The following is a 57,671-nucleotide window of genomic DNA, read 5'->3' as shown; positions in this document are numbered from 1 at the left end:
TATTTTTGATTTGTAAATAAACACTTAAACGCCTATCATAATGAATAAATCATCAAAAAATGCAGATAAATATCGACAAACTGGGATAAAATATGCTTCCCTGTTAAAACCCTAGCTTTAGAAAGTCTTTTGCCCGAAAACTATAAAGCAAAAGCTACTCCCCGATTCCCAATTCTCTGATTAAGTCCATTTCCGACGTGTGTTTAGGTCTTGACTATGAACTTAGTGTTCGGTACAGGTTACAGGGTGAGTTTTCGAGCGCAGCGGCGCACCGTTGGGATTGTCCTGCACGATTCGCTAATATTCGGCAAAACTGGTAATGACACGATTCACAAGCAATTAACTTTTACGAACTCCTACAAAAACTCCCTTTAACTATTCAGTGCCATGAGATGTGAGCAATAAAAAGTGCCGTTATACGGGTTTTGTATTAACGCCAAATATGCCGCAGCGGCGTACCGTTCAAATGAAATGATGGGTTGGGCACGCAATTTTATTTCATTGGATGATTACTTGCGCTGGCTCACCAACCGGATGCCTCCCAATGCCAGGGTAAAGGGTTTAGAAGAATGGTTGGAACAAAAAGATGAGGAACAATTCTTCCAGATTTTCTCGAACAAATGCTTCAACTTAGACAGGTTTCAAAAGTTTTAAGTTGGATTGGTTGGTATTTTTTCTCGAATCAAAAAAGAAAACAGCACTTCAAAGGTATACAATTTAATGACTGATTTGCAGGTAGCAGATGTGGAAAAAGCAACCGAAACTGTTCAGAAGGTTGGTATTCCTAAAAAGTTGATAACGGCCGCCTCAGAACGAATGGAATTAGAAAAGGGAATGTTGGAAAGTTCCGCCAATGTTTGGCTGCTGTACAATTCGGTCAATCACTCACTTTTTAATCAATCTACCTTAATGAGCGTGCAAGATTGATTTTATGCTGATGTAAGGGTGTTTCATGGTTTGCTGACTGAGTATCTTAACTAATAAGATATTTTAATATTCACCTATCTTAATATGAAAATAATTAGGGCTTTCTCAACTCTCTGATACTTTAAAAGGTAGCTTGTAAAATCAAGTTACTAAAATCGGGAATCAGGGGGCTATTGACAATACAAAACAATATGTCAGTGGAAGTTAATACTTACTTAAAAAAGATGAAATAGATATTTTAGTATTTAAGTATCTTTATATTAAGATAATAAACTATAAAATACTGAAGAAGACAATACGATTACCTACCCTTATAAAAAAAGTGTTTAAACTGGAGTTAATTTATTTCCGAAAAAGTAGGCAGGAAGCTCGCAGTGGCGCCCTTCCCAAAGCAGAGAAATCAAAAACACTAGTTGTACTTTATGACGAAAACGAGACTTTTAGATTCATCTGGCATGTAAGATTAAAAAATTTGAATACAGTCGCGAAATCTTTGATTAAGGCCACTTGCAGAATCTTAAAAGCATCCCGCTATCGTCGGGCTGTTATATGTCATACGATTGATATGGTTTTCAGAAAAGGGCTTGTTGGGAAGGTAATTCGCAATTAAAAACAAAACCGACTTGAGAATTGGGATTGCTAAACCCGATTTTGAATTCATACCCGACATCAATCCTGATTTATCCTTTTTGGTTTTTGAATCTGAGATTGAGTTTTTGTTATTTCATATTTAGATATTTTTCTATTTTAATAATAAGATACTGGTTTGTTACTCAATGACTTATAACGTTATGAGTTCACCAACTTTATACCTGATCAAAGGATCGAGGGGATACCTTCAAAATATGTTCAACTTCGCATTGAATACATTTTAAGGCAAAACGCACCAAAAACATTCAAGCTGGACACGCACATAGCCACTACTCTATTCAGTTGTCTGGCTTGAAATTCTTTGATCCAAATGCAATTATGGAGAAAGCTATAACTGCTAATCGAATGGTAGTTATTAGTTTGTAACTAATTGATTATCAATAAAATGTGTTCATCTTAATCATTAAAAATCGTATTTTTAATGATTAATCAAAGACAAGATATTATTTCATTTTTAATCATATCACTATGTCAGTAACAGCAATTTCTCCCGAAACTACCACAGTTTCAGCGGTTTTAACTTTAACTCAAAAACCCAACTAAGAATTGTTCCGTGATTTATTTGAAAAGTTGGTAGATGAAGACACAGTCGAGGAAACACTCAAACCAAAAATGGTTTATATTGAAGGAAGACCCAAGATATAAAGCTTTGATGGAAAAACGGGACGTTTCAATCTCGAAGGAAAAGAAGACTTAGGCACTGAATTCACGTTTAAACCTTTTTCATAGCGGCTTTTCAATGGTTGATTATTCTACAGTAAAGAGAGTTCCCAGTGGACGGTTGGCCGCTGCCGTTGAGTTCTTTTTTTTGAACGCTGATTTGTGTCTCAGCACGATCATGTTCAACAATTCGAACGGTCGCCCGCAGGCGTGCCATTAACTTCAAAGAAGCCCGTAGAAAAATCGTTTATCAAAGAAAGTAATTTGAAGACTTGAAATTTGTTCTCATATCTGAAAAGAATGATTATGAGGTAACACTAACTAACTGTAAAACGCAAAATGGCAACTACTTTGCCGCTACTTTTCAATTTGAGGAAGGTGATTTAACATTTCTGAAGTTGGTGCGAGACGTGGCAGAGCATACAAAGTTAATTGGGCTATTACCCTGACTACCTTCTTATCTTATTGGTTTCCAAAACATCTCAAAGTGGAAGCTGCAAGCGAAACAGTAGCAATAGTTGATCCAATACCATTTAAGAAGCACAAACCGTTTCAAAATCCGATTCAAAAAGATCGTCAGGAAAGTAAACCTGAACGAAGGCATGGCTTAATTGCTTTGCTCTTCGTTAGTTAGGAATCAAGGGGTAAAATCCAATGTAAACGAATGGTATTCAGAAAACTATGGTAAACGGTTGATTATCAGTTCAAATACCTAAATATCTAAATATTTAGGTATCTTTATAGTAAGCTAATTACCCAAAATGGGGCAGTGAACAGTACTATGTTTCATAATTAATCAATTTTAAAATGAGAAGTTTAAATTTAAAATTTCAACTATTACTCAGGCCTTTTCATTTCCGATTTTAGCTCAAATAGAATCAACTAAAAGTTGTACTATAAAAAATGCCGAGTCTATTGTGGGCTTTAGACATCATCTAACAGGCACTTTTAAAGGCTTTCAATTAGGATTGATTGAAAATCATTATTACAATCGAGATATAAGGGTATAGTTCAACTCACCCAAGTTGATTAGAGAGAATACGATCCTTCAAAGATTAGCAAGTGTAGGGATAAGGAAAAAAAATCATCGAATTGAGAAGTGGCCGTTCTGGCTTTTTTGGTAGGTCCGGTTTGGCGGGCAAGAGAAAAAACTGAGCGAATACCGTGTTATAAGTTTTGCAGTCAAAGGTAGGCAATCCCGATTTGTTGCAGGTCTTGAGTGTAATTCAGAAGCTGAAAAAGGGCCGATTGTTGTTGGTTTATATTACCGAGTCAATCCCCTATCACCGGCTGAGAAAAATTATGCCCTTGTTTCGTTCGGGTATCGCTTCTACGCTCGGATATTTCGATTAAAAAAATAAGCCAAATCGAAGCCCCGGCCGATTTGGTTGTGCCTATGAAAGCGAGGCTCTATGCAGCGGGAATCTGGGGGTAAACGTTAATAACCGAAAGAAAAATAGAAAAATATCTAAATAAAAAAATATTCAACTATTTTATCTTCCATAGCCTCCAATAAAAGCTCAAATTCAAATAACTCTGCTTTTCGTTCTTTACGGTTGGCAAAAATTTTTCTAAGTTTTGTTGAGCTTGGGTTAATGAGGCTTAAATTTCTTTATTGGAAAATAAGGAAAATTGTTGCTCAGAATCATTACTCGCAAACTTGGAATGTTCTTCAATCGGAAGAGTTGCTGGTTTTAGTTTCTTACCTAATAAGCTATTTTGATAGGAAACTATTTTAGTATCCAAGTCATCCAAGCGTGAGCTAACGATTAAGTCTTCTGTATATTTGAACGGACCCCCTTGTTTGGGTTGAAAGAATGTGAAGGTTTCGGGATTGGGTCTTTTTTACATAGTACATTTAGAAACTTTGAAAAAGCCGAAGAGCAGAGCCGCCCAAATTACAATTACTAATACGTAACCGACTAGGTATAAACTCAACGAAATTTGTAATATCATTTGGTTTTAGCTTGAAAATAACCTGCCATTTCTGCCAAAAAATCATCAGATCCGCTTTTTTCAACAGCCTTGGCATAAAGGAATTCTACATATTTCTGTCGCATCGGCGCTCCGAATCGAAATCTCAAAACCGTGCCGAAGTGCCAACGAGTATTTGAGCTGTAACCACTCCGAACGAAATGCTTATCCAATTTTAGTCCAATATGAAAAACTTTTTTGGATTTTGTTATTATAACAAACAGGCTGAAATTTGATTTTTGCGTTTGTCTGATAAACCGATACCCGGCGTTTTAGGATCTCATCGTCAAAGTCCATTTCTGAGATAGCAGAAGGGGTTTGGCTTTCTTTTTTCTTTTGTTTGGTTAATCCTGTTTTAGCATTTCGAGTAATTGTGGAATGGATATTTAACTATTTTGATAATTAGATAGCTTAATAACTTCCTCTGCAAATCGTACAATGCCATACATGTATTGTCTACCTTTGAATAGGATAGGGGACGAAACAGTCGTCCACATCTTGGCAGGGTCGAAGCCTGAACCATAACATTCAGTCGAGTTTAGAAAAAGTCAAATGAAATGCTTTTGGCTAAAAGTGTATGAGCAGGTAATGTGACTCGTTAGTTGTTGAAGAGTAAATGTACTATTTCAGTCAATCGAATTTTTAGGGTACATCCTATTTCTACAACCACTTTGTCACCGTAACCATGAATGAAGGCTTCAATAGGGTGTTGTTCTTTCGGCCCGGTTTGGAGTTGGTTTTTTTAAGGTCAGCTCCGTAGAAACCTTTAACCGTTCTATTTACTGTTTCTGTCAAAATCATGGTAGTGGTTTCTTAAGCCTCATTTTTAAGCAGGCCCTTGCTCACTGCTTTAATTTCCTTTTTTGTAATTTGAAATATTGAGCAGGTAATTGACCGCCGAAGGCTTTTTTGAGGGCTAGGTTAATGGCCATAACGGCAAGAATTGCCGCTGCTCATCGCCATATTTCAACGGTTATGCGTTTGATTTTACCTAGTTGCCAACGGGTATAGATACGAAGTCTGCCAATCAGTTACTTGAAACCTCATAATATACATGTAAAGGTAACAAACATTGAAAGAGTGTCGTGCTAGGGTTCGGTAAAATGTTAACCGATTCCAACCCTCAAAATCCGCTTTTCTTTGTCAAATTTACCGGTTGTCAAAATGTATACCCATTCATCATTGCAGTCAGCAAAAATGAAGAAACTCTATTTTAGAGTCGTTTCATCTGCTTAAAAAACACGGCCTACAAAGTCGCATCAATGGCTAAAATAAATAAGATGTCACCCATCCATCCCACAACAGCTTTTTGGGTATCCTAATCGCCATTTTGCCATTTACTGTAAATCTTACCCCCACCCATTAATCCTAGAATGGCCGCTATTACGAAAATAATTGTGGTTAAGGGAGTAAAATACGCCAGCAGGGCAGTGGCTTTTTGTTCAATGATCTGTGCATCCTGTTGGATCCTTGCATTATGTGCTTTGGCTGTGTTTAAAGCCACAAAGGTCAAAACAGGACTCTGTTGGAAATGAATCTAATTTTCATACGTACTTTTTATTTTGTTTGGTGAATAATTTTATTGTAAAATAAATCATAATATTTATTAGTTTTAATGTTAAAATAAATAAATTTATTTATTTGATAGTTTAATGTATGTTTATTCATGTCTAAATCAATGAATTCACCCTCTCATGTATTTATAAAATACCTATTTAGATATTTTAATATATTTATATTCAGATACGATTTTATTTTGATATTTTGGTATTTATAGGTTGATTTGCGCCGGAAAAAAATATCATAAAAAAAACGATGAAAGTAATAACCGTGGCACATCAGAAGGGGGGAGTAGGTAAAACCACCATAGCACTGAATCTTTCCTTTTTATTTAAAGATACGCTCAAAGTCGGTATTCTTGATACTGATTTACAGGGCAGTGTCGTTGGTTTGGGAGATTTGCTTGAAGGTATCACACTTGTGCCACAGGAAGTCCTTACTACAGGTGATGTACCTGAGTTAGACATCCTGATTATTGACACCCCACCTTACTTAACAGACCAACTTTCAACACTGTTTGAGATTTCAGACTTTGTATTGGTACCTACCAAGGTGAGTTATTTGGATGTCATGGCTATTAAAGCAACAATTGCTCTCATAGCCGAAGCTCAAAAACAAAACCCAGCGATGAAAGCAGGAATTGTGTTAAATATGGTAAAGCACCGAACAAGTGTAAATTCCGATATTAAACAAATTTTGGATGGCTATCCTATCCCGACCTTTAAAACAAAAATTATGGAACGGGTGAGTTACATTCGATCTGTTGTGGCAAATGGTGTAGGAAATATTGAAGACGAAAAGGCCCGGGAGGAAATGATGTCGTTGGCAGAAGAAATAGTTGGACAACTTTAACTGATAGAATGAAATGGCAGTAAGTAACGAATTCAAAAACCGTTTGGGCAAATTAAGTACAAAACTGGCGGAAGAGCCGGCTGCATTGCCCATGCAGAAAGTTGAACCCGTTCAGCAGGTCCAGAAGAAAATCGTGGAAGAGCCGGAAGAAGAAATAACGCAGTTTAACGTAAAAATCCCCGCTTCATTGATGAAAAAAATCAAACTGAAAGCGGTGGAACAAGATATAAATATCAAAGATATGGTAGCGCAGATTTTGATTGAGTATTTTAAGAACGGGTAGACAATGAAGTTGGAGTAGGGGAAATACGATTCGGAAATTGATTACCCGAGATTGGGATCTTAGATTACGAAGCACTTGCCTTCTATGTACGTTATCTTTCTCGATGAGTGCAAGCAGTCCTAGATTTAAATCTACTACCAGTATTGAATGTTATAATAATTCATAAAGTTATTTTAACTTTATATAATTAAATATTTTTATTATTTTAAGCCCCAAATTAAACGAATGTTTTAAATGTCGGGGTTGACTTGCAAAGAAAAGGAAGGATTTGCTCAGGGGGTAGAGCTACTGCTGATTATTGGAATTCCGTTGTTGGTGTTTCACTTTTTTTGGTTTTGCCACGAGATTATTGCCCGAGAATTACCCATCCGAAGCTTTATTTATACTTTTTTGAACAAACTTCAAAGGCAATTCGGTTTGTATGACATCCCTCTCATTTCCAAAATTCTGGCATACTTCCTGATTTTTATGTACCCACTTGGCTCGAAAGGAAAAATCGACACCAATGTAAAACTGCAAAAAATTATGGCTGATGCAGCCGTGGGGAAAGTTTTATTCATGGGTTCAATATTTCTGCTCTATCTGAAAGCAGCCTTTTCGCCCATTCTGGCAGAAGCAAGGCGAGTTTTTTCATGAGTCGGCCATTAACTTTCTGACTTCGGTGATTTGGTACATGCGAACGGTCTGTATGAAGTATCGTTAATAGGTCGAGCGGGAAAAACAAAAAAACAAAGGTGAGCAAAGTCCTAAACTATTAATGGATTTTAAGCGTTTGAGTCAAATTTGTACGTTTCCGATTGAATTTACAAATCGTCGTTATGATGAGACGTTCAAGATAATGGAGCAATATCCCGAAGTGAAAATTTATGTCTGTCCTTATATTAATGCCAAAGCATGCGGAGCGAAATAACGGAATATGGCATCACCGCCGTTTTGGCGGTCCGAAACCTTTAAATAATCTTCCACTTTGAAAATTTATAACAAATGAATCCACGAGGAAGACCTAAGTTAGCTGCTGATGAAAAAGGCAGCTATAACCCTATTTTAGTAGGAGAAGATGTATTGAAGACCTTACAGATATCTTCTGAAAAACCCGAGGAGCAGTCGGAATTGCAAGCCAAACTGACAATTATCAAAAATCATCCCGAGGCAAGTGAATACTACTGGAAATTGGTATTTACCTATTCGTTTTTTGTCTATAAAAACCGGCGCATGACCGATGCTATTTTTGAGCGGGCTGATACGGCCACCCTCGAAAATATCAGAAAAATGAACCTTAAACAGTTGGCGGAGATTGTAAATATTGAGTATCATAACTTCAAAAATATGTACTCCGGCCGGGGGAATGCCAAAAATCTGTTGCAGTATCAGTCATTTTTGTATGAGAACGGAGTGAATTTTATTTCATTACAATACACCGATACCCTCATCAATAAGGCATACTCCTACTATCAACTGCTGCATAGTGATAAATATACGGGTGAAGAATTGAAGAACCTATTTTTCTGATTTTCGTACCCAGGCATTCTGAATGCATATTTAATCACTTCAACCGAGATTCATAAGCAGTTAAGTACGTGGATTTGGCAGCATCGCTTAACCAGGAGTTTTGCGTCAAAGTCCGAACTTTACCGTAGTCTTTCTGAAAAAGGAACAAATTTTGGAGAACGCGTTTTTCGGTAATACCAATACGGGATTTAAATACCAGAAAATCATCGAAAGCATAAAAAGTATAGGCAATGTAACCTTCTGTATCATAATTATAACTTAATAGTCCGTCTTTTAACACCATGTTCAAAAAGATGATGAAATAAATGAATTCTTTGAGATTTAATCGCTCAATTCGTTTATTACCCCTCTTTCCTAATGAAGTACGGTATCTGCCGCAATTTGGGTACAAGTAAGTAATGGGAAAAACAATAATAATATTTTCAATATATATTTAATCATATGAGCAGAAATAAATAAGATATTTTATTAAAGCGACTTAACTTACTTTGTAATTGAAAAATAAGTTGAGTCATTTTTCAACTGACAATCCAGAACTATTGAAGATGTTATCACTAGACGAATTAACGAATAGGTACGGGGCAGAACGAATTAATTTAGCAATTCAGCCGCTTTACATTGCTGATGGTGAAGAGCCGCTTGACCCGGGTAGATATGTGATAAACGCTTCCGTCAACGACGCTGAATTATGGGAATCACTGACCAATGACGAACAAAATCTGCTGTACACAGCCCATTTAGATACGCTTTTCGATACCAAGGATCTTTTAAATTCACTATTTGATATTAATGAACCCGAAGGTGGGTTTGAGATTCCGGATTAACCTCTAAGCGACTGCTATGCAAGATGTCAAAAACCGAGCTTCAAGAGAGCAATTAGCCATTCTCCGTCACCTAAACAAAGAAGCGGTTCGTTACATTGCTTTTGGTGATTTTGCTTTAAATGGCATAGATAATACCCGCACTATTGGAAATGTTCAACTCTGGATTGAGCCTACACCCGATAATGTTGAAAAGTGTAATAAGGCAATCAAAAATATGTATGGAGCCAGAAGTATTACACAATTACCCCAAAGTATTGTTACCAATCCTGAAGCAAAAAGAACGTTGACATTGGGCAGTGGAGAGGTTCGGGTCGCTGTCTACCCTGCCATCAGTGGTTTTCATCCTGCTGAGTTTAATGATTTATATCAAAGGGGCGAAAAAAGCCGAGCCTATTTGCCGAGCCAAACGGGTAAGTTAGATGGTTCTGTTGGGTATAAGCAGTTAAATATGAGTGATTTATATCATAATATTCGAGAATCAAAGTCGGTACATAAGGCATGGAATCTGGAAACCATTGAGCGATTTGCCGCTAAAAATGACTTGAATCTGAAGAAACCTGATGGCAGCGAAATTACCGAACGGGATAAAATAGCCATATCACTCCAAACCCAACGAAAAGGCGGACGTTTGACCCGAGATATGAAACAAATAAAACAGGACTTAGATTTGGAAATAGTTCTGCAACACTACGGTTATCAGTTGGATAAGAAAAAATCGCGGCCCAATGATGCCTGGCGGTTGTACGAAACTGGAATCAAGGGTGATAAGCATCGCCTAGCAGTAGCAGCTGTTAAGGATTATGGAATGAAGTTCTTTGTGGACTTGAATGACCCGCAATTCAAAGGCGATATTTTTAAGTTTATGGAATGTATGGAGCATGGTAATTATCGCCATATTTTTCAGACGATTGACTCGATTATGATGCAGGATGGCTTCGCTGAAAAGAAGCGTATGGTTGAGCCGATGATTGAAGTCCCTGCCAATTATTTTCTGAAAGATACGCTCCTCCGTGAGCAGGATTTGTACAGCAAATATCAGATTGTCCCGCTGACGGATACAGACTTTTTGGAAGGGCGAAGTATTTCAAAAGAGGTGCTTTTTTCAAAAGAGTTTGAGGGACGGATCAAAAACGTGTCCTTTGATACAGGTGTGATTCGGTACGTGAACACGGCGTTTCCTATGTATGCCCGTGACGGAAATATTGCGTCAATGGATATTAGGAGTACGGCCTACAAAGCCTTTCCCGAAGGGGAAAGAGGAGAGGCACTTTGGCATTCTAATCGGTTTTTTGAGGCCAAGGAAGCGATTACAGGTGAAAATGGACAGGAAATTCCACAATGCACAATTGGTACGATTTATCGCCAGGATGGTAAAAGTGCAGTGTTTATGTATCAAGACTCAGGTGAAGAAAAGCGTGCTATTTTACCCATTGAAAAGGCAAAAACAGGGTTTTATGAAATTCCTGTACAGCGGATTATAATTTTGGAATCAGCCATTGATGCGATTTCGTTAAAACAATTGAATCCTGAACAAGCCAATGAACGACGTTTTTATGTGGCAACAGGCGGGCAGCCTGGCGGAAAACAGTTAACTTTTTTGCAGGAAATCTTGAATCGAAATCCGCAAGCACAATTGGTGATTGCTCAGGATGGCGACAATGCTGGGCTACGGTTTGCGGTAAATTATCTGGGCTTGGCCCACCCGTCAGAGAACCCCGAAATGAAGATCAAACCTTACCTTACTTATTCTTCGCCTTCCAACCAGCAAATAAGAAAAACGGAAGGAAATACCGAAAATTACGAATCAGTGGGAACGAATCGGTTGAACTTGGAACTCCGTTATCCATTAGCTTTAGGGGCGAGAAAAGCGAAGGAATTAAACGAGGGCTTTATAAAGGATTTAGTGGAAGATATGAACTTGTTTGTGAATAGATATAGCACTGATTTGAACGATAAAGAAAAAAAAATCAATGAGTTTCAGAGGGAAACGATGATCGACGAAAGCATGAAATTAATGATTACCCGTACCGTTATTCATTTTCCGAATGATTCTAAGCTATTAACAAAAGTACTGAATCGTATTAGTGATGAAATTGAAAAACGGCAAGGGCAAAAACTTTTTAAAATTGTTCGCCCCACGCTTCAGCAAAAAGATTTTAACGATGTGTTGAGAGAGCGTAACGGTCAGGCGTTACCACCTTCCCATAATCTTATACTAGGCGAACCTCCCATAATTAGGCCTTATCAAGAAGTTCAAAAAATAAAAAATACTGAATCACAGGGGTTTATAGATAGAAAGAACAGGATTGATTTTTGAGAAAAATGTTTGGACTATGCGACTTCACTATTGTTGCTATTGCATAGTCCAAACGTTTACGATATTGTATCATCATAAGATTGGATATCCAATAAATACTTCATCCCCGCTGGGTTCTTATCAATGGTCTCAAAAACCTCCTGTGCCTCAGCCAACGGAGAGATTTGGGTAATCATTTTTTCCAACGGCAATGTCCCAGAAGCCGCTAAGGCTATGGCTGCTTCAAAGTCTTCGGGCTCGTACACGCGGGCTCCGATGAGCTTTAATTCACGCCAGAAAAAGCGAAACAAATCCACCGCTTTGGGCTCAGAATGAATGGCTACCATTACAATCCGACCGCGTACGCGCGGAAGCTGCGTCATGGTACTTACTCCCGCCTGAACGCCCGATACTTCAAAAACCACATCGGCCATGGCGCCGTGGGTAAATTCTTCCACGGCTTTTACAATGTCTTTTTCCAAAGGATTAATGGCTTGAATACCAAGCGATTCAATAAAGGCGATACGATTAACATTCACTTCCGAAATCAATACATTTGCCCCTTTCTCACGAGCCACCAACGCAATCAATAGACCGATAGGGCCACCACCGATGACCACGGCATTTTCACCTAGTTTGAGTTCTCCGAGTCGCACATCGTGACAAGCTACGGCCAAGGGTTCAATCATGGCACCGAGGGTCAGGGGGAGGTTTTCAGGAAGACGGTGTAAGGTAAATGCGGGTACATTCCAATATTGCTGCATTCCGCCGGCGGAGTCGATGCCGATGAATTTGAGGTGCTGACCAATGTGCCGAAAGCCATTGTCGGCCGCTACTTCAGGACCCGGATTAAGGGGACGCACGGTGATTTTATCCCCGATTTGCCAATCCGTTACACCTTCACCGATTGCATCAATGATTCCCGATACTTCGTGGCCGATGATTTGCGGCGGTTTGACCCGGGCGTCCATTTTTCCGTGATAAATGTGTACGTCCGTTCCGCATACGCCGGCATACGCCATTTTGAGTCGTACTTCTCCTTCTTTTAAAGGTTGCGTTTCGACCGTTTTAAGGGTGAAGGAATGGTTTCCTTCGTAAAAAAGTGCCTTCATATTGTTTCCTTGATTTTGAATTTAGCTATAAATACCCCCTGACCCCCGAAAACGGCGAGCCCAAAAAGGAAGTGAAAAAATGATTTTTGTTATTTTTATTGCCCTTTTAAGAAGCGTTGAAGGGTAGTCTTTCCAGCAATTGCAGCATATTCCCTTCCGGGTCAAAAAAATTACGCACGCGTCCGCCGCCGATGGCATTCGTAAGGTCACCGCCCCATCGAACATTGAACTGCTCCAAATAAGTGATTGCCGCTTCAATGTCACTCACGCGCAGCGCCAAATGTGACCAACCTGGCGTCCAAGTAGTGCGACTGTGGCGCAGCGTTTCGTCCTTTGGCATAATTTCGAGTAAGGTATCATCGGGAGCTTTGAGCATCCATACTGTTTTTGACTTTTGAAACAGAAACCAACGCTCATATCCAAGTACATCGCAGTACCAATCAGCCAAGGCAACAACGTCGTCAGCGGCTACGGCGGGGTGGTCGATACCCATTAAACCCAGTGCCTGAGGACTATTAAGTATTTGTTCTGCCATCTTTATTTTCGATTCAGTTCGAAGATATCACCCTTTTTTTGAACATTCCATTGCCAGTCGTGTCCCGAAATCAGGGAAAAGGAGTTGGCCTTTTCATCATTCAATTGCAAGGACCATTTTCGGGTATCACTTTTTAAAGTGTAGCGGTTCTCGTTTACTTCCAATTGCCATTTTTCCAGCAAATTAGGCTCATCTAAAGCAATGACGTGAATGACAGTGCGCGCTTTACTTTTTTCCTTTTCGGTAAAGCGAAACAATAAACTGTCGCCCGAACGCCCTTCGCCCAATTGATTTGGTTCGGGATGATAAGCATCGTGGAGAAATCCGTATACCGGAAAAGACCATGAGCCGTTACCACCATGAAAGAGCTTCATCCCTGCTTCATTTTTTTTTACCATCAAACAGTTATTTGCTTTTTGCCAAACTGCCTTTTGGTCCCGATTATTCACCACCCAATTCCAAAGGTTTGTGACAGGCTCATCGGCAGATATTCGGTCAATAATGAATAAAACGTGGCTACCGGCCAACACCCAAAAACGGGAAAATTCCTGAATAGGCTGTCCGTAAGCCTTACCTACTTCAGCCCCCACAACCGAAACCACGTCGTCTTGGGCACAAATCAGGCGTTTATCTCCTCGGCTGATTTTATCGCCCGCAACTCCGTTGAGAATTGTCCGACGGGGAGACACACTTTTTTGTTCCAACAAAGAAGCCTTGGCTAAGTCTTCCTGCAAGCCCAAAGATTCTTTTTCAATGAGAAAAGTGCAGGTGTTGTGGGTCTGGGAACTGCTTTCCAGGCCGTGAATTAGGTTTCGATAGCAACTGTGCCCTGGGTCAGCCAAAAGGCGTTCGTTGTTATGAACAAGTATAAAGCTGTTTAAATCGCCGTGTAAATGACCCAGTCCGTTTAAAGGCTCGCTGCCGCCGTTAACGGCTATGATGGTTTTGCCGTCCCAAGCGTCACGGATAAAAGCATTTCCGTTTGAAAATGAGGCAGTTATCGGCAAATTAGCTTCTTCAGGCGAAATGCTTTGAGCAGGATAAGTAAGTAATGGTAAAGTTAAAAAACCCCAGTCGTTTCGCATCCCTAACATGGCAAGATCGTGCGGGCCTTGGGTAGGAGAGGAGGCGTAGTAGGTATCAAAAAGCCACTTTGCCAATCCTTTTTCGGTTTCATTTTCACTGCGGGCGGCAATGTGCAGCAAAACATCGCCCGAAGGTCTGAATATAGCGGCACTGTCGTTGAAATTGGCGGCTCTGGCGAGTGGTTCATCGCCCCAACCGTGCAGGGGTTTGGCGTAGAACATGGATGTGGCAAACCAAGTGATAGAGGAATGACGATTTACCAATGACGCATGACGATTGGGATACTTTCTTATTATGGCTTCTTTGGCGAAGGTTAACGCCAAAACCAAATAGTTGCCGTACTGTAAAGATTCGCCGTATGATCCATCGTCTTGAAGGGCCTGTTGGCAAATGTCGAGTTCGGGTAATAATTCTTTCAGCGTTTCTTCGTCTTCTAAGACTACGGCTGAAACCAGTGCACCGCTAACCAGAATGCTGCGCCAATTTGCCAAATGATTGTTTTTTTGAATCCATCTTCGGCAGAGCGTAATGCCTTTTTCCTGCAAGGCAGTTTTGATTTCCCGTTGTTCGTTTTCAGTGAAAACATCTTTTGCTAAATCAACCACCGCCGAAACGCCCCAGCATAGGTGGGCCGTTTCCAAATGTCCGGTGAATGGCTCGGAATGATCTCGGAATTCGGGCCCGACCCACTCATATGCCGATTTTCGGACGATGGTGAGTGTTTCCGTCTTTAGCCATTGTGCCAATTCGGGCGAGGGTTTTAGGGCATAGCTCATGGCGGCATCCGAAAGGTATTCCGCTGCCGAATGCCACCAAATCGTGGTGGCGTTGTGCCCCAATAAATTGCCCCACGTTACCCGTTCGTACACGCGTTCCTGCAAAGCGTGGTAAAAAGTATTGAGCAAGGAATCGCTTTCGGTAATTCCGTTGATTATCAAAGCATTTTCTGTATCGTTTAAAAAAATAGGCATTCTAAAAATATCCTCCGTTTTTGACTACATCCGTGGGTTTCATGCCACTTTCTACCATTTCTCTGATTTCATCTTCCTTAAACAAAAGCTTCTCGGCGGCAATCAGCACGTCGAAGGCGATGTTTTGCGGAATTGAAATGACCCCGTCAATATCCCCAAAAACCCAGTCGCCAGGCTTGACGATTACTTCACCCATTAAAATGGGTTTAAGGTAATGGTACATCCTGAAACGCCCCAACATGCCGGTGTTGGACTTGAATTGATGAAAAACGGGAAAGCCCAAATCCAGAATGGCCTGGGTATCCCGAATACCGTTGATCACGGCTCCGCGACAGCCGATCTTCATGGCCGCCATGGTCATTACTTCGCCCCATTGCGAGGTGACGGTATCGCCAGTGCAGTCCCATACCACCACAGAATCTTCGTGCAGGGCTTCGAGCATTTCGGCACGCATCTCAAATTCACCCTCAGTGGTGATATCAGGGCCGCCTTTGACGGTAAAGGCCAAGCCTGCCAGTTTCATTTTTTCGCGTAATGGCGCAAAACACGAAGGCAAACTCGTGGCGTGCATTTGGTAATTGAAACGAAGCACGTCGTTGACCGCTCCAGTGTAAAGTTTCAGATAGCGCTCTCTCATTTCAGCCACCGGAATGGGGAAGGGGCTTTTTTGGGTATGTCCGTTCGTGTTCATTATGCTAAAAATTTCATATTATCAAAATTGATTTCCCGAATCAGCACATATTCCGGCTGACTCAATACAAAGACAATGACCCGGGCTACATCTTCCGGTTTTAGGAATTTTTCACGCGGCACCTGACGGTCACCCCAATAATTGCTGTCGGTCGGGCCGGGATTGATGTCGGTTACTTTGATGCCGAGTTTCAGTACTTGGTCGGCTAGGCCGCTGTTCAGCCCCCTTGCCCCAAATTTGGATGCGCAATAAACGGGTGCGTTAGGATTTGTGCGTTTACCGGCCATGGATATCACCGTCAGAATGTGTCCCGCTTTGTTGGCTTTCATTATTTTCAGGGCTTCACGGTTACAGAGAAACACTCCGCGCACGTTCACGTTCATCATTTGTTCAAACGTATCGAGGTCGGTGGTGGAAAGGTCGGTGGTCAAAACGCCCATGCCGGCATTGTTGAGTAGGGCATCGACCGTGCCGAAGGCTTCGACACAAGCCGCAAAGCCCTCAATCACATCTTCTTCAACGCTGACATCGCCCTTGAAAGAGCGCAAATTTTCGTGCATAACTTCGTCGGATAATTGGTGTGTCCGACTGAAATCAAACACCTTGGCACCGGCTTCCAGCAGCATGAGCGCCGTGGCTTTTCCAATTCCGCTGGAAGCGCCGGTGATGAAAACTACTTTGTTTGGTAAATAAGACATATTAAATCAATTGTTAAATTCGAATTTTATGTGCTGTTATCCTTTTAATGAACTTGACCTACCTGCTTTTGGGTAGGTTCTTTCTTCTTCTTTTTAAACAAAAAGAATGATGTAATCAAGCAGAGCAGACCCGCTGTGATGGCCATTTTTCCGCTGTAAACGCCCACAGAAGGACTGCCGATAACCACAAAAAGAAGGCCCGTGCCGGCCAAAGCAACGCCATATAACCGTTGCAGAATCGGTTGCATCGCATTCACAGTTGCATTTTTTACTTTTGAAATCGGAATCTCTAATTTAGAAAAAAAAGCCGCGACACGTTGGTTGTAGGCCACGTCATTGCTTTTGATAAATCCTGATAGCCAGAAGATTAGGAAACAAACGACCATTTCGATTAACGTGGCTATTTCCCAGGTTAAAGATGAAAAACCATTCAATACCAAACCTACAATTACGCCGCCCACTACGGCACCCATGGCCCCGATTGGGTTGGGCTTGTGCATAAGAATTCCAAACACCAGCGGAATCACCATAGGTATGGCAAAAAGTCCCGTAAATAGTTTGTTGGCTTCAAAAGCCCCGCCAAATCCACCGACAAACAGGGCCCCGCCGGTTACCATTAATCCGAGGGCAATGGTCGAAATTCGGCCCATCAATAGAAGTTGTTTGGAGGTGGCATTGGGGTTGAAGAGTCGTTTGTAAATATCACTTGTAATCACGCTGGCGGTCACGTTGTATTCGGCACTCAAAGTGGACATGGTAGCGGCAAACATGGCCGAGATCATCAATCCCATCAATCCCTGAGGCAATAACTTTAAGCAAATGCTCACGTACGCCATTTCAGGGTCTTTTAATTCGGGGATAACAACCCGCGCGGCAATAGCGGGCAATAAAAAGATAATGGGAAATATCAAAAACAAAGCCGCTGACAACCAGCCCGTTTTGCGCGCATCCGATTCCGTTTCGGCGCTGTAAAACCGCTGCATAAATGCCCAGTTGCCGCAAAATTTTATCAAAACCATGATGTAATATACCATCAAGTAAGTGGGTTGACCTTTGGGGCCGTTGGTAAAGGTCATGTGTGCGGGCAGTTGTACACTTAAATTGGAAAAGCCCCCCGCAGCTTGCAACGATAGCGGCAATAAAATAATCGTTGCCAATCCTAAAATGATACACTGCACTACGTCAGTCACGACCACTGCCCACAGACCTCCGGCAACAGTATAGAGCAACACCACGAGGCCGCAGGAGAGAATGGCGGTTTCGAGCGAAATTTGGGTGGCCGTTGCCACAAAAAGTCCGATGGCGTAGAGTTTGATCATCTCATCCAACACCTTAAAACCCACTCCTCCCCACGAAAGCAGCTGTCGGACGGGGGCGTTGAATCGGGTTTCCAGAAATTCAACCGGACTCATGATACCTGCCCGTTGCCAGCGTTTGGCCAGTACCAAGGCTGCAAAAACCGAAGGCGGAACCGAGCACCAAATCACGGTCAACGCCACCAAACCATGTGTGTAGGCGATGCCCGCATACGCTACAAAAATAGACGTACTGAACATGGTCATGAAATTGCTGACGCCGTTGGCCACCCACGAAACCGAATTGCCGCCTTTGAAATAATCATTGATGTTTTTGACGAACCGGCCAAGATAAAGCCCGATCCCGGACACCATGACCATGTAAAGTAAAATGGCAACGTAATCGAGGGTTTGTAGTTTGTTCATTATAAGGTATTTAAAAATTAGTCAAAGTGTAAAAAGTCTATGTTTTCTATGTTCCTATGTGGTGGTAAAATGGGCTAAAAAGCCTAAGGTATAGGGTGAAATAACTCGAAATCCGTTTTGTTGCAGGGTATCGCCGCCTTTGTTTACTTGGGCGGTACCGTGCAAAAAGCCATCGGGTGTCATGTACGACAACAACCCTTTTTGAGCCTTTAAGGCAGCTTCTTTTACATTTTGATTGAGCAAACCGTTTTGGTATCCGTATGTTAAAGCGGCGGCAATCCCCGCAGTTCCGGAGGTTTCCAAGCCTGTTTTGGGCATATGAAAAAAGCAGTACCACAACCCGTTGGATTGTTGGTAACTCATCACTTTTTCAACTGCATTTTGAAAAGAAATTTTCAATGCTTCTTTTTCGGTACTTTGGGGTAAATGCACTAACGTTTTTACCAATCCCAACAGGTACCAAGCCACGCCACGGCTCCAATTTTCAAAGAAAAGCTCCCCTTGCTCAGTACCTCGCTGATAAATACGTGTTCCTTTTTCAAGTATAGATATTCTTGATTGTAACGTTTTGATGGCGAGTTGTGCCAAATCGGGACGGTTCAGGGTTTTTGCCAACACTGCCAACGGATAACTGACCGTATAACATTCTTCGGTTTTTACCATTCTATTATTCCCCGTTCCGTCGGCAATGACGCCTTCAACGTTGGCGTGTGCTTCACAAAATTCAATGGCCGTTTTTAACAGCGGGTGAGTTGGGTTAGTTTGGGCTAAAATGGCAAAGGGCAAAATGGACTCGACCGTATGGATTTTTTCGACAGTTTTTACATTGTTTAAATTGCAGTACACCAAGCTGTTATTGGCAAAATACAAGTCCAATTGTTGGGTTAAAACAGCTTTTGCTTTCACAGATTTTTTGCTCATTTCGAGAAGTCCATCCCACACGATGCCCTGCTGCCAACCAAACGTTTGCAGCGATTCGAACGATAATAAACGGTCTTTCCAGCGGTCCGACGATTCGGCTTCTTTGTTTGTTCCTTTTTCGTAAACCAGCAAATGTGGCAAATAGGCTTTCGGGGCAGTTTTCGCTGAATGATTGTTTTTAAAAAACCAAAAAGGTTTGGTGCCCTTTGCCATTTTTAATGTGATTCCCTCGTCAAAAACAGCTTGTAGGTATTCTTGAGGAATTTGCAACTCAAACGGCTGCAACAACGCCGCAAATCGCATATCCCAATCGGCTATTTTTTTGCCTGTTTTGGCGGTGCTTACTTCCAAAACTAAGACTTCCCGCACGTCAGTAGCACTGGTAATACGTAAGGAAGCAAACTGATTTTTAGAGGAAAGCGGCTGATTCCAATTTAGTTTTATACCTTCATGCCCAGCCGAAATTTCTGAAAATGACCAATCAAAAGCGATGTATTTATCAGTTGGTAAAATGGCTTCTTCCTCCGTGACTTTTGCCAATAAATAACTGTATGCCGCATTTACTGCCCAATTTTCAAAAGGGGAAGTCGTAGCGAGCAGCGTTGCAGTTTTCAGCATTTGGCGACGGGAGTAAAGCATTTTTAAAATCAATTTTAATACGAAAGGTCAACTATGGTGGCGTTGCAGAGTAATTGATAACGCTGTGGTTCTCCGTGTTAAACTCCTTTCACTTTATTTTAAAAAAAGGACATTACTTGTACAGCAGTACACTTTTATCAGCCATTAAGACGGGATAATCCGGTACGGGAACGTCGGTGAACGTGATGTTTTTACCTTCGACTTTTACTTTATTTTTAGGAATTTCATACACTTTCCCCGAAATTAAATCTACAAAAACGGGATTACTGAAACTTCCTTCAACCGTAACCGTGGTCAATTTAGGCTCGTACGTTTCTGCCGGGCGTGCCTCCCCGCTCCAAAGAGTAATCAGACTGGCTTTGTTTTGTTTGTGTTGGTACTGAAAAGTATAAATCGTTGACTGATTGGTAGTTGGCTTATTTTTTGTTAATTCGATTTGGTCATCAAACAGCGAAAAAACGTGTTGAGCGGCTTTGTAACTCATTTTGGGTCGTTCGATGGTTTTGTCGGGATTGGTTTTCAGCAAGCCTTTGGAGTTGATGCCCACCATGTGGTCGCCGGGGGCGTAGTGAATGTCGCTGATGGTGAACAGGTTGGTGGCAATGTCGCGCCCGTGGTCGCCCATCATACGGCGCAAATCCCATTTGGCTTGTGTCAACTCAGACCAGTCCTGATCGGTCATGGCACCTACCGTGGTGCCTTTGGCCTGAGACGGGGCACCGTTTTCGCCCTGCATAAATACTACTTCGGGTTTGTAACTCCATACGACGGATCGCAACCGTTCGATGTGTGGATAAGAAAGGTCAGGATTATGGGAATACCCATGATAGGTCAAAATATCAATCAAATCCAGCGCGTTGTTTTGCTTGAGGTACTCCATAAAATCCCGCGTAAAATCAAGCTTTGTCACGCTTGCCATGCCCAGCGCGATCAATTTTGCCTCGGGTTGGATGCTCCTCACAATGCGGGCGGTGCGAACATAAAACTCTGCGATTTGCCTGCCGGTATGTTTGGGATTACCGTCGGGTTCGTTCCAAATTTCCCACTGCGGTACTTGGTTTTTATAACGAATCACCATGGCCCGTACCCAATTATCCCACGCCTGTAAGCCCTCTGGGGAAGTGGGTATATGCCCCATCAATTTTGCTTCGCCGCCGCCTTCATAAATTGGATTTCCGTAAGATAATTCAACCCATGGGGCCACGCCACGCGCAGCGGCATCAGGAATGACGGCATCCAACCATGCAAAATCATACACCCCTTTGACTTTTTCGCACTTTGACCAACCACCCTGCAATCGAATGCGCTTGGCACCCAGTGGCCCCAAATAGGTTTTGTACGACTGATAATCAGTATAATCTCTGTCCAGGGTTTCACCGCCAATAGACCACGTACTGCTTTTGATATCTTTGGCATCGCGGGTCTTAAGTTGGCCGATTTCTTTCCAGGTTGATTGGGCGTTGGCGGGCTGCGAGACACAGCACACGGTGAAAGCGAGAAAAATTAAGGCTTTTGTTTTCATATTTCAATATTTTAAAACCGATTTATCGGCTATCAAAATGGGAGAATCGTAAACGGGAATATTTTTAAAAATGTATTTGTTTTCTTTTTTAGTCCACTGATTTTCAGGGATTTCGTAAATGCCTCCCGTCAGAATATCGACATAAACCGGTTGGTCGAAATTGCCGTTCAGGATCGTGAAATTGATGTTTTTGGTCGTATTGGTATTCATTGGAATGTACTCGTTGTTCCAAATAGTGAATACCTGCTTTTTGGTGGTTTTATGTTCGTAGGCATAGACGGCAATGCTTCTGTCGGTGCCTTTGTTGTAGCGTACTTCGTCGCTGCCTATTTTCATATTGACATTGTGAGTGTCTTCGATGTGTTTGATGCGTACCAAATGATCGTCAAAAACAGAGACAACGTTTTGCATGGCGTAATAGACCATTTTGGGCCGAAGGGCTCTTTTGGTAGAATCTGACTCAATCAATCCTTTGACGTTCAGTAGTTTTATAGGACCTGCCATAACGCCGTAATTCATGTCAATGATGCCTAAGATACTTGATTCGATGTCGTGCCCCAGATCACCCAACATTCGACGGATATCCCATTTTGCCTGCGATGCTTCGGTCCAGTCATAATCGCCCAAGGCTCCCCGGCCGCCGCCGTTGATGGCAGGTGCTCCGTTTTCGCCCTGACGTAATTTTACGTTGGGGGCGTACTTGTCCAAAACCCTTCTCAATTCACCTACTTTTCCATAATTGGAATCGGGGTTGTAGACGTAGTCGTGGTAGGTCATGTTGTCAAACAGGTTCATTTTACCTTTTTCATGGATGGTTTTGAAAAAAATATCGGCATACTTCAGGTCAATGTGACCCATGGCTAAGCCCGAGATTTTAGCCGTGGGCTGAATGTGTTTGATGATTTCGGCAGTTCTAATGTTCAGATCGGCTACTTTTTCGGGTTTGTTGATTTCATTATCTCCAAAATTGGGTTCATTCCACACTTCCCATTCCTTTACTTGGCCTTTATAACGATTCACCAACGCTTCCACCCATTTGTCCCAAGCCTTCAGGGCTTCTTCGGAAGATGGAATGCCAGCGCTCAGATTCACGCCGCCGCCGCCAGGATAGATCGGGTTTCCGTAGCCTGGTTCCAACCACGGTTCAAAGCCACGAGCTGCGGCATCGGTGATGATTTTATCCAGCCAAGCCCAATCGTATACTCCTTTTACTTTTTCGGTTTTGGCCCATCCTGCCTGCATCCGTAAGCGTTTGATACCCAGGGGCGCGATGTAGGCTTTGTATTGCTCATAGTCCGTCATGTCGCGGTCGAGAGTTTCGCAGCCCAGCAGCCAATTGGACGATTTTATCTCGTTGGTGCTCTTGGACTTGAGCGTCCCAATTCGTTTCAGCGCAATGGTAAACTCCGTCTTTACCCGGTTGGCCGACGTGTCGATCTTCTGAGCGAAAGGGTAGGATAAACCAATGTAAAAGCTAACTATGAGCGATGTGCAAAATTTCATACTGTTCTTTTTAAAACTTCATTTTTGGAATTTCGGCATTTACATATTCCAGCCAATCCTGTTTCGTTTTGAATTGCGGTGCTTTGCTCCAACCGGCTCCTACGTAATAGGTAATGGGCCGGCCGGATTGAGCTTTTACCAATACATATTTTTCTTTTTCGTAATCGGCAAATGCTTTAAAATCAGCAGGGTTTACCCTAACTGTTGTACCTAACTCACCGTTTTCAAGTTGAAAAGTTTCCCATAACGTAAGGGTGCCTTTTTTTGCGTCACTGATTATTTCGGGTTTGTTGGTATATGAAATTCCCAGAGCTATTGTTAAAGGTTCTTTGGAATTGGTGGTAAACGTGCTGACCACCTTGCAGAAGTTCGTCCCCATTTTCAAACTGATTACTTTTTTCTCGCTAACCTTGATACCGTCTGCGTCCCAAGAATCAAAATTGAGTTCAAAAGCGATCTCTTCTTCGGTATTTTTCAAAATTCTGTGCGTAGCATAAGGCTGAGAGATAAAAGGTTTGCTGTTGCGCCAAACAGCCGTGCCGCCTAAACCTCTTCCGTACGCTACATGGTAGAAATCGTTGCCTTCGCCGTGATTTTCGTGGTACGATTTGCCCATGTTATTGTTGTTGTACCATTTGGAAATGATGGGATAATCCACCGATTTGGTCCAAATATCAATACCGCTGCTCACCCGGTGTTTGACGGGCGGGCCATACACCCGAAAGGCAATGCGGTCGTTTTCCCAGCAAATATTTTCGTTGGCTTCGGGCATGTATCTTACGTAGGCCTGCGGTTTCATGGGTTTGTTAAAATCGGTCACGTAACAGCCTATGCTTTTGGCGGGGGTAATTTCTTTGATACCCATTTTGGCGGCCTGCGTAAAGGCCAACACCACCGGACCAAACGCGTGAATATCGTTGAGTTTCAATGCGTGTTTGATGTAATCCTTTTTTGTGCCTTTGCCGGGGCATAAACAGCCTATCGTAACGTTGCTGATGGAGCCATCGGGCGTGATGTAAGATGTGTAACCGCTCAATCCTTTGATGAATTGTGGCAAATAAGTTTTATCAAGGATGCCTTTTTCGAGACAAATTCCCAATCCAAAGAGCATCAGTCCGCTACCTGAAGTTTCGACAAAAGAGGTGTGTTCGGTCATTTCCTGATTCCACAAACCTTCCTGATTTTGATATTTTAAAATGGCCGTAAAGAAGTTTTTGGCAAGGTCGTTTACTTCTTTTTTTCGAGGGTGGTTATCGGGCAAATCCCGTACCAAAAACGCCAATGCAAAAGCGCCCCAGCCATTTCCCCGACTCCAGTTGTCTTCCGAAATCTTTCCCAATCCCTGAAAGCCCCGCCCTTGGTGAATCAGGCCGTTGGGGTCTTTGAGGATTTTAAACATTTCTAAGGTCTCAAAAACGGCCAGATCAAGATATTCGGGCCTGTTCATGCTCAGACCAGCGTAGAGCATGTAAGGGGTCACGGCAAAGGCACAATCGATCATGAATTGGTCGAGACTGTCTTTGAGCCACGGGGCGGTCATCAATCCTTCGGAAGTACGTTTTTGTTTTTTGAACATTTTGTCGGCATACTCCTCAGCCTGTTCTTTCAGTTTGTCCGACTTTTTCAAATAATTTAGATAGGCCACGCCGCTGCCGCCGGCTTCGTAACTGATAAAACTCCCGCGTCCTTTGATTTCTTTGGTTTTGAATTTACCAAACAGCTCAATAGCTCGGTTCAGGTTTTTGGGGTCTTTTTGCAGCACCGCCAATTCACTCAAGCCGTGCATAAAGAGCGTACCTCCATAAATACCCAAGTCGATTTCTTTCAAACCACGCTCAACGGCAAGTTCAGCAATGGCTTCGGTGCCAATGGGTTTTGTTTGGGCAATAGACTTTAAATCACTCAGCCATAGGCCAATGAACAGTAAAAAAAGAGATTTATAAGCAGATTGTTTCATGGATTATTTCAAAATTTCTACAACCGATGTTGTCAGGTTTTCTTTACTCGACAGATTCATTTTCTTATCTCCTCGGTACCAGTTTCGCCATTTTTCACCCTGACTTTTCAATCGTTGACCTTCTCTTATTACCGAGAAGCACTCCAATGCTTTTTGCAGGTGGATTTTTGTCTTTGTTAGATTGTGTTCATCGGCGGCGATTTTGGCTTCAAGGCAGTTTTCAAGCCACGCAGTCAGGCCTAGCATAATCTTTAAATGGGCCGCAAAATCAGTCAAGAAAAACGCGTTATTCTCGATTTGCTGCGCCATGTTTTCGGCTTTTAATAACCCATTTTTCTGACGGATCACCCTTTGTAATAATTCTTTGTTGGTCAAATTACCCGACAGCATATCGCCAATGGCAGATTTTATCCATTTACTTTCATCCGTTTCTTGGTGTTTCTTTTTTAATAAGGCCTGATACTGTACAGAATCTGTCAATTGCCACTTTAATTCACTCAAAATTCCGGCAGCTAAACCATTGATCTGACCATCCATTAAGATGGGCGTTCCAGTTTTGTCATTTACCTCAAAGCTTTCAAAATAGGCCTGATAAACCTGTTGGGCCGGCTTTGAAGAATTGCCGAATCGCTCTTTAAACCATTGAGCATTAAACGCTTGTACACTGAAGTTTTTGAAATCTACAAGCATGGCAGCAGAAGCCGCAATCCCCAACGAAAATTCCCGTACATTCGATACATTCATAATGCAGTAGGTCGTATCGCCTTTTTCAATGGCCTGCGATAAAACCTTGTGCGTTTGCGCAGGTGATACGATCGGCACTAAATGCGGACCCGAACCCCATAATTGATGGTGATAATAGACACCGTAACTGTTCTTTGGAGAACGCTTGGTTTGAAAAAAATCTGCCTGCCAGCGCCAACCCGGTGAATTATCTGCAAAAACGATGGTAACGTTTTCAGGGATTTGGAGGTATCCTGCCTGATTTAATGTCGAGCCTTCTGCCCAAAGGGTGGTGGTGACGGGCGGATTGGGTCGTTTGTCCACTTCTTTTATCAATTGCATCTGAAATGCCATTGCTTCCGAAATCAATTTGCCGCGATCGGCATCCGTTTGGGGCGTGTTTGGATCAGCCAACCACATGGGGCGGTCAGCTATGCCACGCAAACCGATCTGCCAAATGAGATTCGGGTATTTTGCCCACTCTTTAGCATACAGTTCCCAAACTTCTTCTACCTTTTCTTTATTACTGAAATACGAAAAAAGTGGTGGTCCGACGCCAGGTTTCGTACCCTCTTTTTCCTTCCAATAATTAAAATACGAAAAGGCACTGACTCCCATTGGTTCAACGTGGTGCATCGAAACAAACAGCCCCCGACGGGTCGCTTCCTGCACCAAAGCGGCTTCGGCAGGATTACGAATATCAATAAAACTGGCAGGAATGATCAAATTGAAGCGCAGTCGCAAAGCGGTTTCACACACCTTTGCCATTGTTTTGGGTGAAACAACCTGTTGGTAATAGGGATAATCAATAGTACGTTTTCCGTTACTTTCCTGCCATTCTGTTAGTAAGTCTTCATCATTAATGAACCAACCGCGGTATTTAAATGTAGGCGTCTGAGATTGTACATCAATCTCCTGCCAGGCTAAAACGCGTTGTTTTGCTGGTTCCCGGTTGTTCCAAAAATACATCGGGTCAACGCCCAGATACTTTTCTGTAAAATAATAAATGCCGCTTATTGTCCCCAACGCATTACTGCCTGAAATGTAAAGGTTTCCGTTTTTGGTTTGAATTCGATAGTTTTCAGCGTCCGTGTTCTGCTGGGTTTCTATAAATACAGCCTGCCGTCCGGGTACTTTTGCGGTAGCGATTTCAAGCGTTTTTCCCGTAATTTTCTGTACATCGCTCACCAAATCTTTTACGGCCAATTGCACCGATTCCAGTTCCGTTTTCGGCAAGACAATTACCGCTTTCTGTGTTTGATTTACCAGAATAAAAGGGAGGACCTGCTGTCCCGTCACTTGGAGGGACACCAGCAAATGGATAAGAAATAAATACATTCTCATGGTACAACGTGTTTGAATTAAAAGGGCCAACAGTCGGTATGGACCCTTTTGGGCACAGTACAAATCAATACCCTGGGTTTTGCTCCAGTTTCCCGTCTTTGTTGGCTTCTATTTCGGAAAAAGGAATCGGAAACAGGGCGTGGAACGGTTGGATATTCGGCGCATTGAGTGGATTGTATTTTTTAACTCTTTCCACCAATTTACCCATTCTGGAAAGCGTCACGCGACGGTCTTCTTCAAAGATCAGTTCACGGGCTCTTTCGTCCAAAATATAATCCAGTGTAACTTCGGCGGCTGTTACGGGCGTTGCTTTTGCACGGTTGCGAACCAAATTAATATCAGCGGCGGCAGCAGTAGCATTTCCTTTTAGAAGCTGAGCTTCGGCCCTCAACAAAATTGTTTCTGGTAAACGAATCATGTACATATCTCTAAACGTAGGTCCGGCCGTGGTTTTCAAGGTCAATTTGGCAGCATCCTGCACCACGCCCGCAGGATGTTGCCCGGGGGTAGTTACTTTTGAAGGGTACGGATACCAACGCCAAGAAGCAGCTATCCAGTTGGGGGCAGGAAAATCAATCAAACTTTTACCCACAAAATTAGGAGAGGCTGGATTGGTATAAACAAAATCACGCACAATGTTGAAAGGCGATGTTCTGATGTCGGTAAGCGTGGCAGGTAATTTACGATTGTCCTTTTTAGGGTCTAATCCCCAAATTTCGTAAGTCCAGTAATCAGATGGGCGAACGAAAGATACACCACGACCGCCACTATTGAGCGTTGATGCCGACGCATTATCTAATAAAGCAGCCCTGCCACTTGGGTCAGAGATAGAAAAAACCGCTGGGGCTACCACTCGTTCGAGGTTATTCATGGGGCTACCCGATGATGTCAAAACACCGCCAATTACATCTAACTCATACTGAATTACCCAAATAGACTCCATATTTCCCGCCTTTCGGTTTTGATTGCCTACTCTGAATAAATCATAGAATACATCGCCTGGTTGGGTTCTAAGACTACCAAAACGATCAGTCATTAGTCGTAGATTCGACTTATCAATCACTTCGGTAGCTGCTGCAATGGCTTTATCGTAGTCTTTGACCGCAATGTAGGTTTCGGCCAAAAGGTGGTTGGCTACGGCTTTGCTCAATTTGCCATCTTTTACAGCATCTACATTGGGTAAGTTTGCGGCAGCCTCCGTAGCATCGGCAATAATTTGCTTCAACACATCGTCTTTCGAAGCCCTCGTAAAATTGGTTCTTGGCGTATTTACTTCTTCCAATATCAACGGCACACCACCATACAAATGTACCAACTTATGATAGGCAAAAGCCCTGAAAAGTTTAGCCTCGGCGGCAAATTGTTTCTTTTGTGCTTCTGTAACATTTGATGTTGCCGCTCTCGCTATAATAGTATTGGCATTGCCAATAATTTTGTACCAACGAATCCAGTGTTGACGTGGAATATCACCCTGAGGAGTAAGCGAAACGGTGTAACTTCCTAATCGAGACTGGTCCAGACGGGCATTAAATGCAATATCTGTACCGAGTACTTCTGAATAAAGGTTTGCACCTCCATCCACGCTTTGAATAGCTCGCACCCTCGAATACAAATCGGTCAGGGCAGCTTCAAAGTTTCCGGCATTAATGAAAGAGTTTTCGGGACTGTAAAAATCCAACGGTACTTCTTTCAAAAACTCTTCTTCGTTACAACTTGAATTCAGCAGGACTCCACCTGCCAAAAGGAGTATTTTAAATAGGTTATTTTTCATTTTTTGTAAAATCTTGGTTGATTAAATCAATTAAAGTTTCCCCATCGGGAGATTTTGAGGGGCTTTAAAATGTGATTTCAACGCCAAAAGAATAGGACTTCATTACCGGGAAGGCATTGACAGAACTTACACCTAAGCCCACTTCCGGATCCCAGCCCTTCCATTTGGTAAGTGTAAGTAGGTTTTTACCACTTACAAATAGTTTTGCATTGGATGCCCCGATTTTCTTAGCAGTTTTGTCTGTAAGATTGTAGGACAGTGAGATGTCTTGCAAACGCACAAAATTGCGCTGGAAAAATTCTCTTCCACCGGCAGGCGTAGGTACCCACGGATTGGGGTGTATGCCATTGGGGTTGCGTGGCGACCAAAAATCAGTAAAATCAAACCAGTTGGAATTGGTGGCATTTCCGGGTGTACCATAGTTTCCGGCGGGGGCGTTTGCTGCCAAGTAGCTGCTTTTACCTCCTTGAACAGAGTTTATAAATGCCCGCAATGTAAATTGCTTATAGGATACGGTATTTTGAATACCAAACAGATACGCTGGTTCGGTATTTCCCAAAATCTGACGGTCATCGGCAGCTGTAATTTTACCATCCTTGTTTAGGTCTTCAATGCGATAGGTACCCGCTTGAAAACCCGCCAATTTTTCGTCGGCCAGTTGATAAATACCCGCCGTCTTGTAGTCGTAAATTGTTCCAATAGGTTTTCCAATAAACAAACCACTGGCTATGAGGTCGTCTTCTACGCCATCTTGGTTTTTATCTTCATCCAAAATCGTGACTACTTTGTTTCGGTTGCGGGTAAAGTTAACCGTCAAATCCCATGTAAAATTGCCAGTTTTAATGGGCTGTCCATGCAGCATAAACTCAATTCCCGTGTTGTTGATTTGGCCCAAGTTGGTGAATACATTGGCAAAGCCTGAGGTTTGTGGAAGCGTTTGTTGCCATAGCAGGTCGTTGGTATTTGAATTATAATATTCGATATTTCCATCAATAAGGTTTTTCAAAATGGCAAAATCAAGCCCGATGTTGATACCACGGGTACGTTCCCATTTGAGATCGGCGTTGGCCAATGAAGCCACCGACCGACCGATAGAGGTCATACCACCGTCGCCAAAAACGTATTTTGAATCGTCGGTCGAAGCCACTCTTGCCAGTGAGCTGTATCGCCCTACTTTGTTACCATTTTCTCCGTAACTTCCTCTGATTTTGAGATAGTCAATGCCCGGAACTTTAAAGAAACTTTCTTCTGAAAGCACCCAACCAAGGCCAATAGAAGGGAAAATACCTGTTTTGTTATTTGCTGAAAAACCACTGAAACCGTCCCGACGAACCGTAGCTTTGACTAAGTATTTGCTGCCGTAATTATAGGCTACACTTGCCATTTGGTACAGCAAGTTTTCCTGCCAGGCAGAAGAGCTTATTTTCTGAATTTCAGCTTGTTGTAAGCTATTATAAGACAAGTTCAGATCCGAAAAACCGGTACCCGAAGCAGACGTATTATTAAACTTAGCGATGTTGTAACCGTACAAAGCTGTGACATCAATATTGTGTTTACCAAAGCTCTTTTTGTAGTTGAAGATATTATCCAATGTTTGCTCATATTGTGTCGCATCGTTTTTAGAAGCTGACCCCGTTTGACCCGCACCGTAAATACTTGCCGCATAGTTCTTGAAATATTTGAGATTATGGCCAAAATTCAAACGATAGCTAAAACCCGGAATACTCGGAATACGAACAATCCCGAAAAAATTACCTACCAAACGGCTTTGTACTTCGTAGCGGTCGTTTTCGGCCGATAAAAAGGGATTTACCTGAAAGTCGCCAATCGGGTTGATTCTATAATTTCCGTTTTCATCTCTTGGCAATACCAATGGGTTGGTGCCCACGATAGAGTTCATATCAGGAGCATCTTTGAAGAAATTCGTAAAAGAACCAGAGGTATTTGCCCCCAAAGTCAGCCATTTCGTTACCTCAGTATCTAAATTGATACGCATCGTATAACGACCGTAATCGTCGTTTTTTATTAAACCTTTTTCGTTGGTATAACCACCCGACATAAAATAATTAGTCTTGTCTGACCCACCCGAAATACTCAGGTTATGATTGGTAATTAAAGCATTTTGAGTGAGGTCGCCATACCAATCGTAATCGTTGGTGGAGTTTACACCCGCTAAGGAAACGGGGAAGAGTTCTGAATTGGCAAATGTCCAAGCGGGGTTGGGAGCTGTATAACCCGACTCTTTGGTGAAGGCCGTCAGATAATTAATGTCTCTGATTTTCTCTAAAAAAGCATCTCTACGTAATAATTTAGCATCAACTGTTGGCGATGAAACTGCATAACTTCCTGAATAAGTAATGCTTGGCTTTGTGGCGGCACGTCCTGTTTTTGTTGTTACCAACACTACACCATTGGCCGCCTGCGAACCATATACCGCCTTGCTGCTCGGGTCTTTCAATACGTCCACACTTGCCACATCCGAAGGGTTAATGTCAGAAAGGCGTCCGTTAAAGATAATTCCATCAACAATGATCAGCGGTGAGGTATTGCCGTTGAGTGTCGAAGTTCCCCGAATATTGATGGAAGGCTCATCTCCCGCCCGGTTGGTCTGGCTGATGGTCAAACCCGGCAACGACCCCTTCAACGATTGTAAGATACTGACATTGGGAGATTCTTTGAAAGCCACCAAGTCGGCGGAAGCAATGGAGCCGGTCAAATCTTTCTTTTTCTGGGTGCCGTAACCTACCACGACGACTTCATTGAGGAGTCTGTTGTCCGTCTTCATCGTGACATTAAGCGAGGTTTGATTATTGACTGGGATTTCCTGCGGAGTGTACCCTACAAATGATAGTACTAAAATCGGTGCTTTTCCGGTTAGGTTAATTGAAAAAGCACCGTTGGCATCGGTTGAAGTTCCGTTGGTCGTGCCCTTTTCCACTACGTTGACACCTGGCAATCCCTGTTGATTTTCATCGATGATCTTACCTTTGACGGTCTGCGCAAAAGTGCCTGTTGACCAAAGCAACAAAAGCGCCCAAAGCCAGGATGTCGGTTTAAATGTAAATGTCATTTTCATTGGTTCTGGAATTTATACTATAACATTGATAATTTATACTATCACGATACAATATTATTTGATTATTAACGAGATGTCAATACTTTTGTCAAAATATAATTTTTTTATTGTAATTTAATAAGATAGGTTTATTGTATTTGTACAATACAAATAATAATTAGAAGTTAAATTTGGTGTTTGATATAAAAAAAATCATATTATCATCATTTTTATTTTTTTTTCAATTCCTATTTAGAATAAAATTATAGTCAATAAATAAAACATTAATACTCTAACAATAATCAAATATTATGGCGCATCAACTTTTTGATCTTAAGGGAAAAACAGCACTAGTAACGGGCTCTAAAAGAGGAATCGGTAAAGCTATGGCACTTGCTTTGGCCGAGGCAGGAGCCGATATTATCGGCGTATCTGCCACGTTGGAATTGTCGGGGAGCAGCATTGAACAGGAGGTGCTGGCATTGGACCGAAGCTTTAAAGCATATCAGTGTGATTTTGCCGATCGTCTGGATCTGTATCGCTTCATTGAAGCTGTAAAAGCCGACTTTCCAAAAATTGATATTTTGGTGAATAACGCAGGCACAATCCTGCGCAAACCCGCTGCCGAACACCCCGATGAATACTGGGATACCGTCATTGAAACCAACCTCAACGCGCAGTTTGTGTTGAGTCGGGAAATCGGCAAAGAGATGGTGGCAAGAGGGGAGGGGAAAATCATTTTTACGGCTTCGCTGCTCACGTTTCAGGGGGGCATTAATGTACCCGGTTACGCCGCGAGCAAAGGCGCTATTGGAAGTTTGGTCAAAGCGCTTGCTAATGAATGGGCGGGAAAAGGCGTAAATGTCAACGGCATCGCACCGGGCTACATCGCTACCGACAATACAGACGCACTCCGCAAAGATGCCGACCGAAGCGCTTCTATTTTATCGCGTATTCCTGCCGGGCGTTGGGGAACACCCGATGACTTTAAGGGAATTACCTTGTTTCTGGCCTCTGAAGCGGCTAATTATGTACACGGAACGATTGTGACCGTAGATGGTGGTTGGATGGGACGGTAGGACGTTTTTTCTTAAAGCACTTTCCGAAAAATGACGCGTTTTAATGAATTGTTGAAAATCACCTATATTTACTCTCACAATAGTAATGTATGGTACAGGTAATCATTAAGGCATTTGATATTTTGGAAATGGTCGCTCAACGAAATGGGCAGGCGGTTTCTCTCCCCGAAATTGCGGAAGGTCTGCAACTCAATCAGGCTACCGCGGCCAACATCATCAAAACATTGGTGGCCAAAAATTATTTGGAACACATCGGCAAAAAGAAAGGCTATCGGCTCGGGCCGATGGCCTTTCAGCTGACCAATGAAGTAGCCTACGGACAGGATTTGGTTATGGCGGCCAAGGAACCGATGGAACAGCTCACCGAGCGGTTGAATGAATCCTGTATTTTAGGGACTTTGCGTAATTATAAACGCTTCATACTGCACGTTGTCAATAGCAATCAGGACATACAGGTACGGATTCGTTCGGAGCGCAGTGTCTATGAAACCGCGAGCGGTCGGCTGCTGTTGGCGTATCTTTCGGACAAAGAGCGGGAACGTTTTTTGCAACACAACGGCCTCCCTGAGAAAGCGCTGTGGGAAGAAGCGGATACCGTAGAAGGATTGCTGAAAGCATTGGCCAAAATCAGGGAGGACGGTATGGCCATGACGCATTTCAAAAATACTCATTTGGTAGGTTTTGCAGTGCCCATAATGGTCAATAATCAGGTCGTTGCCGGACTTAGTATCTTTTTACCCGAATATCGTTTTTCGGCAGCTAAAAAGAAAGAAATTATTCAGGGACTGCGGGATGCCGTCGCGGTTATTAATCGAAAAATGCTCTCTTAGCGGCAAAATTCCATTTAATTTGTTAATTAACTGATTGATAAACAATCTTTAACTTCGTAAACTCTTACCACAATTCTCCGTCGTAATATATAAACCGAACGATTTAACTCTTTATAATAAGTTAATTGCAGTAGATTTCCGAATGTTATCATTTTCATATAAAATGATAACATTTTTATAATCAAAACTCGTACTACTTAAGTTTTACCTTATCTCGCACCTATGATTATGCTTCACTATTTCCCAAGATTTCAAAAAAAACCTAAAATAACAGATTGAGTTGAGAGAATTACCGACAAACAGCCGATAACATTTGAGCAATTTATAAATGATAATTAAAAATCATTTATAGAATGAAAACAGGCAACACCGGTTCATACGTTCGGATACAGCTCTATTGTTTTTGACAGTATCTTTGCAAGGGATATGAATCCGGCCCCCGCAAAGCCGCTACCCGATGAGATCTATTCCTATCTGTTTGCCATCACGCCCAACGAAACGGAGACCAAACTTCTCACAGGCATTACCGTGGAGGCACACGACCCGGTGTTGATGGGCTTTTTTTATAAGTACGTGGCCAATTCGATGACCACCGATTTTGCCTTTCCCGAAGCGGGAAAATTAACCCCCTACACGGCATTGGTCTTTTTTGCCGTCGGCATTTTTTCAATACCGTGCTGATGTATCGGCCGTTTGTGGGGCAACCCACGTCGTTTGCGGCGTATTTCAACGGCAGCGCCCGCGACCACCTGATGGGAATCCTGGGAGGCATGATCTGGAATGTGGGTATGTCGTTCAGCATTTTAGCCGCCGAAAAGGCCAGCCCCGCCATCTCCTACGGTCTTGGACAAGGCGTTACGATCGTGGCCGCTTTGTGGGGAATCTATATTTAGAAAGAATTCAAAAATGCGCCGAAAGGTACCTCCGCGTTGCTGAACATGATGCTGATGTGTTATATCATCGGGCTGGGGTTGATTATATTCACAAGGTGATTTTTTCTTCCGTCCCCATTCCTCAAAGGGAAGTTATCGGCTTCATTTCCGTACGGGCAGGTGGCAGATGGTCGGTGGTTAACAAGCTTATTTGTTAAAATTAACCTTGAAAATATAAATCTGATTTTATATTTTCAAGGTTAATTTTTATTTTTGGCCATGATTCAGCGAAAAATCACCCAACAGATTATGACCGACCTCAGCTATTTTCCGGCGGTCGGTATCATTGGGCCGCGTCAGGTGGGCAAAACGACCCTGGCGCGTTGGCTCCAACATCAGCTCACAAAACCCTGTTTATATTTAGATCTGGAAGACGAAAGTGACCGTTCAAAGCTCCAATCAGCAGGTTTTTATTTAGAAGCTCATGTCGATAAATGCGTTATCATTGATGAAATCCAACTCATGCCCCAACTGTTTGGACAGCTTCGTTCCCTGATTGACCGCCAACGGGAGCCTGCTCGCTTTATACTTTTGGGTTCGGCTTCGCCGAGTATCCTTAAAAATTCTTCAGAAACCTTAGCGGGAAGAATTGCCTATTCCGAATTAACCCCTTTTTCGGCGGAAGAAGTGGTTGAACAAACGTCGCTCCAAACTCACTGGCTGCGCGGAGGTTTCCCCAATGCACTTTTTGCGCCGACTGACCTGCTCATGCGTCGATGGACGGACAATTTTATTGAAACGTTTCTTCAGCGTGATTTACAATCGCTGGGGTATGAAATTCCGCAAACCCTCATGCGCACGTTATTAACAATGCTTACCCAAGTCAATGGAAATATCCTGAATGTGGCTGAGCTATCCCGTTCTATCGGTATCTCTCAACCTACGGTCAGTAAATATCTCGACATTTTGGAAGGGAGTTTTTTGATAACGCGCCTGCAACCCTACTTTGTCAATATCGGTAAGCGGTTGGTCAAATCCCCTAAACTTTATGTACGTGATTCGGGAGTTTTGCATCGTTTGGCCAAAATCAATTCGTACGAAGACCTGTTGGGGAATCTTTCCGCAGGCGGGTCGTGGGAAGGATATGTCATCGAACAGATTCGCCGTACTGTCGGGCCGGATTATCAATTTTTCTACTATCGTACGCAGGTAGGGGCCGAAATAGATTTAGTGCTCATTACCCCTTCGGGAAAGAAGATCGGAATAGAAATCAAATTGACGAATGCCCCGACACTGTCGCGGGGATTTTATGAAAGTCGGCGCGATCTATCACTTACTCAAAGTTACGTTGTGGTGCCGGAAAGCGAATTTTACCAAAAAGAAGAGACCGTTTGGGTAACGGGCCTGATGTATTTTCTCAAAGAGGTTTTGCCGAAGGTATTTCCCTCGAAACATTAAGCAGAATACGAGCTAAAGTGTAAGCAGCCGCATTAATTGACCTAAGTCAAATTGCTCGTGTTTTGATCATCGGAACTTTGCATGATAATCAAAACATCAACGAAATATGCATTGGGTTTATCTTCTGTTAGCAGATTTTTTTGAAATATCGGGCTTAAAAAAATGAATGACCACAAAGATCCGGTAAGTACCGCCATTTTCTACCTCAGCATCATAACAAGTTTTATTTACTGCAACGAGCACTCAAAGGAATTCCGATCGGGACCGCTTAAAAATCGCACAGAGAGATTCCGCTGAAGGTTGTTTTATACTATAAACGTAAATTGTTTTTTATATTTCGCAGGGGTTTGACCCGTAAATTTGCGAAATACACTGCGGAAGTAGGTTTGGTCTTCGTAACCGGTCTCGTAACAAATTTCTTTGACGGAATACGTCTCATTTTCCAGTAATTTCTTGGCCAATTCCACCTTTACCCGCTGGATATATTCGGAGGGAGTATTGCCCGTTGCATTTTTAAACCGTCGGATAAAGGTGCGTTCGGCCATGGCTGAATCTTGGGCAAGTTGCGAAACGCTTATTTTTTCTCCCGCATTCTTTTCAATGAAGTGTTGGGTTTTCAGAATTTCATCATCCGCATGATCTTTTTGTGCGTTGAAAATGGAATAGGTCAACTGTGAGGCTTTGCCCTTTTCTACCAAAAACATTTTGGCGGCATAGTTTCCTATTTCTGTTCCGTAATACTTCTTTATTAAATAAATACACAGATTTTGAAATGACATGGTAGCTCCACCGGTGATGGATCTGCCGTTGTCAACGATGATTTTTTCGTCAATCAATTTTACGTGGGGAAATAAAGCCCGGAAGGCAGCAGAAGCAAACCAGGATGTCGTCGCTTCTCTGCCGTCGAGATGCCCCGTGGTAGCCAAAAAAAACGCTCCGCTGCATGTACTGCACAAAACCGTTCCTTTTTCATACTGTATTTTCAACCAGTCAATAAAAGCGGAGTGTTCTTCAATAAGAGAAGTAAAATCTCCCACCATTGCCGGTATGATTACCAGATCGGCACCTTGTATTGTCAGATTTGCCACCCAAGTATGCCAAAATAGGGCAGTAATTTTGTCCTATCATAAACCAATCAGCACTAATGAACAAAATTCTTACTTTTGGAAAATACCTTTTTCCGCTCTCTTTTTTGATGTATGTGGGTTTACACCTTGGGAAACCCGAAACCGGAGCCGCTTTCGTGCCCGATTATCTCCCTTTTGCTTATTTTTGGAATTACTTCACAGCGGTTTGCATTCTGCTTTTTATTGTGAGTGCATTGATTGGTAAATACGACAAATTGGCCTATTCGCTGATGGCGCTGTACGTCATTCTGATGGCAATGTTGGTTCATCTCCCAAGAGCAATGGGACATGAATTGGGAATAGAAAATATGACTGCCGATTTGGCCCGCGAAAAAGAACTGGAAATGGTAAACGTTTTCAGAAACCTAATGGTCACCGGAGCACTATTGGGTTTTGCCCGCTATGTGGCCAAAGACAATCGTATCATTGGATGAGGTTAAACGACAACTATTACCTCTCATGTCCTGAAATCGAAAAAGGGGGGCTGATTACCGGCACCCCTTTTTGGAAATTTATCTGTTAAGCAATAAACCGTTCCCGAATGATTTTTCCCATTTCCCAATCCTGAATGGCTACCTGGACTACCTTTACGGGGCCATTCTCAGCGTGGTCAAAATCAAGGCTCCACACTAGAAAACTTCGATTGCCCTTGATGACCTGACCCACTCGTGAAAAGTCTTTTACATTCGAGACTTTCGATAATAACTCCCACCCAATTGCGCGATTCCTGTCTTTACCTTTGACCAAAACTCCGTCCAAATCGGTTTTTTCAAGGTCTTCATGGTAAAATTTTTCAAAAGCGTCCATGGGTTTTCCTGCGGAAACGATTGACACCAATTCGTCTAACGCGGCTGAAATCTGTTGTTCTGTCATTTATTTTAGTGTTTAACGGTTGTTGAATAATTAAACCAGCCTGGCACCGCCATCCACGTGGATAGTTTCACCGGTAATGGAGGCATTGGACATCAGAAACAGCACCGCCGAAGCCACTTCTTCAGGGGTAGCGATTTTCTTAACGGGCAGGGTGGCAGCAACTCCTGCCAGAAGGGAGGCCCTATTGTCACCCATGATCGAATCCCACAGGGGCGTGTCAGTATAGCCGGGAGCAACGGCATTGAAACGAACACTTGGAAACTCCATCACCAGCACGCGGGCCAGTTGCTCAGCCGAAGCCGTACCTAAGCCTGATACCCAGGCACCTGCAATGGGGCGGTCGGTCGACACCCCTCCTGTAAACGTAATGGAGCCGCCCGGTTTTATCTTACCAACTGCCGCCCTCACGACCCGCAAACTGCCCAGAATGCGCTCGTTAAACGCCGACATGGAGTCTTCGAGATCCCCGCCCGTTACACTTCCCAATCGAGTTTTTCCCGCAGCAATGTAGACATGGTCAATTTCGCTGAATGAGGCAAAAAAATCATTCACTGCTTTTTCATTATTAACATCCAGAGCCGATGCATCGACGTTAGGGCCGATTTCGTTGGCCATTTTTTTGGCTTTATCCAACGATCGGCTCGTCAGGGTGACTGATGCACCCTGCTCACAGGCCAGAGAAACAACGGCGCGTCCAATGCCCGAACTGCCGCCAATGACGATTACGATCTTACTTTTCAGGGAATTCATAGTTGATCCGGTTGATTTTGCAACAAAAGTAAAAGCCGGTATCTTTACTGTAAAATAAGTAAGTACATACAATTTAGTAAGTACAAAATGCAAACTGCAATGAGAAAGAAAAATTCAACCAACCATCTCAACGAGAAGACCATCACCCAGGGATGTCCGATCACGTCTACCATGCTGGCCATTGGGGGCCGATGGAAACTGATCATTCTGTGGCACCTGAGAACTGATGTGTTACGTTACAACGAGATCAAAAAAGCCATTCCGAACGTTTCCGAAAAAATGCTGATTCAGCAATTGAAGGATTTAATGCAAAGCGGATGGGTGACCAAAAAAGATTATCAGGAAATTCCGCCCCGCACTGAGTACAGCCTAACCGATTTGGGAAAGTCTTTTATCCCGATTTTAGAAAGTATCTACTACTGGGGCATAGAACATGAAATAATGAACACAAACCCAGTGTGAAGTTTTTTCAACAATAGCAGGCGTACACTTTTGGCGGCGAATGGCGCTTTGTTTTGGAAAGGCACTTATCCGCGCGGGATTCGCCGAGCGTTTTCCCATTTTGACATACCCGGGTTGGAAACGGCCGTGTAGATTGGCGGAATATTGAATGATAACGGTGACATTGACAAAGGCGGGAGTGTAGATATTACCATTCCCCTGCGCAGTTTGGAATTATTGGTCACCGGGCGTACGCTTCCCCCCTACGACAGGTGACGTGTGGGCACTATTTATGGGATGATTTCAAAAACTTAGGGTCGGTGGCCTGGAAGTTCAGCCCACCCTGCCATGTCCCTTACCCCGCAAGGCATGTATGATACGATTTAACGGACAATTGGAGCCAGATTGAGTTCGTGGAATAAGGTGTATTAAAAATTTTGTCAAATCATAAACGTGAAAAAAGCGGTTCACGCGCGTTTCATGCGTATTAGTGAAAATCACTTCAAATATTGGTTTTTAAATGAAACGAAATCGCGAAATTTTGATGCTAACTATCCTGTCATTTTTCATTTTAAGTCTTTTTGGATGCGGGGCAAAAACCGTTGATGATGTAGTAATAATACCGCAGCCCCCCGTCAGTGTAGCGGCCCAAAGCTATTATGTGTCAGAGGCTTTAGGCTCGGATTCCAACCCGGGGACATCCGCTTCGGCTCCGTTGAAAACCATCACCGCCGGGCAAAATCTGGCGGCCCCCGGCGATACCGTCTTTCTCCTGAACGGTACTTATCTGCCGGCTACCACCATCAAGCTGGACAAGTCAGGGGCCGCTGGTAAATACATTACCTACAAAGCCTACAAAGACCATACGCCTAAATTTTCGTTTTCGGGAAATCTTTGGAATGCCATTTCCATAAATGGTTCCTATATTGTCGTGGAAGGGATTGAATTTCAGGGAAATAATCAGAATCTTACCTACCAAGATGCTTTGGCTTCTTACAATGACAATGTTGCTGGCGGCACTAATTATTCTCTGTATGCTATCTACAATATGAATGGAATCAGTATAGGTGGGCCAAGGGATGAAACAAAGTTTCCGCATCATATCGTCATCCGTAACTGTAAGGTTCACGATTTTCCTGGCGGTGGGTTGAGCTCCATTCAGGCCGATTATACTACGTTTGAGGGAAATACGGTTTACAATAACGCCTGGTACATGATGTATGGCGGCAGCGGAATAAGTATTTTGACGCCGTTTGATGTGGATGCCAATTCAGGCTATAAAAACATTGTAAGAAACAATGTGTGTTACAACAACAAAACAACTATTCCGTGGATAAGTCAGAAACGATTAAGCGACGGCAACGGTATTATCATTGATGTAAACCTACGACCTTACAACTCAACGGTTACCAATAAGCCTTATAAAGGTCGGACGTTGGTGGAAAACAATGTCAGTTACAACAACGGAGGCTCGGGGATTCATGCGTTTGATGCCGCACATGTGGATATTATCAACAATACGGCCTACAATAACGCCCAAATTATGGAGACGTATGCCGATATTTTTGCCAATACCTGCAATGATGTTAAAATCATGAATAACATCATTTACTCAAAACCCGACGGCAATTGCAATTCCAACAATAGGAATACGAACGTGACCTACGATTATAATATCTATTTTGGGGGTAAAGTGGCGGTCAAAGGGCCCAATGATAAAGTGATGGACCCACAATTTGTTAACCGTACGACCGACCCAGCCTCGGCTAATTTTTCTGTAAGACCTGGCAGCCCCGCCATTGACGCCGGTACGCAGTCGATTTTCGCCCCAAAAGACATAAGGAATGTAGCCCGCCCCAAAGGAGGAGCTGTTGATTGCGGAGCGTATGAAGTTCAGTGAGTTTTTTGTGAAACGTATCTATTTTATAAATTGAAAAAACTTGTAATTGGCATTGACATCGGTGGAACTCGTACTAAAATCGGTTTGGTAGATTTAGAGACCGGGGAAGTGGTCGAAACCATCATATTTCCGACCGAAATCCACAATGCCCGTCGTTTTGAACAGGGCATCGGCGATGCCATTCATGACTTAAAATTGAAGGCCGACGAAATGAACGTTCGAATTTCGGGCGTTGGTATTGGGGTTTCAAGCTTTGTTTTTGAAGATGGAACGGTAGATTCAACCTACGGATTCATGGAGTTCATGGAAGATTATCCCCTGGCCAAAATCATCGAAAAACAACATAATTTATCCTGCCGAATAGACAACGACGCCCGTTTGGTCGCTTTGGGAGAAGCATTATACGGCGAAAGACGCGGCTTTGACCGGGTGTTGGTGCTGACGCTCGGGACCGGTTTGGGAATTGGTTTTGTGGTGAAACAACAACTCGACGGAAAATTACCGTATGGCCACATGGGCGGACACATGACGATTACCACAAATGACTTTCCATGTTATTGCGGTAAAACGGGTTGCCTTGAATCATTAGTTTCGGCTTCGGGAATCATTGAAGCTGCAAAAAGGGGCAGTTGGGAGGAGAAAAATAGAGAACTTCCCTTTAATGTAGAGAGTATCTTTAAGTCTGCCGAAGCAGGAAATACTCTCTCTGTCAGGATAATGGATGATTTTGTTTCCCATTTAAAAACAGGTATCGGCAACTACATCAATCTCTATGCTCCCGATAAGATCATACTCGGAGGAGGCGTCGCCAAAGGATTGAAACCCTATTTGCCAAGGTTGCAGGAAGACCTTCTTTTGGGGCCTTTTAAGCGCTACGAAATACAAATTGGTCTTTCCAAACTCGAAGAACAAGCGGGAATTTTTGGTAGCGCCGCGCAATTTAAATAAACAAAAAACTCCCCTCTCCACGTGGAGAGGGGTAGAGGCGGTTCGCCGACGCGAAAAGGATTATGAAAAAAAACGCTTGGATATATTATTCGGTTGCAGCGGCCCTTTTTTGGGGCGTATGGGGTGTAGTGGCTAAGTTTATTTCTGAAGATGTAAACCCTTACACCAATCACGTACTGTTTACAATCGGAATGCTGTTTACGCTGCCGTTGGTGGTCGGCACAATCCGAAAAGGAAGGCCCAATCAAAAAGGAATTGGCTGGGGATTGGTGGCGGGTATTTTGGCTGTTACGGGCAATGTAGCCGTTTTTCAGGCCTTTTCGAGCGGCGGTTTGGCGGCGATTGTCATTCCCTTGACCAATTTATACCCGCTAGTTACGATTGTCATTGCTTTATTGGTATTCAAAGAAAAGCTCAATTGGCTCAATGGATTGGGCATTTTACTGGCCATTCCCGCTGTCGTTATGCTCTCCGGTCAAACGCTGCTTTTTGATGACCCGAATACTTTTTTCAAAACCATCGGACTCACTACATGGCTGCTTTTTTCAATGGTAGCCCTGTTTTTTTGGGGCGTATTCAGCGCCGCGCAAAAGGTCACGACCAACTTCATTTCGGCCGAGTGGGCCTACGCTGCCTTTATTGTTTCGAGTGTAGTTATCTCATTGATTTTCATTGCCTTGGGAAAAGTTGAATTTCGTTTTTCTCAAAATACACTTATGCTCGGTTCTTTGGCCGGTATGCTCAACGGCCTTGGCGTATTGTGCAGTTTTGCGGCATACAAAGCCGAAGGAAAAGCATCGCAGGTAACCACCATCGCAGGAGCGCTGCAACCCGTTTTTACGATTATCCTCGCCATCGCCTTTTTATCCGAAAGCGTCGCCTATATCGAACTCATCGGCATTGGCATTGCCATTGTGGCGGCGCTTGCGCTTTCTTATGAAAAAAAGCCTGATGCCGAAATAACCCCCAACTTAACTTCCAACCCATGAATCCTATTTTAGCTGAAATACTGGAAATTCCCGAAAAAGCCCTGATTGCCCTGCAAAGCGAGGTGTTAGAACTGCCCTTACGGGTACCTTATTTGGGAATGGGTTCTTCGTACTTTGCCCCGTTGGCCTTCAAATACATGGGCATTGACATTCAGCCCGAAATTGCCTCTGAATATTTTACCTATTTGTCGTTCAACAAAAAGAAACCGTTGGCCGTCATTCTTTCGCAATCTGGCAAAAGCACCGAAGCACTTTGGTGCAGCCAATTGTTTGACCAATACGTGGCCGTTTCCAATTACACCCAAAATTCGTTGAGTACTGCTGCCAACGTTGCCGGTGTAGTGGCTATGCGGGCGGGTGAAGAGCGTTATTCATCTTCAAAAACCTATATTAACACCCTGATTGTGCTGTTTAAAGGTTTTGGCTTGGACCCTTCTGCTGCCGTGGAATTGCTTATTAAAAAAATGGATGAATACGAGGCAAAAGGCAAACAATTGGCCGAGGACGTGTACGCCATTCTTACCCAAAAACGGGTACACGGCATTTATATTACGGGCAGCGGGCCTAATATCGGTACGGCGATGGAGGCCGCGTTGATTTTGAGCGAAAGTACCAAGATCTCGTTTCAGGGATTGCCGATGGCGCAATATGACCACGGTCCCAAAGAAACGGCTGAACACAGCCTCGTCATTCAGATTTTGGCCAAGGGGAAATCCTACGAGCGCGGTCTGAATCTGTCCGAAAAAATCAAAGCCTCGGGGGCGTATGTGATGACGGTGGAAGAGCCCGAAGCGGAAGAGCATTTTTCTGTTTTGCACAACATCATTCCGTTTAATTTCATGGCCTATTATTTATCTCAAAAAATGGGTATCACCGATACATTTACCGTAGGTGGAAAAGTGACGGAAGTGGTTTGATTTAATCTTCCCCGAAGATTTGCGCAGATTATTTTTCGCAGATGTACGACCGTCCGCGGCTGCGGGGATTTAAATCAGCCAAAATCAGCGCTTTAAAATCTCCTTAAATCAGCGACCGTCCGCGGCTGCGGGGAAAAAGTTATGAAACACTTATTATTCTTACTTCTCTTTTCGGTTCTAAAACTACAGGCACAAACCGAAGAGCTCATTTTTCGATCGGGCTTTGAAAAAGGGTCGAGGGTGATACCTGTGAAGAATAACCACGACATTATTGGAAAAGACAACTCTTTACCTTTCAAAAGTGATTGGGTGGAAGATTTGGAAAAAGGAGCAACTTTTCGAATCGAATATACGGGCGGAGACAGCACCAAACGCTACGGGGCCATTGTACCCGAGCCCGGCAACCCCAACAATAACGTGCTAAAATTTTGGCTAAACGATTCGTGGTTGGCCGATGGAAATCAGGAAAAGGCCCGTGTACAATGCGATCTGTACGGCATCAAACCAGGTTTGAAAGAATTTTACCAATCGGTGCGGGTTTTTCTGACGGACGATTTCAATACGGTCAAAAAATATCCCAAGCGTATCAGTTGGCTTACGATTTCGGAGTTTTGGAACAACGAATGGTGGGTAAAAACCGAGTCCTACGGATTTCGGGTCACGCTGGGCATCGGTAAACCAGCGGGCGCAAATGACCTGCATTTTATACTGAATGCCGAAAATCCTGGTCAAAAAGAAGTGTGGAAAGCTATTAATAACGACATAAAGGTTCCGATCGGAAAATGGTTTACCATGGAATGTTATTTCAAAGAGGGAAATCACGAAACAGGACGGTTTTACATGGCCATCACGCCCGATGGTGAACCCAAAAAAGTGGTGTATGATGTGAATGATTTTACGCACAATACCAATGACCCCAACCCTAACGGCCTGACGGGATACAATCCCATGAAACTCTACACTTCCAAAGAATTAGTGGGTTTTATGAAATCAGAGGGCAAAACGCTGCAAATCTATTGGGACGATTTTAAACTTTGGACCAACAAAAAACCTGAACCTTCACGTTGATGAAATCACTTCTATTGCTTTTTCTCGGATTAACCGTTTTGTTTTCCGGCAATGCGCAAACCACAAAACGTATCTATTTGGCCAACGATGACCACACCGATTACATGTGGACAGGCAACGAAGCCCAATATGATTCGGCGTTTGTAAAAATGCTGGATTACTACTTGGACCAAATCGAGGCTACTAAACATAATTCTCCTGATTTTCAGGCGCGTTTCAACTGCGATGGCAGCTTTTGGCTGAAAGTGTACGAAAAATACCGTTCACCTGCGCAATTCAATCGCCTCGTGGAGGCGCTTCGCTCGGGGCACATCAGCAGCCCGCTCAATATGCTCGTTAGTACCTACGGAGCGCAGCCCACGGAAGCAGTTTTGAGGGGAATGTACTACGCGGGACACATGGAACGGCGTCTGAATCTTCGGTTTCCGTTGGCGGTGTGCATGGAAAACCAAACCCTGCCGTTGGGATTGAGCTCGCTGTGGGCGGGCTCGGGTGCCAAATACAGTTGGCGCGGCGTGTGTGGCTGTGCCAGCAAAGTTGCCAATGCGAGTTTAGCGCATCGTCGGCACCAATTGTACCGATACATGGGCATGGACGGCGGAGGAGTGACGATGAAATGGTATAATTTATTTCCAAAAAATAACGTCTCTTTTGGTGGATATGCGGAAACCCGTCAGGAAAAAGTCCCCAAAGAAACCGTTGCGAAAATGAGCCAATTGGTAGAAGATATGGATAAAATGTGCGACACGGTTTCTACCAAATCTGCTTATCCGTTCAATGTGGCTGGTGCCTTTGGGTTCGGGTGGGATGATTTGGAAACCTTTGTTTCGCCAGCGTTTATTACCGTAGCACAAAACGGCACAACGCCTACCCGAAAAGTGCGGGTTTCCAACGAAGAAGATTTCTTTCGGGATATAGAAAGTTCTTACCCAACACTTCCTGCCGAATCCCTCACCTATGGTAACGAATGGGACACGTACTGCGCGAGTATGAACGAAATCACCGCCCGCGTGCGTCGTGCAACCGAAAAATTGCGAACTGCCGAAGCCTTATCGTCCATTGTTTCGCTTAAAAATCAAACCTTCGCCAATTCCCTGATTCCTGCCCGTAACCAAGCGTGGGATGCTTTCGGACTGTATTGGGAGCACGACTGGACGGCCGATGGTCCAGTCAGCCAAAAAGACCGTGCCCGATGGCAGATCAAAATGCAAAAGCAGATTTCGAACTATACCGATTCACTCTTCAACCTGTCACTTTCTACCCTCGGCCGACAACTCAAAAAGGCGCCGAATCCGCGTTTTTATGTGTTTAATCCCCTAAGTTGGGTACGCAACGACGTGGCTGACTTGCCTTATTCGGGCTTAGGGTCCGTCAAAGTGGTGGATATGTCAACGGGCAAAGAGGCAAACAGTCAACTCGTAACGGTCGGGGGTAAATCGTACCTACGTATCCGAGCCGAGAATATCCCTTCAGTTGGGTACAAAGTATTTGAACTCAGGCAAGGTGCTCCGCAGCCACACCTACAGGCTGCAACTGTTAACGGCGATTACATCAGTAATGATTTTTACCGCCTTCGGTTGCGTAAATCGGGCGTGATTACGGAATTATTTGACAAACGTGCCGCCAACCGCCAACTTGTAAAAGCCATTGACGGAAATTATTTTAATGATCTAGGAACAACCGACCTCGACGAAGGAGCATCGCTGTTGATTGAAAATGCCGGTCCGATTTCGGTGACCTTCAAAGCCGTTTCCCGAAATCCGATTCTCCATACAGTACGGGTCACGCTCTACAAAGACAGTCCGCGTATTGAGATTCAGGACAGCATTCAGGCCAATTTTAAAGACCTGAAAACCTGGGCATTCTCTTTTGATTTAACCAACCAAACCACCCGCCATGAAGAGTTGGGAGCCATCATTACGGCAAAGAAAGAAACACGCGGCGGTCATTACGCCGCTCAAACCCGCGCCGGCGGACCGGCCCGCTACGACTGGTTGACTTTCAATCACTTTGCCGACTTGAGTGAAGTCAACTACGGCGTTACAATTTCCAATCAGGATTGCAGTTTTTTCAAATTAGGAAAAAGTTCGCCGGATTCATTGTGGGAACAATCGTCGCAACTGAATGCGCTGGCGGGCGGCCAAACCGACGGTGAAAAACTGGGAATTTCTGCCCAAAATGGCGACAGTGCTTTTTTCTACCAATTTGCCATCCAAACGCACCCATCGGCTTTTGATGCCGCTTCTGCCATGAAATTTTCGCTGGAACACCAAAATCCACTGGTCGCGGGAATGATTACGGGTGACAATAACGGAGAAACTAACAACACCTTTTCGCTCCTTAGCGTCAATGACCCCAACGTGTTTTTGTGGAGTGTTAAGCCGTCGGAAGAGGGCATTGAACAGGGGCTGATTACCCGTTTTTGGAACATGAATGCCAAGCCCGTTACCCCTGTCATAAAACTTGCCCGACCCATCAACAGCGCGTGGCAAACGACTCATATTGAGACCAATGAACATAAAACAGCACCCATAAACGGAAGCTTGAAAGCTTCTTTTCGGCAGCATCAATTGAAAACCTACCGTTTGATTTTGAAATAGCCACAATCGCTTGGCTCGCCATTGGCGGTGCAAATCCAACAGCATATCTGTGGTGAAATACCTACGATTCTACGTTGGTCAATACCAGACAATGGAAAAGTACGACCCCCGTACCCAATTTGAAAAAGGCAAAATCCCACTCGGACTTTACGACATGAGCAGTAACCTGTGGCAACTCACGGAAAGTGAGCGCACCGACGGCTACAACAACTACTGCATTTTACGCGGTGGAGCGTGGTACGTCAATTGTGCTTCTGAATGGTACGCCAACCAAGGTGCCCAAACCCTCTTTCGGAGCCAAGTATTTGCTGACGTGGCTGGGCTTGGACCGCAGCGCTACGTTCGGTTTTAGGTGCGTGGTGGATGTAAGCAATTGACTACATGGCCCTAACAGAGTTAAAGTGGAGTAAATTTTGCTTAAAAACGGGATATTCAGCTTCCCCCTCCCTTTAAAATACAACGGGAAAATACATGCAATAAACCCTGAAATTGAATGAAGAAACGTCAACATGTTTTGAGAAAGTTACTTACCGGGTTTCTGTTGCTGCTGACTATCAGTCTGAACGCGCAACCCAAAAAGATATACCTTGCCAACGACGACCATACCGATTACATGTGGACGGGCGATGAAGAAACCTATAAAAAGGCATTTTCCGAGATGTTGGATTACTACATCAAACTCAATGATTCCACCGCACATTTGCCGTACAACCAGCAAAACAAATGGAATTGTGACGGTTCCTATTGGGTGTATAACTACCGGGAAACCCGCACCCCGGCGCAGTTTGCGCAACTCATCCGGCAGATGAAAGAAGGTAAGATCACGGTACCGCTGAACTCAATGATCGTGTTGTTGGGAGCAGCCCCGGCCGAAGCCACCTTGCGCGATATGTATTATGCCGGCTCCCTCAAGCGCAAATATGACGTAGACATTTCATTGGCTCTAAACATGGAAGATCAGGTGTTACCATTGGGCTTATCGTCGTTGTGGGCCGGTGTGGGGCTAAATATTCGTGGAAAGGCGTGTGCGCCTGCGCCACCAAAGTAACCGCGCTGGAACGGAAACGGAATCAGATGTTCTGGTACAAAGGGCTGGACGATCAAAAAGTGTTGATGAAATGGTATTCGGTTAATCCGTCCATGATTACCAATCGAAAAGAATACCGCTATAATTTGGGAAACTACCTCGAAGCAAGTCATCAGGGAAATGCCATTATTGACTGCAAAGAGCTGATGAACGATCCCGTTTATCCTTTTGGACTCGCAGCAGCGTTTGGCAAAGGCGGCGACGACCTCAAAACGCTGACCGATAATTTCCCGAAAATCGCCAAAGAAAAAACGGACAAAGACTATGAGGTCATCGTATCCAACGAAATAGATTTCTTCAAAGACTTCGAAAAACAATATGCCGCCACGCTGCCTTCCGAAACCGTTTCTTACGGCAGTACAGAATGGGGCAACAGCTTTGCCTCGTTGGCCGAAGTTTCGGCTTCGGTTAAACGTGGTATTGAAAAATTAAGAGCCGCCGAAGCCCTTTATACGTTGGTGGCGTTGAAGGATAAAACCTTTGCGGCTGATCTGTCCACCCAAAAAGAAAAAGCGTAGCTGGCCTGCGGCATGTATTTTGAACACGACTGGACGGCCGACGGCCCGCACATTACCCGCAAACAACGGGCGGATAGGCAGAAGAAAATGGCGAACATTTTTACGAGTTATGTGGATACGCTGTACAATCGGTCGCTCAAACGCCTTGGGCAATTGATTGAAAAGCCCAAAAGCACCAATACATCATTTTACGTATTCAATTCCTTGAATTGGACCCGCACCGACTATAGCGATTATGCTTACGTCGGCCCAACTTCTATCCGTGTTATTGATAAAACCAACGGTAAGGAAGTGCCGTTTCAACGCATTATCAAAAAAGACAAACCCTACATGCGGATTTTAGCGGCCAATGTTCCTTCGTTGGGGTATAAAGTCTTTGAAATTCAGCCCAAAAGCAGTGCAAGTCCTTTTCCTGTAAGAATCACGGTCACCGACAGTACCAGCGGTCTATTTCATGTCGGATGGTTCGCGCTTTACTACCGGACAAACACTCTATGTGGACGGTGGCTGGGAAGTATCGGAGGGGCAATACCAAAACGCACCGGTGAAATGAAAACAGCCATTGGAATTGACGTTGGAGGGACCAATATCAAGGGAATCATTCTCACCGCCGACGGAGAGATACTGAAGCAACATTTTGTACCAACCAATGATGACGGAGAAGGAAAATGGCGGGAGACGGTACAGGACGTAGTCCGGTACTTGAAAAAGTCTCATAATGAGCCGATTGAACTGATAGGTTTGTCGTGCCCAGGCTTTGCCGATGAGACAAACAGCTGTATTTCCTACATGCCGGGGCGGTTGTCGGGCGTTGAGCATTTTCAGTGGGAAGCCTGTTTCGGAACAAAAACCTATGTCATTAATGATGCTCACGCAGCCCTGATCGCTGAGGCAACGTTTGGAGAAATCCGTGGTTACAAAAATGCCATTTTGCTGACGTTGGGAACGGGCGTGGGAGGCGGGTTGCTCATCAACGGGGAGCTGTATCAGGGCTTGAGCCAAATGGCGGGGCATTTTGGCCACCTGTCTATCACTCCCCACGACGATGAATTGAGCCTTTTGGGCATGCCGGGCAGCCTCGAATACGCCTTAGGAAATTATTCCATTCGTCGCCGCTCTTCGGGGCGCTTTTCGTCCACCTATGAGTTAGTACAGGGTTATAAGGAATACGACCCTTTTGCTTCGTGGCTTTGGCTGGATTCCATTCGTAAACTGGGGTTGACCATTGCTTCCTTTGCCAATGTGTTATCGCCTGAGATCATTGTATTGGCGGGCGGCATTACCAAGGCCGATACAGCCCTGTTTACGCCGCTCAATGGTTTTTTAGACGTGTACGAATTTAGGCCAAAAAACAAACAAACCCTGATAAAACAGGCCAAATTCAGTGACTTAGCAGGTGCAGTCGGGGCGGCGGCTTTTGCCTTTGGAAAATTAAAAAAAGTTAACTGTTAATTGTTAACCGTTTATCCGTTTTCCGCTATCTGTTTTCCATTCATCCGTTTTCCAAAAAATCCTTTCTCCGATACTTATGACTTATACACAACAATACCTTCAAAAATGCCAAGGGCTGATGGAAGCCGTTGCCCTTCAGGAAGATAAAATTTTAGAAGTGGCCCGACTGTTTGCCGATTCCATTTTGTCGGGCCGTATGGTGCATATTTTTGGCAGCGGACACAGCCGCATCATGGTCGAAGAAATGTGGCCGCGCTACGGGTCCTTTCCGGGTTTCAATCCGATCGTGGAGCTGTCGCTCACGTTTCATAACCTCGTTGTGGGAGCCAATGGGCAGCGACAGGCCATGTTTTTGGAAAATGTCCCCGGTTTTGCCCGGCAGATATTACGCAATTTTGACCTGTCGAACGAAGATTCGGCCCTCATTATATCGTCGTCGGGCTGCAATGTAGTACCCATCGAATTGGCTGAGCTTTTTAAGGAGCAGGGCATCAAAACAATAGGGATCATCTCCAAAAAGCATTCTGAAGTAAGCTTGAGCAAACGAAAAGACGGCCGAAAATTGCAGGATTATTGTGATATCGTTCTGGATTCGGGCGCACCAGTCGGCGACGCGATGATCAAAGTTGAACACTTGGAAACACCCGTTGCGCCCGGTTCTACGGTAGGTTCCTGCATGCTCATCAACTGCATCAAAGCCGAGTTGGCCAATTTGTTGACGCAGGCCGGTGAGCCACCCAAAGTGCTGACGGCTGCCGCCATTGTGGGAGCTGAACGGGCTACTGAGTTATTTCAGTCGGCATATGATGAGCACGCACACCGCGTTTCACGATTGTACAAAAGAGTGGGAATTCCGAGTTATGTGTCGGAGAAAAACTGAAAAAGCGATGGTTAAAATAGCGGAATCAATCAAAAACGTGGACATTTTGGTCATCGGCGCGGGCTCGGCGGGCTGTATGGCGGCCATTGCGGCGGCTTCCCACTCGTCGCATCGCGTTTTGCTCGTTGAACGTTACGGTTTTTTTGGAGGAACATCCACGCAGATGTTGGATACCTTTTACGGTTTTTTTACTCCCGGCGAAAACCCCAAAAAAATTGTGGGAGGATTGCCCGACATTGTGGTAAACGAACTGGACAACTACGGAGAAATTTTTCTGAGACCCAATACCTACGGAGCAGGAACGGGAGTCAACTACAATCCCGAACGACTCAAACATGTGTGGGATTCGCTGTTGCTCGGAGCAGGCGTTAATGTGTTACTGCATAGCACGTTGATTGACGTCTATCCACTGCCTGACTGTCGGTATGAATGTATTTTTTGGAATAAATCAGGATTTTATTCGGTCATCCCCAAACGCGTTATAGATGCTTCCGGCGATGCGGATTTCTGTCACTTGGCAGGATTTATTTACGAAACCGCGGGTGAAAAAGAACCTGCCCAAAGTATGACTACTACTTTTCGAATGGCCAATGTTGACTTGGAAGAATATGAAAAAGCGGGGGGCAAAAAAATGCTCGCTCAACGAATGGCCGCTACTGCCATGCCATTACCGAGAAAAGAAGGCTCCGCGCACGCAATGAATATCCCCAAGTGCATTTCGACCGTGGCTGTCAAAGTTTCGGGCTTAAATGCGCTGAACGTGAACGAATTGACACAAGCCGAGATTGAAGGCAGAAAGCAGGCGTTTTTGGTTGAAAGCTTTTTTCAGAAGGAAGTACCTGGTTATGCCGATGCCAAAATCATTGGGTTATCCCACCAAATCGGCGTTCGTGAAACCCGACGCGTGTACGGCGAGCATCGACTCACGAAAGAAGAGTGTATGTCGGCACAAATCCCCAACGATTCTATCTTTCTCTGCGGTGCGCCCATCGAAGACCACCGTGAAGGCAAAAACGGAGCGAGCGAAACGCATTGGGAATACATCCCGAAAAGCGGCATTTACGGCGTTCCCTATGGAACCATCGTGCCTGAGGGAAGCCAAACAGTGTGGGTGGTTGGAAGGTGTTTTTCAGCTACCCACGACGCTCATGCGTCGTGTCGCTCCATGGCGCAAACGATGTCCATGGGAACGGCGGCAGGCTTGGCGGCCGTGCAGTCGCTGACCGATGATTCGGCGGCCAATGAGTTGGACGTGCGTCTTTTGCAGAATGAGTTGTACCGCACAGGCGGTGTATTGGAAGTGCCTGATAAAATAGCTTTTACGGGCAAAGAAGATTGGAAATTAAACTTAAACAGTCATGTCTTTCATTAGAACTATTTTAGGTGACATTCGGACGGAAGAAATTGGAATCACTTTTTCTCACGAGCACGTGATGATTGATGAAAGTTATGTAACCCACTGGTATCCCGAATTTTTATTGAACGATGTAGATAAAATCAGTCAGGAATTGTCCGAGATAAAACAACTGGGATGCAGCCTGATGGTCGATGCCATGCCCGCCAATGCTGGCAGAAATGCGGTTAAAATGGCCCGAATCTCTCGACAAACGGGGGTTCATTTGATCGGCTGTACGGGAATGCACCAGGAAATGTATTATCCCGCCAACCATTGGCGATATCAGTACTCGGAAGACCAACTGACCCATCTGTTTATGGCCGATATTCAGTCGGGCATTGATAAATTCGATTATAATGGCCCAGTGGTCGAACGAAGCTTATTCAAAGCGGGACTGCTCAAAGTAGCCACAGGCGATGAACCATTTAACCGGCACCAACAAAAAATAATCCGGGCGGTGGTCAATGCGCACCGGGAAACAGGCGCGCCCATTTTAACCCATACAAATAACGGAAATCAGGCGATGGAGCAGGCGTTACTTTTTGACAAACTGGGGGCTGATTTGAACCATGTGGTTCTCTCTCATACCGACCGAAACAGGGATTTGGGCTATCATCTTGAATTGATGCAAACGGGCGTAAGTGTGGAGTATGACAGTGCTTTTCGTTGGAAAAAAGGCGAAGAGAATTGGACGTATGGCCTGTTGGAAAAATTACTGTTAGCTTATCCTGACCAAATAACGGTCGGGATGGATGCCGCCCGAAACGCTTATTGGAGCTCTTACGGCGGAACACCTGGACTGAGTTATTTATTAACAACGTTTGTCGATGAGCTGAATGTCAGAGGGTTAAAATCCTTTTTCAATAAACTGTTCATCGACAACCCGAGACGCATTTTTTCTTTTTCAACAGATTAGCGAGATAATTCTTGCGACGATCTGCATGTAGTAACCTCCGTCATTGAATTAGCTACATAAGAAACAATAATCTTTAAAATTATAACAACAATGGCAAAAATCGGTATTCTGGGCGGTGGTTTTATCGGGCGTTTTTATGCCGAATCATTGAGCGGCAGACGCGGAAAAGATACGGTCGAAGTCGTCTTCTCCCGCCGCGAAGAATCGGCAGAACGCTTTGCAAAAGACTACGGCGTTCCGTATTTTTTTACTGACATGGAAGAAGCGGTAAAACATTCGGCGGCCGAAATCATCGTCATTGCTCTTCCCAATTATCAGCATGAAGAAGCAGTAAACCTGTGCGTTAAGCATAAAAAGGCAGTTTTGTGTACAAAACCTTTAGGGCGCACCGCCGAAGAAGCTCTGCGCATGATGACCGCCTGCGAAGAGGCCGGTATCTTTGCGGGCTATCTGGAAGACCTGTGTTACACCCCCAAGTTTCTGAAATCACTCAGCAGCGTCAGGAGCGGTGCCATTGGCCGTGTTCTTTGGGCAAAATCCAGAGAAACGCATCCCGGGCCGCATTCCGATTGGTTTTGGGACCTCAACTTGGCAGGAGGCGGAGCCATTTTGGACATGGGATGCCACTGCGTGGAAATCTCGCGAAGCTTTATCGGCAAAGACATCAAACCCGTGGAGGTCATGTGCTGGGCCGATACACAGGTAAAACCCATCGACGCCGAAGACCACGCCATTGGGTTGGTAAAATACGAAAACGGAGCCATCGGACAGTTTGAAGTAAGCTGGACGTTCCGGGGCGGCATGGATTTACGCGATGAAATCATGGGCACGGAAGGCACCATCTGGCTGAATTCCTGGCTCCGAACGGGTTTTGAAATGTTCACGAGCGGCGCGGGCGACGGCGGGTACGTGGTGGAAAAGGCCGAATCGGTCACCGGTTGGCAATTTCCAGTGGGAGACGAAGCGCATGAGTTGGGCTATACAAACATGTTTATTGACATGTTTAATGCGATGGAACAAAGAAAACAACCCAACGAGACTTTTTATGATGGCTACGTTGTCAATGCCATCATTGATGCTGCCTATAAATCGGCCAAAACCAAGCAGTGGGAACCCGTGGATTTGCCGGTATGGCGCGGACAAACGGGGCTGACCAAACCGTCCGTTTTTAAGGAATACGACGCGGAGCATTGGTTTATCAAAGATGAAATTTTACCCAACGGTGATAAAAAGGTCATTTTACGAAAAAAAGAAACAGGGGAAATTGTGGAGTTGGAAACGTTGAACAATGATATGAACTAAAATTTTAATTTATAAAACCCTTACCAATATGGCAAATTCACGAAGGAAATTTTTAAAAAACGTTAGCGGCTCCGTCGCAGCGCTGAGCTTGGCAGGAAATACTTTCGCCCAGGAACAAACCCTCAAAAAAACCTTGCTGCCTGCGGCCAAAGTAGCCGCTGTGGATAAAATCAGAATCGGGCTGATTGGTTCGGGAATTATTGGGTTAATTGATACCGATGCCGCGTTGAAAGTCGACGGCGTGGAGTTGGGAGCTGTGTGCGATTTGTACGACGGAAGATTGGTACGAGCTAAAGAGAAATGGAGCAAAGACCTGTTTGTGACCAAAGATTACCGCGAACTGTTGGCCCGAAAAGACATCGACGCTGTCCTCATCTGTACGCCCGACCACTGGCACCAAAAAATAGCGATTGATGCCATGAATGCTGGTAAGCACGTCTATTGCGAAAAACCTATGGTCAAGCGAATCGAGGAAGGACAGGCCATTATTGATACCCAAAAGAAGACCGGTAAAGTGTTTCAGGTAGGCAGTCAACGGGCCAGCAGCATTGCCATACTGGAAGCTAAAAAATACTTCGAACAGGGCGTCATCGGAGAATTAACCTATGTAGAAGCCTACTGTGACCGAACCGATGCCAAAGGGGCCTGGCAATATTCCATTCCGACCGATGCGTCGCCGCAAACCATTGATTTTGATACCTTTCTGGGCAATGCTCCCAAAATACCTTTCAGTGCGGAGCGTTTTTTTCGGTGGCGTAATTACAAAGAATACGGTACCGGTTCGGCGGGAGATTTGATTGTGCATCTTTTAACGGGACTTCATACCATCACGGGTTCCATCGGACCTACCAAAATTATGGCGTTGGGTGAGGTCAATTATTGGAATGACGGCCGGGATGCCTACGACCTGGTCAACTCCTTTATGACCTATCCCGAAGCCAAAACTCACCCTTCATTTCAATTATACACCCGCGTCAATCTGGCCAGCGGCGAAGGCAAAGGTGGATTTGGTATCAAGCTAATTGGCACGGACGGAGCTATTGACATCGGTTGGAATGACTTTAAAGTAAAAACCCTGAAGCGAAGTGCTGCACCAGGTTTTGGCGGATACGATTCGTTTGACAGCTTTTCGGCGCAACAGAAAGAAGAGTTCAAAAAGTGGTATAAAGACAAATACGGAGATGCCAAGGGCGGTTTTGAGATGGGAAAAACCATTGAGTTTACTCCACCGGCAGGGTATGATGATCGTGTGGATCACATGATCTCGTTTTTCAACGGCATCCGGACCGGTTCACCCATTTTGGAAGATGCCACCTTTGGACTGAGAACGGCAGGGCCTTCCATCGCCTGCAACATCAGTTCGGCTCAAAACAAAGCCCTGAACTGGGACGCTGTAAAAATGAAGCTGAGCTGATTTTTCAATTATTAATTTTCTCCAAAGAGGCTTAGAAATGATGTTTTTAAGCTTCTGATTTTTTACCTATTCATTATGGAAACCACCCCACTGAACAGGCGGAATTTTCTCTCCATTCTGCCGGCTATTTCATTTACTTCATTAGCAAAGACCTCAGCCGTAGCTACTTTTCCCATTGCCTGCAACGATTACAATTGGATTACTTTTTATAAACGGGAAAACAAAGTGTGGGGAGGCGAAGCTTTGGAGCAAAATATAGCGGAGGTTGCCCGGACCGGTATCAAGGCTTTTGAGCCTAATATAGCCGATAAAGCTATGGCACTTAACTACATAGCCGCTTTAAAAAAACACGTGATTGCCATGCCTTCTATTTACGTAGGCAGTATCCTGCACGACACGGAGGAAATTGAAAAGTCAATTACTAAGATTTTGGAAATTGCCGATACAGTAAAAACCTACGGTACCAAAATCATTGTGACCAATCCCAACCCCATAAAGTGGGGGGCAAATCAACTGAAAAGTGATGCACAATTAGAAATGCAGGCCGCAGCCATAGAACGGTTAGGAAGTGAACTGCGAAAAAAAGGGTTGACGTTGGCCTATCACACACACGACATAGAATTGAAAGCAGGGGCCCGGGAGTTTCATCATATTTTGCTGAATACCACTCCAGAAAACGTCTCTTTTTGTTTTGACGTGCACTGGGTCTATCGCGGCACCGAAAATTCGCAGGCCGCCGTTTTTGACGTACTGAAATTATACGGAAAAAGAGTTGTGGAACTGCATATTCGTCAGTCGGTCAACGGTGTTTGGGCCGAAACGTTTACGGCAGAGGGAGATATTGATTATCGTCGACTGGTGCGCGAACTTTCGGCTTTGAAGATTCGTCCGCACGTGGTGATCGAACAATGCCTGGAAGCAAAATCACCCAATACCCTCAATGCGGTCGAGGCGCATACGAAAGATTTGGAAGTCGTAAAAGAGACGTTCAAGGCGTTGCTTTAGCGAGCTTGAAAGCACTGGATTTAGGGTTTGTGTAAAAGAGGTAATTTCACCGCTCAAAATAAAG

The 57,671-nt window shown here is 44.1% G+C and carries 48 protein-coding genes and 2 pseudogenes; 32 read left to right on the top strand and 18 right to left on the bottom strand.

The features are described 5' to 3' along the window. The first annotated feature begins 408 nt into the window (after positions 1-408). From GVN20_RS21810 to GVN20_RS21800, 3 genes are all read left to right on the top strand, one after another. Entirely contained in the window at positions 409-654 is a 246-nt protein-coding gene (locus tag GVN20_RS21810; RefSeq protein ID WP_166560385.1) for a hypothetical protein, read from the top strand. Positions 655-720: 66 nt separating this feature from the next. Continuing rightward, positions 721-927, top strand: a complete 207-nt coding sequence (locus GVN20_RS21805) for a hypothetical protein (protein ID WP_166560384.1) — start codon at positions 721-723, stop codon at positions 925-927. Positions 928-3,414: 2,487 nt separating this feature from the next. Next, a complete protein-coding gene (locus GVN20_RS21800) occupies positions 3,415-3,591 on the top strand; it encodes a hypothetical protein (protein ID WP_166560383.1) in 177 nt (58 codons plus the stop codon). A gap of 1,939 nt (positions 3,592-5,530) precedes the next feature. On the opposite strand, the gene GVN20_RS30160 is transcribed toward GVN20_RS21800, so the two are convergent. Then, complete coding sequence (locus GVN20_RS30160) at positions 5,531-5,716, bottom strand: DUF4134 family protein (RefSeq protein WP_166560382.1); 186 nt, start codon at positions 5,714-5,716, stop codon at positions 5,531-5,533. A 311-nt stretch (positions 5,717-6,027) separates the two neighbouring features. Between GVN20_RS30160 and GVN20_RS21790 the strand changes: the two genes are divergently transcribed. From GVN20_RS21790 to GVN20_RS21775, 4 genes are all read left to right on the top strand, one after another. Further along, positions 6,028-6,624 (top strand): ParA family protein, encoded by a 597-nt coding sequence (locus GVN20_RS21790; protein WP_166560381.1) that lies wholly within the window; start codon positions 6,028-6,030, stop codon positions 6,622-6,624. A gap of 13 nt (positions 6,625-6,637) precedes the next feature. After that, positions 6,638-6,907, top strand: coding sequence for a hypothetical protein (locus GVN20_RS21785; protein WP_166560380.1), 270 nt, complete (start codon positions 6,638-6,640; stop codon positions 6,905-6,907). Positions 6,908-7,141: 234 nt separating this feature from the next. Beyond that, positions 7,142-7,543 (top strand): YWFCY domain-containing protein, encoded by a 402-nt coding sequence (locus tag GVN20_RS21780; protein ID WP_166560379.1) that lies wholly within the window; start codon positions 7,142-7,144, stop codon positions 7,541-7,543. 348 nt (positions 7,544-7,891) lie between these two features. Next, positions 7,892-8,416, top strand: a complete 525-nt coding sequence (locus GVN20_RS21775; RefSeq protein WP_166560378.1) for a hypothetical protein — start codon at positions 7,892-7,894, stop codon at positions 8,414-8,416. A 34-nt stretch (positions 8,417-8,450) separates the two neighbouring features. On the opposite strand, the gene GVN20_RS21770 is transcribed toward GVN20_RS21775, so the two are convergent. Beyond that, positions 8,451-8,699, bottom strand: a complete 249-nt coding sequence (locus tag GVN20_RS21770; RefSeq protein ID WP_206023341.1) for a hypothetical protein — start codon at positions 8,697-8,699, stop codon at positions 8,451-8,453. A gap of 211 nt (positions 8,700-8,910) precedes the next feature. On the opposite strand from GVN20_RS21770, the gene GVN20_RS21765 reads away from it, so the two are divergent. Then, a complete protein-coding gene (locus GVN20_RS21765; RefSeq protein ID WP_229599146.1) occupies positions 8,911-9,240 on the top strand; it encodes a hypothetical protein in 330 nt (109 codons plus the stop codon). A gap of 16 nt (positions 9,241-9,256) precedes the next feature. Further along, on the top strand, positions 9,257-11,557 hold the full coding sequence (locus GVN20_RS21760; protein WP_166560377.1) for a toprim domain-containing protein: 2,301 nt from the start codon (positions 9,257-9,259) through the stop codon (positions 11,555-11,557). Positions 11,558-11,613: 56 nt separating this feature from the next. Here GVN20_RS21760 and GVN20_RS21755 read toward each other — a convergent pair whose 3' ends face one another. From GVN20_RS21755 to GVN20_RS21695, 13 genes are all read right to left on the bottom strand, one after another. Continuing rightward, on the bottom strand, positions 11,614-12,648 hold the full coding sequence (locus tag GVN20_RS21755; protein ID WP_166560376.1) for a zinc-binding dehydrogenase: 1,035 nt from the start codon (positions 12,646-12,648) through the stop codon (positions 11,614-11,616). 106 nt (positions 12,649-12,754) lie between these two features. After that, entirely contained in the window at positions 12,755-13,183 is a 429-nt protein-coding gene (locus tag GVN20_RS21750; RefSeq protein WP_166560375.1) for a VOC family protein, read from the bottom strand. A gap of 2 nt (positions 13,184-13,185) precedes the next feature. Then, the gene (locus GVN20_RS21745; protein WP_166560374.1) at positions 13,186-15,240 is read right to left on the bottom strand and encodes a heparinase II/III family protein; all 2,055 of its coding nucleotides are present in this window, start codon (positions 15,238-15,240) and stop codon (positions 13,186-13,188) included. Between the two features lies 1 nt (position 15,241). Further along, positions 15,242-15,931: an RraA family protein gene (locus tag GVN20_RS21740; RefSeq protein WP_166560373.1), complete on the bottom strand. Its 690-nt coding sequence runs from the start codon at positions 15,929-15,931 to the stop codon at positions 15,242-15,244. Then, on the bottom strand, positions 15,931-16,629 hold the full coding sequence (locus GVN20_RS21735; RefSeq protein WP_166560372.1) for an SDR family oxidoreductase: 699 nt from the start codon (positions 16,627-16,629) through the stop codon (positions 15,931-15,933). The genes GVN20_RS21740 and GVN20_RS21735 overlap by 1 nt, the downstream gene beginning before the upstream one ends. A gap of 44 nt (positions 16,630-16,673) precedes the next feature. Then, a complete protein-coding gene (locus GVN20_RS21730) occupies positions 16,674-18,350 on the bottom strand; it encodes a sodium:solute symporter family protein (RefSeq protein WP_166560371.1) in 1,677 nt (558 codons plus the stop codon). 54 nt (positions 18,351-18,404) lie between these two features. Next, positions 18,405-19,889 (bottom strand): glycoside hydrolase family 88 protein, encoded by a 1,485-nt coding sequence (locus GVN20_RS21725; RefSeq protein WP_166560370.1) that lies wholly within the window; start codon positions 19,887-19,889, stop codon positions 18,405-18,407. A gap of 133 nt (positions 19,890-20,022) precedes the next feature. Beyond that, entirely contained in the window at positions 20,023-21,432 is a 1,410-nt protein-coding gene (locus GVN20_RS21720) for a GH39 family glycosyl hydrolase (RefSeq protein ID WP_166560369.1), read from the bottom strand. A 3-nt stretch (positions 21,433-21,435) separates the two neighbouring features. After that, a complete protein-coding gene (locus GVN20_RS21715; RefSeq protein ID WP_166560368.1) occupies positions 21,436-22,935 on the bottom strand; it encodes a hypothetical protein in 1,500 nt (499 codons plus the stop codon). 10 nt (positions 22,936-22,945) lie between these two features. Further along, a complete protein-coding gene (locus GVN20_RS21710; protein WP_166560367.1) occupies positions 22,946-24,892 on the bottom strand; it encodes a DUF4861 family protein in 1,947 nt (648 codons plus the stop codon). A gap of 3 nt (positions 24,893-24,895) precedes the next feature. Further along, positions 24,896-26,959, bottom strand: coding sequence for a glycosyl hydrolase 115 family protein (locus tag GVN20_RS21705; protein WP_166560366.1), 2,064 nt, complete (start codon positions 26,957-26,959; stop codon positions 24,896-24,898). A 64-nt stretch (positions 26,960-27,023) separates the two neighbouring features. Further along, the gene (locus GVN20_RS21700) at positions 27,024-28,730 is read right to left on the bottom strand and encodes a RagB/SusD family nutrient uptake outer membrane protein (protein ID WP_166560365.1); all 1,707 of its coding nucleotides are present in this window, start codon (positions 28,728-28,730) and stop codon (positions 27,024-27,026) included. A gap of 64 nt (positions 28,731-28,794) precedes the next feature. After that, positions 28,795-31,806 carry a TonB-dependent receptor gene (locus GVN20_RS21695; protein ID WP_166560364.1) on the bottom strand — a complete coding sequence of 1,004 codons (3,012 nt, stop codon included), beginning with the start codon at positions 31,804-31,806 and terminating at the stop codon, positions 28,795-28,797. A gap of 290 nt (positions 31,807-32,096) precedes the next feature. Between GVN20_RS21695 and GVN20_RS21690 the strand changes: the two genes are divergently transcribed. From GVN20_RS21690 to GVN20_RS21670, 4 genes and pseudogenes are all read left to right on the top strand, one after another. Then, positions 32,097-32,864 carry an SDR family oxidoreductase gene (locus GVN20_RS21690; protein ID WP_206023340.1) on the top strand — a complete coding sequence of 256 codons (768 nt, stop codon included), beginning with the start codon at positions 32,097-32,099 and terminating at the stop codon, positions 32,862-32,864. Between the two features lie 89 nt (positions 32,865-32,953). Continuing rightward, positions 32,954-33,694, top strand: a complete 741-nt coding sequence (locus GVN20_RS21685) for an IclR family transcriptional regulator (protein ID WP_166560363.1) — start codon at positions 32,954-32,956, stop codon at positions 33,692-33,694. Positions 33,695-34,213: 519 nt separating this feature from the next. Continuing rightward, positions 34,214-34,686: pseudogene (locus tag GVN20_RS21675) on the top strand (GRP family sugar transporter); the annotation flags it as partial. Positions 34,687-34,845: 159 nt separating this feature from the next. Then, on the top strand, positions 34,846-36,024 hold the full coding sequence (locus GVN20_RS21670; protein WP_166560362.1) for an ATP-binding protein: 1,179 nt from the start codon (positions 34,846-34,848) through the stop codon (positions 36,022-36,024). 305 nt (positions 36,025-36,329) lie between these two features. On the opposite strand, the gene GVN20_RS21665 is transcribed toward GVN20_RS21670, so the two are convergent. After that, complete coding sequence (locus tag GVN20_RS21665) at positions 36,330-37,112, bottom strand: GlxA family transcriptional regulator (protein ID WP_166560361.1); 783 nt, start codon at positions 37,110-37,112, stop codon at positions 36,330-36,332. 56 nt (positions 37,113-37,168) lie between these two features. On the opposite strand from GVN20_RS21665, the gene GVN20_RS21660 reads away from it, so the two are divergent. Continuing rightward, positions 37,169-37,585 carry a hypothetical protein gene (locus GVN20_RS21660; protein WP_166560360.1) on the top strand — a complete coding sequence of 139 codons (417 nt, stop codon included), beginning with the start codon at positions 37,169-37,171 and terminating at the stop codon, positions 37,583-37,585. 85 nt (positions 37,586-37,670) lie between these two features. On the opposite strand, the gene GVN20_RS21655 is transcribed toward GVN20_RS21660, so the two are convergent. Both GVN20_RS21655 and GVN20_RS21650 read right to left on the bottom strand, forming a co-directional pair. After that, positions 37,671-38,024, bottom strand: a complete 354-nt coding sequence (locus tag GVN20_RS21655) for a nuclear transport factor 2 family protein (RefSeq protein ID WP_166560359.1) — start codon at positions 38,022-38,024, stop codon at positions 37,671-37,673. 30 nt (positions 38,025-38,054) lie between these two features. Then, complete coding sequence (locus tag GVN20_RS21650) at positions 38,055-38,774, bottom strand: SDR family oxidoreductase (RefSeq protein WP_166560358.1); 720 nt, start codon at positions 38,772-38,774, stop codon at positions 38,055-38,057. A 99-nt stretch (positions 38,775-38,873) separates the two neighbouring features. Between GVN20_RS21650 and GVN20_RS21645 the strand changes: the two genes are divergently transcribed. The 18 genes and pseudogenes from GVN20_RS21645 to GVN20_RS21560 all read left to right on the top strand — a co-directional run bounded on the left by GVN20_RS21645 (position 38,874) and on the right by GVN20_RS21560 (position 57,607). Further along, on the top strand, positions 38,874-39,236 hold the full coding sequence (locus GVN20_RS21645; RefSeq protein WP_166560357.1) for a helix-turn-helix domain-containing protein: 363 nt from the start codon (positions 38,874-38,876) through the stop codon (positions 39,234-39,236). 499 nt (positions 39,237-39,735) lie between these two features. Next, a complete protein-coding gene (locus GVN20_RS21640; RefSeq protein ID WP_166560356.1) occupies positions 39,736-41,115 on the top strand; it encodes a right-handed parallel beta-helix repeat-containing protein in 1,380 nt (459 codons plus the stop codon). Positions 41,116-41,145: 30 nt separating this feature from the next. Continuing rightward, the gene (locus GVN20_RS21635; protein WP_166560355.1) at positions 41,146-42,063 is read left to right on the top strand and encodes an ROK family protein; all 918 of its coding nucleotides are present in this window, start codon (positions 41,146-41,148) and stop codon (positions 42,061-42,063) included. Positions 42,064-42,125: 62 nt separating this feature from the next. Continuing rightward, on the top strand, positions 42,126-43,052 hold the full coding sequence (locus GVN20_RS21630) for a DMT family transporter (protein ID WP_166560354.1): 927 nt from the start codon (positions 42,126-42,128) through the stop codon (positions 43,050-43,052). Then, positions 43,049-43,969, top strand: a complete 921-nt coding sequence (locus tag GVN20_RS21625) for an SIS domain-containing protein (RefSeq protein ID WP_166560353.1) — start codon at positions 43,049-43,051, stop codon at positions 43,967-43,969. Before GVN20_RS21630 ends, GVN20_RS21625 begins: the two co-directional genes overlap by 4 nt. Before the next feature lie 141 nt (positions 43,970-44,110). Continuing rightward, complete coding sequence (locus GVN20_RS21620) at positions 44,111-45,037, top strand: hypothetical protein (protein WP_166560352.1); 927 nt, start codon at positions 44,111-44,113, stop codon at positions 45,035-45,037. Then, the gene (locus GVN20_RS21615; RefSeq protein WP_166560351.1) at positions 45,037-47,637 is read left to right on the top strand and encodes a glycosyl hydrolase-related protein; all 2,601 of its coding nucleotides are present in this window, start codon (positions 45,037-45,039) and stop codon (positions 47,635-47,637) included. Before GVN20_RS21620 ends, GVN20_RS21615 begins: the two co-directional genes overlap by 1 nt. A gap of 91 nt (positions 47,638-47,728) precedes the next feature. Further along, positions 47,729-47,989, top strand: a complete 261-nt coding sequence (locus GVN20_RS21610; RefSeq protein ID WP_166560350.1) for a hypothetical protein — start codon at positions 47,729-47,731, stop codon at positions 47,987-47,989. 141 nt (positions 47,990-48,130) lie between these two features. Then, the gene (locus tag GVN20_RS21605) at positions 48,131-48,685 is read left to right on the top strand and encodes a hypothetical protein (RefSeq protein WP_166560349.1); all 555 of its coding nucleotides are present in this window, start codon (positions 48,131-48,133) and stop codon (positions 48,683-48,685) included. Between the two features lie 26 nt (positions 48,686-48,711). Next, positions 48,712-49,242, top strand: a complete 531-nt coding sequence (locus tag GVN20_RS21600; RefSeq protein ID WP_166560348.1) for a hypothetical protein — start codon at positions 48,712-48,714, stop codon at positions 49,240-49,242. A gap of 442 nt (positions 49,243-49,684) precedes the next feature. Then, positions 49,685-49,795 (top strand): annotated as a pseudogene (locus tag GVN20_RS29770) (short-chain dehydrogenase); the annotation flags it as partial. Further along, positions 49,792-50,694 carry an ROK family protein gene (locus GVN20_RS21590; RefSeq protein ID WP_166560408.1) on the top strand — a complete coding sequence of 301 codons (903 nt, stop codon included), beginning with the start codon at positions 49,792-49,794 and terminating at the stop codon, positions 50,692-50,694. The pseudogene GVN20_RS29770 and the gene GVN20_RS21590, both read left to right, overlap by 4 nt. Positions 50,695-50,770: 76 nt before the next feature. Further along, complete coding sequence (locus tag GVN20_RS21585) at positions 50,771-51,574, top strand: sugar isomerase domain-containing protein (protein WP_166560347.1); 804 nt, start codon at positions 50,771-50,773, stop codon at positions 51,572-51,574. A 7-nt stretch (positions 51,575-51,581) separates the two neighbouring features. After that, positions 51,582-52,946, top strand: coding sequence for an FAD-dependent oxidoreductase (locus tag GVN20_RS21580; RefSeq protein WP_166560346.1), 1,365 nt, complete (start codon positions 51,582-51,584; stop codon positions 52,944-52,946). Next, positions 52,933-53,886: a phosphotriesterase gene (locus tag GVN20_RS21575; RefSeq protein ID WP_166560345.1), complete on the top strand. Its 954-nt coding sequence runs from the start codon at positions 52,933-52,935 to the stop codon at positions 53,884-53,886. The genes GVN20_RS21580 and GVN20_RS21575 overlap by 14 nt, the downstream gene beginning before the upstream one ends. A 90-nt stretch (positions 53,887-53,976) precedes the next feature. Then, entirely contained in the window at positions 53,977-55,188 is a 1,212-nt protein-coding gene (locus tag GVN20_RS21570) for a Gfo/Idh/MocA family protein (RefSeq protein ID WP_166560344.1), read from the top strand. Between the two features lie 28 nt (positions 55,189-55,216). After that, the gene (locus tag GVN20_RS21565; RefSeq protein WP_166560343.1) at positions 55,217-56,602 is read left to right on the top strand and encodes a Gfo/Idh/MocA family protein; all 1,386 of its coding nucleotides are present in this window, start codon (positions 55,217-55,219) and stop codon (positions 56,600-56,602) included. A gap of 75 nt (positions 56,603-56,677) precedes the next feature. Next, positions 56,678-57,607 carry a sugar phosphate isomerase/epimerase gene (locus GVN20_RS21560; protein WP_166560342.1) on the top strand — a complete coding sequence of 310 codons (930 nt, stop codon included), beginning with the start codon at positions 56,678-56,680 and terminating at the stop codon, positions 57,605-57,607. The last annotated feature ends 64 nt before the right edge of the window (positions 57,608-57,671 follow it).

Source organism: Runella sp. CRIBMP (assembly GCF_009905605.1).
In the GTDB taxonomy this organism is placed as follows: domain Bacteria; phylum Bacteroidota; class Bacteroidia; order Cytophagales; family Spirosomataceae; genus Runella.
This window is presented reverse-complemented; position numbering and strand designations above follow the sequence as displayed.

Coding starts and splice junctions, on each gene's coding strand:
- GVN20_RS21805 (WP_166560384.1), top strand. CDS start 721: ATGACTGATTTGCAGGTAGCAGATGTGGAAAAAGCAACCGAAACTGTT.
- GVN20_RS21790 (WP_166560381.1), top strand. CDS start 6,028: ATGAAAGTAATAACCGTGGCACATCAGAAGGGGGGAGTAGGTAAAACC.
- GVN20_RS21785 (WP_166560380.1), top strand. CDS start 6,638: ATGGCAGTAAGTAACGAATTCAAAAACCGTTTGGGCAAATTAAGTACA.
- GVN20_RS21780 (WP_166560379.1), top strand. CDS start 7,142: ATGTCGGGGTTGACTTGCAAAGAAAAGGAAGGATTTGCTCAGGGGGTA.
- GVN20_RS21775 (WP_166560378.1), top strand. CDS start 7,892: ATGAATCCACGAGGAAGACCTAAGTTAGCTGCTGATGAAAAAGGCAGC.
- GVN20_RS21770 (WP_206023341.1), bottom strand. CDS start 8,699: ATGGTGTTAAAAGACGGACTATTAAGTTATAATTATGATACAGAAGGT.
- GVN20_RS21760 (WP_166560377.1), top strand. CDS start 9,257: ATGCAAGATGTCAAAAACCGAGCTTCAAGAGAGCAATTAGCCATTCTC.
- GVN20_RS21755 (WP_166560376.1), bottom strand. CDS start 12,648: ATGAAGGCACTTTTTTACGAAGGAAACCATTCCTTCACCCTTAAAACG.
- GVN20_RS21750 (WP_166560375.1), bottom strand. CDS start 13,183: ATGGCAGAACAAATACTTAATAGTCCTCAGGCACTGGGTTTAATGGGT.
- GVN20_RS21745 (WP_166560374.1), bottom strand. CDS start 15,240: ATGCCTATTTTTTTAAACGATACAGAAAATGCTTTGATAATCAACGGA.
- GVN20_RS21740 (WP_166560373.1), bottom strand. CDS start 15,931: ATGAACACGAACGGACATACCCAAAAAAGCCCCTTCCCCATTCCGGTG.
- GVN20_RS21735 (WP_166560372.1), bottom strand. CDS start 16,629: ATGTCTTATTTACCAAACAAAGTAGTTTTCATCACCGGCGCTTCCAGC.
- GVN20_RS21730 (WP_166560371.1), bottom strand. CDS start 18,350: ATGAACAAACTACAAACCCTCGATTACGTTGCCATTTTACTTTACATG.
- GVN20_RS21725 (WP_166560370.1), bottom strand. CDS start 19,889: ATGCTGAAAACTGCAACGCTGCTCGCTACGACTTCCCCTTTTGAAAAT.
- GVN20_RS21720 (WP_166560369.1), bottom strand. CDS start 21,432: ATGAAAACAAAAGCCTTAATTTTTCTCGCTTTCACCGTGTGCTGTGTC.
- GVN20_RS21715 (WP_166560368.1), bottom strand. CDS start 22,935: ATGAAATTTTGCACATCGCTCATAGTTAGCTTTTACATTGGTTTATCC.
- GVN20_RS21710 (WP_166560367.1), bottom strand. CDS start 24,892: ATGAAACAATCTGCTTATAAATCTCTTTTTTTACTGTTCATTGGCCTA.
- GVN20_RS21705 (WP_166560366.1), bottom strand. CDS start 26,959: ATGAGAATGTATTTATTTCTTATCCATTTGCTGGTGTCCCTCCAAGTG.
- GVN20_RS21700 (WP_166560365.1), bottom strand. CDS start 28,730: ATGAAAAATAACCTATTTAAAATACTCCTTTTGGCAGGTGGAGTCCTG.
- GVN20_RS21695 (WP_166560364.1), bottom strand. CDS start 31,806: ATGAAAATGACATTTACATTTAAACCGACATCCTGGCTTTGGGCGCTT.
- GVN20_RS21690 (WP_206023340.1), top strand. CDS start 32,097: ATGGCGCATCAACTTTTTGATCTTAAGGGAAAAACAGCACTAGTAACG.
- GVN20_RS21685 (WP_166560363.1), top strand. CDS start 32,954: ATGGTACAGGTAATCATTAAGGCATTTGATATTTTGGAAATGGTCGCT.
- GVN20_RS21670 (WP_166560362.1), top strand. CDS start 34,846: ATGATTCAGCGAAAAATCACCCAACAGATTATGACCGACCTCAGCTAT.
- GVN20_RS21660 (WP_166560360.1), top strand. CDS start 37,169: ATGAACAAAATTCTTACTTTTGGAAAATACCTTTTTCCGCTCTCTTTT.
- GVN20_RS21655 (WP_166560359.1), bottom strand. CDS start 38,024: ATGACAGAACAACAGATTTCAGCCGCGTTAGACGAATTGGTGTCAATC.
- GVN20_RS21650 (WP_166560358.1), bottom strand. CDS start 38,774: ATGAATTCCCTGAAAAGTAAGATCGTAATCGTCATTGGCGGCAGTTCG.
- GVN20_RS21645 (WP_166560357.1), top strand. CDS start 38,874: ATGAGAAAGAAAAATTCAACCAACCATCTCAACGAGAAGACCATCACC.
- GVN20_RS21640 (WP_166560356.1), top strand. CDS start 39,736: ATGAAACGAAATCGCGAAATTTTGATGCTAACTATCCTGTCATTTTTC.
- GVN20_RS21630 (WP_166560354.1), top strand. CDS start 42,126: ATGAAAAAAAACGCTTGGATATATTATTCGGTTGCAGCGGCCCTTTTT.
- GVN20_RS21625 (WP_166560353.1), top strand. CDS start 43,049: ATGAATCCTATTTTAGCTGAAATACTGGAAATTCCCGAAAAAGCCCTG.
- GVN20_RS21620 (WP_166560352.1), top strand. CDS start 44,111: ATGAAACACTTATTATTCTTACTTCTCTTTTCGGTTCTAAAACTACAG.
- GVN20_RS21615 (WP_166560351.1), top strand. CDS start 45,037: ATGAAATCACTTCTATTGCTTTTTCTCGGATTAACCGTTTTGTTTTCC.
- GVN20_RS21610 (WP_166560350.1), top strand. CDS start 47,729: ATGGAAAAGTACGACCCCCGTACCCAATTTGAAAAAGGCAAAATCCCA.
- GVN20_RS21605 (WP_166560349.1), top strand. CDS start 48,131: ATGAAGAAACGTCAACATGTTTTGAGAAAGTTACTTACCGGGTTTCTG.
- GVN20_RS21600 (WP_166560348.1), top strand. CDS start 48,712: ATGTTCTGGTACAAAGGGCTGGACGATCAAAAAGTGTTGATGAAATGG.
- GVN20_RS21590 (WP_166560408.1), top strand. CDS start 49,792: ATGAAAACAGCCATTGGAATTGACGTTGGAGGGACCAATATCAAGGGA.
- GVN20_RS21585 (WP_166560347.1), top strand. CDS start 50,771: ATGACTTATACACAACAATACCTTCAAAAATGCCAAGGGCTGATGGAA.
- GVN20_RS21580 (WP_166560346.1), top strand. CDS start 51,582: ATGGTTAAAATAGCGGAATCAATCAAAAACGTGGACATTTTGGTCATC.
- GVN20_RS21575 (WP_166560345.1), top strand. CDS start 52,933: ATGTCTTTCATTAGAACTATTTTAGGTGACATTCGGACGGAAGAAATT.
- GVN20_RS21570 (WP_166560344.1), top strand. CDS start 53,977: ATGGCAAAAATCGGTATTCTGGGCGGTGGTTTTATCGGGCGTTTTTAT.
- GVN20_RS21565 (WP_166560343.1), top strand. CDS start 55,217: ATGGCAAATTCACGAAGGAAATTTTTAAAAAACGTTAGCGGCTCCGTC.
- GVN20_RS21560 (WP_166560342.1), top strand. CDS start 56,678: ATGGAAACCACCCCACTGAACAGGCGGAATTTTCTCTCCATTCTGCCG.